This is a genomic window from Ralstonia pickettii, assembly GCF_000607165.1.
Taxonomy (GTDB): Bacteria; Pseudomonadota; Gammaproteobacteria; order Burkholderiales; family Burkholderiaceae; genus Ralstonia; species Ralstonia holmesii.
On the sequence record NZ_JFZG01000025.1, the window covers coordinates 229,294 to 286,374 of the forward strand.

Genomic DNA, 57,081 nt, shown 5'->3' on the forward strand with positions numbered 1-57,081 from the left:
TCGGCCATGCGCGTCAGCACCGACTCGGCAATCTGCGGAAGCAGCGTACCGTTGAGGATGTGATCGACCGCGCGGGCGCCGGCATCCACTTCAGTGCAGCGTGCGAGCACGGATTCAACCAACGCGTTGTCCCACTGGAACGTCGCCTTGTGGTTGATGGCCACGCGATCGCGAATACGGCCCAGCTTGAGCGTGATGATCTCGGCCAGCACGTCGTCGGAAATCGGGTAATACGGCACCACCTTCATGCGCCCCAGGAATGCGGGCTTGAACGCCTTGTAGAGCGTCGGACGCAGCTGCTCTGCCAGCGCATCGGTGTCGGGCAGTTCCTCGGCAGGTTTGTTCAAGCACGCCTGCATGATGGCCTGCGACCCGACGTTCGACGTGAGGATGATGATGGTGTTGCGGAAGTCGATCGGGCGACCTTCAGCGTCGTCCATCTCGCCCTTGTCGAACACTTGGAAGAACATCTCCAGCACGTCAGGGTGGGCCTTCTCCACTTCGTCCAACAGCACGACGCTGTACGGATTGCGACGCACGGCTTCGGTCAGCACGCCGCCCTCGCCGTAACCCACATAACCCGGCGGCGAGCCCTTAAGCCCCGACACGCTGTGCGCCTCCTGGTACTCGCTCATGTTGATGGTGATGAGCTTGCGCTCGCCGCCGTAGAGAATGTCGGCCAACGCCAGCGCGGTTTCCGTTTTACCGACGCCCGACGGGCCGGCAAACAGGAACACGCCGCGCGGTTTGTTCGGGTCTTCCAGGTTGGCGGTGGCGGTGCGCACGCGCTGGGCAATGGCATCCAGCGCGTGGTCTTGCCCGATCACGCGGGCGGCCAGCAGCGGCTTGAGGTTCAGCACCGTGCGCAACTCGTCCTTGACCATGCGGCCCAGCGGAATGCCCGTCCAGGCCGAGACGATTTCCGACACAACATGGCCATCCACCTGCAGCGGCACCATGGGCGATTCACCTTGCAGCGCGCGCAGCTCGGCAAGCAGCTTGGCCAGTTCGTCCTGCTCGTCCGCTTTGTCGGCAGCGCGCTTGCGCTTGGGGATCGAGACAACGTCGCTGTTGGCGGCCACGGGCAGTGCGTCTTCCTCGCCGGCTTGCGCAGCATCGCTTTCGCGCGCTTCGCGCAACGCCTGAATGCGTGCAACCAGCGCACGCTCCTGCGCCAGACGTTCGGTGTTCTGCGCGACGCGTTGCTCCAGTTCCGTGCGCTGCTCGTTCAGCGCCTTCAGGCGCGCGTCGTGCTCGGCACCGGCGCTTTGTTCTCGCTCCAGCGCATTGATCTCACCCTGCAGGCGTTCCAGCGTCTTCTGGTCGTCTTCGATGGCACCGGGCGTGGCGCTCTGGCCCAATGCCACCTTGGCGCAAGCCGTGTCCAGCACGCTGACGGCCTTGTCCGGCAGTTGGCGGCCGCTGATATAGCGATGCGACAGCCGCACTGCCTCGGTAATCGCTTCATCCAACACGCGCACTCCAAAGTGGCGCTCCATCAGCCCAGCCATGCCACGCAGCATGGCGGCTGCCAGCGGCTCGCTAGGCTCTTCCACCTTCACGACCTGGAAGCGGCGCGCCAGCGCGGCATCTTTTTCGAAGTACTTCTTGTATTCGCTCCAGGTGGTGGCCGCGATCGTGCGCAGCTCGCCGCGTGCCAGCGCAGGCTTGAGCAGGTTGGCCGCATCGTTCTGCCCGGCCTGCCCGCCCGCACCGATGATGGTGTGCGCTTCGTCAATGAACAGGATGATCGGCTTCGGGCTCTTCTTCACCTCGTCGATCACGTTCTTCAGTCGGTTCTCGAATTCGCCCTTGACGCTGGCGCCGGCCTGCAAGAGACCCATGTCGAGCGTGCGCAGCGTCACGCCTTGCAGCGGCGGCGGCACGTCGTTGGCAGCCACGCGCAGGGCCAGGCCCTCCACCACTGCGGTCTTACCCACGCCCGCCTCCCCGGTGAGGATCGGGTTGTTCTGGCGGCGACGCATCAGGATGTCGATCACCTGGCGGATCTCGGCATCGCGGCCGATCACAGGGTCGATGCGGCCATCGCGCGCGGATTGGGTCAGGTCGACGGTGAACTGATCCAGCGCGGGTGTGGCCGTCAGCGCAGCGGCCGGCTTGCCGCCTTCGCCTTGCACTGCGTCTTCGCCGTCGTCAGCAATATCCACGGCCTGCACTTGTTCGTCTGAACCGGCGGTCAGTCGATCGAAGTCGTGCTTGAGGCGGTCCGCCTGAATCTGCCCGAACAGGCGCGAGCCACGTTGCGCGAGCGCAGACAGGCTCGGCTCGGTCAGCAGCGCCAGCAGCAGATGGCCGGAGCGGATGCGCGTGATTTGCGAATCGAGCGAGGCGATCAGCCAGCCGTGCTCGAACAGCTTCGGCAGATATGGCGAGAACGCCGGCGTGCGCGTGTTGCCTGTCTGGAAGCGGCCGATCTCGGCCTCCAGGTCACGTTGCAGCGCGGCCAAGTCGATGCCGCTTGCGCGGGCGGCCACGGCAAAGTCACTGCGGCGGTTTTCCAGCAACGCCAGGAACAGGTGCTCGAGATCGACCTCGTAGTTGCCGCGCGCCATGCACAGCGACGCCGCGCGCTCGGCGGCTTGCCGGCTCGTCGCGTTCAGCTTGGCGATCAGGGTTTTGAGTGGGATGGCCATGGCGGCAGCGCTCCGGAAGAATCGATGAATGTGTCGGTATCAATGCAGCGGCGCGAGCGTGTATTGCGCATCGCTGCGGTCCTGCTGCGCGGGGCGGGAGCACAGGAAGGTGTCCCAGCCCAGGCGGCCGTCGTTGCTGTTGTCCAGCGTGCTGCCGATCACGTCTTGGTGGCGCAGGATCAGCTTGACCTCAAACTCCAGCGTGGTGCCGCACAGGATGGTCAGCATCTTGCGCAGTGCCAGCGCGCCAGACGCACCGGGCAGGAAATTGCGGTACTGCGCGCGCTTGAGCGGCCCCACCCACAGGCGCACCCGCAAGTCGCGCTGCCACACCCGCGCGCCGGCCAACGCCGTGGCGCCCAGCAGGTTGTTGGTGCTGCCCAGCCGCGTGTACTGCGACGCCGGCACGCGATACCACCCGCCGACAAACTGCTCCACCCGTATCGGCGCCTGGAAGTAATCCGACAGCACGCGCTGCAGATACGCCGCAGACACCGGCCGATGCCGGATCGCCGTGGCATAACCAGCCAGCGCCTCGTCGAGGATCGGCCCCGGCGTAGTGGAAAGATCGTGACGCAGCGTCTTGTCAGCCGCACCCGCCAGCGACAGCAGCAGCGGCAGGTAATGCTTGTTGCTGTCGACTTCGTACTGGAACGGCAGGCGGTATTTCTTCCACGCCAGATAGAACAGCGCGGTCGCCCGGTTCGAAAAGATGTCGAAGAACGCACGGGCTGCGCGGTCGCGCCACAGGCTTTCGCGCTCCGCCACGATTTCGGTGTAGCGCAGCGGCAAGGCGCCCTGGCCGCCCAGCATGCCGAAGAACGTGGGCGTGATCGCCAGCGAATCGAGCGCGCCCTCTTCCAGCGCAGCGATGAACGCGGCATCGGTTTCGAGCATCTCGGCGGTAATGCCTTCGGCCTCGATGTGCTGCAGTTCGCTGGGCGGAAACGAGAGCGACAGCGTGTTGCGAAAGCTCAGACGCGTGGCCAGCGCCTGCTCGGGCGCCATGCCGCCTTCGCGCGCAAACAGCTGCTCCAGCAGCCGCACGGCCTGGAAGAACTGGTACCGGTGCGGCTGCTTGAGCAGCCGCCGGATCACACCAGGATCGATTCGCCGCTGCGGGGTGCGCATTTGACCAATTCCTTGCCACTGCGGCGCGAGACCGCAATCAACTGCACAAAGCTGTTCATGTGGACGTACAGGCCGAAGAAGTGATCCAGCACGCGGATGAAGCGGTGCATGCCGGTGCCCACAAAGGCGTCTTCGTCCAGCGTGAGGCGCACTTCCAGGCCCCGCACGAAGGTGGCGAACGGCTTGCCCGCCAGCCACTGCGTCGCCGGTTGGTAGTCCAGGGCAACGATGCCCTCGATCTGCCGTGCCGAGATCGCGTTGCGCGGCAGATCGTGCAGGCGCAGCATCTCTTTCAGCGTCGGCAAACCGTTCTGCACGAGCGACAGATGGTTCAGCGCCAGCAACGAGATCAAACGCCACTGCGCCGCCCGCCCACCGCCAAACCGCATGGAAGGCGTCGGCTTGCGCAGGAAGGTGATGTTGCGGGCAATGGAGCTGCCTTCCATCGACAGATCTCCATCGGGCTGACCAAATGCCAGCGTCGAAGGCAGGTCGCGGTTCGTGCAGGTAACGGTCAGGCTCAGCGTGTCGGTCTGCGGGCTGGTCGGATCGAAGTGCGTATCGACGATGGAGATCTCGGTTTCGAACCCCGGGCTGCGCTGCGCGATCAGCTCGTCGCGGCGTGCCAGCCAGTAATGGCCCGCGCGGCCGGGCTCTTCACCGTGATGCAGGGAGTAGAACGGCCGGAACTCCGTGACCTTCTCGTGCGCCGTGGTTTCGCGCACCAACTGCACGTTGTCGATGGAGTAGATGTCAAAGCCGTGCGCGCGTCGGCTGTCGGCCACGACCGGATACGCGCTGGCCGTATGTTCGATACGGATCGGGTCGGCCTTCTGCTGGAACAGATTGACCACGGGCGTGCAATGCAGGCGCAGGTGCTCCGGCTGCAGGTTTTCAAGCAGGCGCGCAGCGTGCGAATCGCTGCGCAAGTCTTTCAGCACCAGATGCAGCGTCAGACGGCGCACCGGCACGCCCGGCGTCATGCCGCGTCGCAATGCAGCCAGGTCGATATCGAAGAAGTTGAATTTCTCGGCAAAGCTGAAGTGCTCGGTCAGCAGCCGATAGGCCGGGTGTGAGCGTGCCGGGCAATCGATCAGGGATTCATCTTCGGTAAAGCCGACTTCGTGCAAGGGCACGGAAATCAGGCGCTTCCAGACGCCTGCGCGTTCGGCTTCGACGTAGCCGGCCGCGGTATGTAAGAACAGCGCGTCACCGAGCGCGGCCACGAAAGACGGTTCGCCGTCCATATAGACGCGCAGTTTTTCCAGTGGCAGCGATTCAAAACCGCCGCGCTCCCCCACGTATTCCAGCGTGATGGCAATGGAGCCCGTCGCGCCCTTTGGCAGTTGCACGGCGGCCGGCGCAGACACCGCACGCTCGAACGTGGCACCGGCAACGCGCACCGGCGCGAACGTGACGTCGTATGCAGTGCGGAAACGGCATTCGACCTTGCGCACCACGCGTGTGGTGAGAAATGTGCCACGCGCAATCGTGACCGGCGCGCTCAGTTGCGCAGCCACGCCGCGCACATCGAAATGCGCCACCGAACACGATGGAAAGGGCCGCAGGTAGTGCGGATACAGCACCTCCAGCAGCGCCTCGGTAAATTCGGGGTAGTCGTCGTCGAGCTTCTTGCTGACGCGTGCGGTCAGGAAGGCAAACGACTCGATCATCCGCTCGACATGCGGATCGTCGCAGCCGTCGCCCGACATGGCGAGGCGGCCGGCGATCTTCGGATACCGCTCGGCGAAGTCGCGCGAGTACCGGCGCAGGAAGGCCAGTTCTCGTTCGTAATAAGGCAGCAGCTCTTCCATTCTTCGTGGCGGTCCGGTGGCGGTCCTGCAGGTGCTTCAGCGTGTTGCGGGTGGTGCGTTGTGCAGGTCCGTGCAATCTCAGCCGCGTCCGCGCGAAACGGAATACCGCAGCGTCGACGGTTGCAGCATGGCGTCAAAACTCACGGGCTCGCGAGCGGGCCCCACCAGCAGCACCGCGCTGATCCCAAAGCACAAGGCATTGGTCGCGCGCTCATTGATCTCCAGCGACACATTCACATGCTGCAAGCGCGGCTCATGCCGCTCGATCGCCTTGGTAAGCGACTGGCAGATGTAGTTGCGGTCGTAGAAACTGGCCAGGCTCAGGCCGGAAAAATCGTTCAGGCCATACGTGAGCAACGACCGCTTGCATTCCGGCAAGCCGTGCAAGTCGTCCTCTTCCAACACGATGCGCGTGTTGAGCAAGGATTCAATATCGCGTGCCACGGTGCTCTTGAGTTCTTCAAGCGAGAGCTGGCGCAATGCCGTGGGCATGGGCGCGTGCGGCTCGTCGTCGAAGAGCTTGTCGAGCAGGCTGGGTTCGAAGCCTTTCATATGCTGCTAGAAAACAAGATGCCGCAGCACGGCGGCTGCGGCTCTTGTCATCAGGAGAACACCAAACGTTAAACCGAGTAGGTCTTGTCGTTCTTGGTGAGGCTCCAGGCGCCTTGCGAGTTGCCGCCTTGGCCGCCGGCGCTCTTCTGCTGCGTGTACTTCCACTGCACAGCGGCGTAGCGCAGGCTGAAGGTGTCGGTCGGAATGCCCTGGGCGACCACTTGCGAATCGACTTCGCTCAGGATGGCGTTCTTCAGCTTGACTTCGAGGTACTTCACGCGGTTGCCTTCGCCGTCTGCGCGGAAGAACTCGATGGTCACTTCACCAAAGGTCGTGCCGCCCGAAGCGTGCTGGTACAGCAGCGGGCTGACGACGTCCAGATCCTTCGTGAAGACCATGTCGCGGTGCTCGCAACGCTCAGCCGTGTGGCCGCCGGCGGTCGAAGCCGTGGCCGAACGCGGTTGGCTGATTGCCTGCGACCAGCTGTTGATTTCGATCCAGTCCTTGTGATCCTTGTCTTGCGACTCCCCCTTGATTGCCGGGCTGTCGAACTTGACGTAGATATCCTTCATACAGAGACCCTCTTCAATAGATTGGTTGTTGGTACTGCAACGGGTAACGAGCGTAACGGGTGGTTATGCCCGAACATTCCCCCCCGGGGAGAGTCCGGTCAGGAATTACGAGTTGGCCGACTTCGGCAGATCCGCCACCAAACGCAGCGAGATCGACAGTTCATCGAGCTGGAAATGCGGCCGCAGGAACGCCACCGAGCGGTATGTGCCCGGCTTGCCCGGCACTTCCGCCACCTGGATCGACGCCTCGCGCAGCGGGAATTGCGCCTTCTGTTCTTGCGTGGCGTTGTCGTCCAGCAGCACGTACTGCGAAATCCAGCGGTTCAGGAACGTCTCAACGTTCTTGGCCGAGGCAAAGCTGCCGATCTTGTCGCGCATCATCGCCTTCAGGTAGTGCGCCACGCGCGATACCGAAAAGATGTACTGCAGCTGCGCAGACAGGACCGCATTGGCGTTTGCGCTGTCGGAGTCATACTTCTTGGCCTTCTGCGCCGACTGTGCAGCGAAGAACGCGGCGTAGTCCGTGTTCTTGCAATGCACGAGCGGAATGAAGCCGAGGTCGCTCAGTTCCTTCTCGCGGCGGTCGGTGATGGCGATCTCGGTCGGGCACTTGAGTGCGATTTCGCCGTCATCGGTCTTGAAGGTGTGCGTCGGCAGGTCTTCGACCAGGCCGCCACCTTCCACACCGCGGATGGCAGCACACCAACCGAAGTCGTCAAACGCTGCCGTCAGGCGCGCGCCGAACGCCCAGGCAGCGTTGCACCACAGGTACTTGCTGTGATCGGTGCCGTCCACGTCCTCAACAAAGTTGAAGCTCTCGACCACGGTGCCGTCCTTCGGGTTGTACGGCAGACGGCCGAGGAAGCGCGGCAAGGTCAGACCCACGTAGCGCGAATCTTCCGAATCGCGGAACGACTTCCACTTGGCGTATTCAACCGTGTCGAACACCTTGGCCAGGTCACGCGGCTTGCCCAGGTCGGCAAACGATTCCAGGCCCAGCAGCTCAGGCGACGACGACGCAATGAACGGCGCATGCGAAGCCGCTGCCACGTGCGCCATCTGCTCGATGAAGTACATGTCTTCCGGCTGACGCGTGACCTCATAGTCGCCAATCAGCGCGCCAAACGGTGCACCGCCAAAGGTGCCGAACTCTTCTTCGTAGACCTTCTTGAACAGCGCGCTCTGGTCAAACTCGATGGCAGTCTTGAAGTCCTTCGTCAGATCGCGCTTGGTCGCGTTGAGCGCCTTGATCTTGATTGTCTGGCCGGTACTCGTTTCCTTGACCAGATAGTTCAGGCCGCGCCAGGTGGATTCCAGCTTCTGGAATTCCGGCGCGTGCATGATCGCGCTCAGCTGCTGCGAGATCAGGCGATCCAGCTCTGCCACGCGTGCATCGAGCGTGGCAGACAAGTTGTCGGACACCACCACGGTGCCGCTCAGCACCTGGCTGGCGAGCTCGCCGATGATGTCTTTCGCGCGTTCACGCTCGGAATCGGACTTGGCGACGCGGCTTTGCTCGACGATGCTGTCCAGCAGGCTCACCTCTTCCGCAACCGAGGCGCCCTGCGCAGCGGATTGGTTCTCAAGCATCCTCGCCCCCGTTTTGCTTGGCGCCCAGCTTCTTCGCGTTTTCGGTGTTCTTCAGCACCTCCGACAGCAGGTCTTCCAGCTTGTCGTTACCGGCCATCTTGTTGCGCAGGTCAGCCAGCTTTGAGCGGGCTTCGAGCAGCTTGCGCAGCGGCTCGACCTGCTCAACAACAGCTTCGGGGCTGAAGTCTTCGAGCGAGCGGAACTTCAGGTCGACGCCAAAGCGGCCGCCGTCTTCCGTCAGCGTGTTTGGCACCTGGAACGCCGCGCGCGGCTCCACGCCCTTCATCACTTCGTCGAAGTTGTCGCGGTCGATATTGACGAACTTGCGATCGCGCAACTTGGGTTGCTGCACTTCGGATTGGCCCGACAGGTCAGCCACCACGCCCACCACGAATGGCAGCTCTTTCGTCTCGATTGCGTCGCCGATTTCGACGTCATACGTCAGTTGTACACGCGGCGGACGCACCTTTTGCAGACGCTTCTGTACGCTTTCTTTCTTGGCCATCACGTTCCTCCAGGAATGCGAACCAGCGCTGTGCTTAACGCAGGGCGCCGAACGGGTCTGCGCTGCCGCTGGCAGCACCGGTGGCAGCTGCCGGCGCAGCAGTCGTGCCATGCGCGGCAGCTGTGCCGTGCTCGGCAGCGGGCGCTGCGCGGCGGACGACGCGGCCGGCCGGGCGGCGCACCGGCTGCTTGGCGACCGGTTGCTCGCCCGGGAACAGGACCTGTTCACCCAGCGTGTCACGCAGCATCTTGGCAAGCACTTGCGCGTCGGTCTTGACGTCGCCAGCCAGCGCGCTGTCAGCACGCAGCTCTTGGAGCGAACGGCGCGCCACGCGCAGGCCGCTCACAGCCAGGATGCTCTTGGCCTGACGATCGGCGTTGTCACGCTGCAGGGCTTCTTCTGCGGCCAGGATGGCTTGCGGATACTTCTCTGCGCCGAACTGGATCTGCGCGATGCGCACCCACGGCTCATCACGGGTCGGGTTCTGCTTGGCGATCTGCTGGTACAGATCAATGGCCTTGTCCTGCTGGCCGCCCTTGGCCGCAGCTTCCGCCTCCGACATGCTCTGGCCGAAGGCCTCGTCGGTTTGGGGTCCGGGGTTGGTACTCGCGCAGCCCGCAAAGAGAGCGGAGGCAGCAGCCAGCACGATGAAGGAACGGAGAACGGAAGTAGACGAGGATTTGGCCACGGCGAGACTCTTCAAAGTTTCAAAGCGGTGTGTCGATACCCAATCAAATTCGCCGGAATTGACGAGTTAAATGTTGGTCTCGACTGGCGCGAAATAGTACACTCCGCTCGTTGCCGTTGACAACCAAAAAAGGATTATTAAGGAACCGAAACATCCTTTGTATTCAACGCCTTAGAACCGCGCCGGGCAACGATCTCCGATTATTAAGAAACGGAAACATTCTTCCGATTTCCTTTATTAAGAAATCGAAACAATGCACCGATTTCCTTTAGCGGAACGGGCGCAGCAGCAGTCAAACAAAGAGAATTAAGTAATTCAGAAATCAGGCATGAATATGATGAAATTCGATGCTGCTTGGGGGCAAGCGGCAAGGCAGCCGGGCTGCGGCCGCCTTCTGAAGCACTCTCTGAAGCACCGTCTCGCAGGGGCGCTCAAGCTGATGCTGGTGAGCGCCAGCGTGGTCGCTCTGGCCGCCTGCTCCACCGGAGCGAGCGTGCTGGCTGGTGCGGCCAACGGCGCGCTGGAAGCCATGGGGCTGAAATCGTCGAACCTGCCCGATGCACAGAAGCCGCCACGTGAAGTGCCGCTCAAGATGACGGCGGGCAATAACCTGAACGCCGCCAACGACCGCCGTCCGGTAGCGATAGTGGTGCGCCTGTATTCGTTGAAGGACCCGACCAGCTTCCTGCAAGCGCCGTATGACACCTTCATCGACCCGGCGCGCGAGAAGCAAACGCTGGGCGCAGATCTCGTCAACGTGCGCGAGATGACGCTGATCCCCGGCCAGCGCTACGACTTCACCGAGAAGGTCTCGCGCGAAGCAACCACGCTGGGCATCGTGGCGCTGTTCCGCAGCCCCGCGTCACAGCGCTGGAAGTTCGCCTTCAACACTGAGAAGAACGAGAAGTCGGGCATTGTGATCGGCCTGCACGCCTGCGCCATGACCGTGACGTCAGGCACGCTGACCACCCCCGCCGGCGCCACGCCGCTGACTGATCTGAACCTGCTCTCCCCCGCGGTGTGCGGTAGCTGAACAACAAGGGCCAACGTGAGTTACTCCGCAAAGATTCTCTGGGGCGAAGGGCTGTTCCTGCGTCCGCAGCACTTTCAGCGTCAGGACGCGTATCACGAGTCGCGCCTGCACGCGACCGCGCAAGTCATCCAGCCATACGGATGGGGCATCCGCCATGCGCGCTTCGATACCGATGCGCTGGCCAGCGGCGTGCTGCGCGTGATCGAGCTGTCACTGTTCTTTCCGGACGGCGAGCTGTATTTCGCTCCGCAGGCCGATGCGCTTCCACCGCCGCTGGTGCTGGACGCCATTCCCGCCGGCGTGTCAGAGCTGACCTTCCATATCGCGCTGTATCCGCTGCAAGACAACGGCGGCAACTACCGCGAGCAGATCGAAGGCGCATCGGTATCGCGCTTTGTCGGCACGGAAGAGGAAACGGCCGACCTGTATACAGAGGCGGAGCCCGCTGCCATCACGTATCTGAAGAAGTCGGTCAAGCTGATTGCCGAGACGGAGCCGCGCGAGCAGTTCATCTCGCTGCCCGTGGTGCGTGTGCGGCGTACCGGCACCGGCGGCTTTGAGCTGGACGAGAGCTTTGTCGCGCCCAGCATGGCGATCAACGCCTCGGCCGTGCTGTATCAACGCCTGCGCCGTCTGCTCGACGCGCTGCAGGCCAAGGTCAACGCGCTGTACGGCTTCCACCGCGAGCCGACCAAGAACATCATCGAATTCCGCTCCGGCGACATCGCATCCTTCTGGCTGCTGCATACGGCCAATGCGGCCTTTGCGGCGCTGTCGCATCTGTATCACCACCCCGACCTGCACCCTGAGCGGCTCTTCCAGGAAATGCTGCGCCTGGCCGGCGCGCTCATGACGTTCACCAAGAGCTACACGCTGGCCGACCTGCCCGCCTACGATCACGACAATCCGGGCCCGGTATTTGCCAAGCTCGACACGATCGTGCGCGAGCTGCTCGATACCGTCATCTCCACGCGCTACTTTGCAATTGCGCTGGAAGAGACGCGCCCGTCGTTCCACCTCGGCCGCATCGACTCCGGCAAGATCGACGACCAGACCAGCTTCTATCTGTCGGTATCGGCAGACATGCCTGCCGCCGAACTGGTGGAAGCCATTCCGGCGCGCTTCAAGGTCGGCGCCCCCGACGACGTAGAAAAGCTCGTGCTGTCGTCCATGCCTGGCGTGCCGCTCACCTACACGCCACAGGTGCCCCCCGCCATTCCGGTGCGCCCGGGCGCGTGCTACTTCGCCGTTGAAGCGCGGGGCATGCTGTACGAACGCATGCTGCAAGCGCAGACCCTCACCATCTATGCCCCGGCCGGTATCCGGGAACTCAAACTTGAACTGATCGCGGTGACTTCATGAGCGCTACCTCCACCCCTTCGCTGTTTGGCGGTTCGGCACCGGCAACCGCTGCGGCGGATGCACGTGAATCCAACACACACGCGCGCACGCTGCTTGATTTGCTGTATGACGGCTTCTTCATGCTGTTCCAGTTGCGCAACGCCCAGCAGCCGGCCAGTGCAGAAGAGTTCCTGAACCGCGTACGCACCTTCCTTGACGATTTCGACCGTGGTGCCAAGCGCCTGAACGTGTCGGCTGAAGACGTCTTCGATTCGAAATATGCCTTCTGTGCGGCGGTGGACGAAACGATCCTGTCGTCCAACTTTGCGATCCGCCCGGCCTGGGAGCGCCGCCCGCTGCAGCTCGTGCTGTTTGGCGAACAGCTCGCCGGCGAGACCTTCTTCGTCAAGCTTGAAGAGCTGCGTGCACACGGTGCGCCGCGCCTGCAGGCGCTGGAGGTGTTCCACATGTGCCTGCTGCTGGGCTTCCGCGGCAAGTACATCCTCGAAGGACCGGAGAAACTGGCTTACCTGACCGCACGCCTGGGCGACGAAATTTCCGCCATCAAGGGCAAGCGCGCCGCGTTTGCCCCGCACTGGCCGCTGCCCGACAAGGTCGCGCACATGCTCAAGCGCGAAACGCCGCTGTGGATTTTCGGCGCCGTGTTTGCGCTGATCGGGCTGCTGGGCTTCCTCGGGCTGTCGCACACGCTAAGCACCAAGACCAACGAAACGCTGGAAGGCTATTCGCAGGTCATCAAGCTCGGGCCGCGCTTCTCGCACCTGACGATTTCGCTGCCGTGATGGCCACGATGGGCTGCGTGCCCATCCTTCTGCTGAACTGCAAAACGAACCCCAGCGCGACGCTGTTCCGATGAAGCCTTTGTCCAACCTGCCGGCCGCCGTGCCACAAGCCGTCCTGGGCGCGTTGCTCGGGCAGCAGACCCGCCAGATCACGCTTGAGACGGCGCTCGCCTCCGACAACCTGGTCGTGGAGCGCTTTACCGCCACCGAAGCGGTGTCGGCCTCGTTCGTCCTGCATATCGACTGCCTGAGCCCATCGGCGCATCTGGATACGGCCAAGCTGGCCTCGCAAGAGGTCACGCTGCGCCTGGTGCAAGCCGACGGCAAGCGGCGCGCGTGGCACGGTTACGTGGCGGATTGCGCATCGCTTGGCGGCGACGGCGGCCTCGCGCGCTACCGCCTTCGCGTCGTGCCGTGGCTGGATCGGCTGCGCACGCGCAGCGACTGCTTCGTCTACCAGGACAAGACCGCGCTGGAGATCATCGAAGACGTCTTCGGCGAATATCCCACCGCGCATTACAAAATCGCGGCCACGCAGCCGTGCGCCAAGCGCTCGATCTGCTGCCAATACCGCGAAACCGACTATGCCTTCGTGATGCGTCTGCTGGCCGAGGAAGGCCTGTCGTTCCGTATCGAGCACGAGCAAATCGACGACAAGCAGCAGCAAGGCAGCGCCCAGTCACGCCACACCGTCGTCATCTTCGACAACGATGCGCAACGGCCTACCTGCCCGCAGCCGGAGATCCGCTTCCACCGCGTTGATGCCACCGAAAGCGACGACGCGATCGAGCGCTTCTCAAACGCGCACAGCGTCGGCACCAACGCAGTGACACTCGCCTCGTGGGACTACAAGGCCTTGGCCGCCACCAGCGCCCAAGCCAGCGCCAGTGACCCCGGTGGCGAACTGCCGACGCTGGAGCGTTTTGAAGCCTCGGGCTCGTATCAATATACGAATACGCAAGAGGCCAGCCGTGCCGCGCAACTGCGCATGCAGGCGCACGAAGGCGCATACCTGCGCTACGAGGGGCAAGGCAGCGTGCGCCAATTAGGCGCTGGCCAACGCTTTACGCTCACACAGCATTTCGACAGCAAGCACAGCGAGTTCGTCACGCTGCAGGTCGAGCACGAAGCCGCCAACAACCTCGGCGCCGACATCGCGCGTTTGCTCTCCACCACCGAGATCGAATCGGGCAGCTACCGCAATCGTTTCGTGGCTGTGCCGGCAGAGGCGCCCATCGTGCCGCCCTATCGCCGTCGCCCGACCGCGCCGGAGGGCCAGGCCGCCGTGGTCATCGCCGACGATGGCGCACCGCTCACCACCGACCGCGACCACCGCGTGCGCGTGCGCTTTCCGTGGCTGCGCGCACCGGAGGTCAATGCCTTTGCCGACCCGTCCAGCAGCGACCGCACACAGGTCACCGCCTGGGTGCGCGTGGCCAGCGCCAGCGCGGGCCCGAACTGGGGCGGCAATCACCTGCCGCGCGCCGGCACGCAAGTGCTGCTGACGTTCATCGACGGCGACATCGACCGTCCGATGATCGCCATGCAGCTGCACAACGCGCAAGACGCCCTGCCCTGGGCCCCGGCCGATGCGCCGCTTGGGCAGGCATTGTCCGGCTGGCACTCGCAGGGCCTTGGCGGCGACGGCTACAACCAGTGGGTCGTCGACGATCACCCCGGCCAGTTGCGCACGCGCCTGGCAAGCTCCACCGCCAACAGCCAGCTCAACCTCGGCTATGTCACCTCGCACGGCGCCACGGGCGGAGACCGCGGCACCTGGCGCGGCACCGGCGCCGAACTGCGCACCGATGCCTGGGCCGTGGTGCGCGCGGGTGCGGGCCTGCTGCTCTCCACTACCGCGCGGGCGCAAGCCGGCGGCACGCTGCTCGACGCCCATGAAGCGCGCGGGCAACTCACCGCCGCGCAGAAGACTGCACAGCGCTTGTCCGACGCGGCCTCCAGCCAGCAAGCGCTGCCGCTGGCGGCCAACGAAGCCTTCGAGCCGATCGACAAAGCGCTCGACCCTGCGCAGGACGGCAAGTATCCCAGCAACGTCAACGGCCAGGATTCACAGCAGCCGGTCGACAAATTCGGTCAGCCGCTACTGGTGGCCGAGTCGCCATCCAGCATTGCGCTCGCCTCGCAGGCCACGACCACCGTCTATGCGGGGCGCCATCTGCACGGCACCGCGCAGGCTGACTGGCACCTCGCAGCGGGCAATGTCATCGCTGCGGCGGCGGCAAAGGGCGTGAGTCTGTTCGCCCAGCGCAACGGCATCCGGGTAATTGCCGAAGGCGGGCCAGTGTCGATCCAGGCGCATACCGATGCGCTCGCCGTGCTGGCGGACAAGGCGGTTACCGTGACCTCGTCCGCCGATTCGGTCGAGATCCTCGCGCAGCAGAACATCGTGCTGCATGGCGGGGATTCGTTGATCCGGCTGGAAGGGAATGCGGTGACGTTTGAGACGTCGGGGTTGCTGTCGGTGAAGGGGGCTGGGCATCCGTTTGAGGGGCCTGGCGGGCAGGCGGCGGCGTTGCCGGCGTTGCCTGTGGGGTTGCTCGGACCTATTGCGGTTTATGACGAACAGATCCAGTTTGTTAATCAGCGAGGCGATGTACTCTCGAATGTCAGCTACAAACTCCTGCTGCAGGATGGGACTACAGTTTCTGGCGTCACTGATGAGGATGGTAAAACGCAACGCATTGCCACTGACCGACCAGTTCCCATTCAAACAGCTACTTTGACTCCCACACAACACGTCGATTGTTGCGGAATAACCAACACGAATCCACCCGAAGAATTGAAGGTTGATGTGTCCGGCGTAAAAACCAACGACACAAAGGTAGGCTCCTCTGTTAAGAAGGTTACGGTGAAGGGTGACGAGCGCCCCCTGACAGAAGGCGAAATCGAGATGGCCAAAACCGTCTTCAAGGACAGCGTCGATTACAGTCGAGTACGAGTTCATCGGGGTAGTTACTTCTGGTTTGACTTGCAAAGTAAAGATACCGCGGTCACCCCGAATGGAAACATGTACTTCCTGGACGAAGATTTCGTCGAGGATTTCTCACAAAACCCAAATGAGAAAAAGAAACGTACCGTAAACATGAACCGCGCGTGGTTCATGCACGAAATGACGCACGTTTGGCAGTACCAAAAAGGATACTCTGTCCGCTTGCATGGCTTGACAGTGACCATTCGAGGGAACAGCGCCTACCGTTATCAGATAGAGTCGAACCAGGTTTTTAGTGACTACAACATGGAGCAGCAGGGCAATCTGGTTTCAGACTATTTTGCCCTCTGTATATTGAAAGACTATGGAGCCGTCATTCACGCCGGAAATGTTGGTACACCAAACCAACTAAGGCAGGTGCTTGACCCTCTTTTGAAAGATCCAGACAATGCATCGAATCTTCCGAAATAAAGCTGCCGGATTTCTCTATTTTTTCTTCATTTCGTCGTGTAGCTTCGCGACTTCAAAGGGTTCGATCGGGCTCGCAGTTAAACAAACAGGTGAATTGCCTGTCGTATGTCTTGCGGCGGCTGATGAGAATGGAAATCAACCTGTTCGGGTCCATTTCGTCGGCGTTTCTCATGCAACGGGGTCTTTTGGAAGTGAGTCATACTGGCAGGTCGAGGTTCCGGAATCTTCGAAACCGCTCTATCTGAAGCGCGGCGAGTGCCTCACCTATGGCCAGGCTATCGGGGGCGCCAATATTCTGACGGAACCCAAAAAGCTCCAGCCCGGCGTGCTGTATGGAATCGGCCTTGTCCCGTACGACGCAGACTTCGTCTACGGCGCAAACTTTTGCTTGATCCCTCAACCCAACGGAAAGTTGAAAGTGGTTGATCCCGCAATTGAACGTGGCGTTTGCCCTGCCAAGTAGCTTCCGAGTTTTTATCTCGGGTATGTTGCGCACTAGCCCCCCGTCCTTATGCGGCAGGGCTCAATCCGTTGCTCCACCCCGGGGAACGCTTGCGGGCAAGCACTATTCCCCTCCACCCGGCGCCAGCCCCACACGCTGATGGGCAGCTAGCTGTTTTGTGCCAAGAGTGCAGGAGAAGGAACGACAGAAATACGGTTCGATCTTGGGAAGAACATCGTCGACACGGCACGTGCATCAGGCATTCCGACAGCCGCACCGTGCATACCGCCAAGGTGGCTGAACACGAAGAAGCCGCCAAAGACAACCACGAAGTCGTTGTTATTCCATGACCACGAATCTAGCTATACAAGGTGGCGTCATGCTGCCGACCGAGCACGAACGCAAGCAGATTTTTTATTGGCTCAAGCAGATCAGTTCTTACACCGCATGGAACCGTATCTTCGGGTTCTATCAGGCTTGGGCTCAGGCGGCCGAAGACTGTGCCCGCCGAGCCACAGAACCGGGCGGCCCTGCTGCGGATTACAAACTTATCCTCAACGGGCTAGCGCATTGCGAAGAGGCCGTGCTTCGCCTCAAGAAAGGCGACAAACGCATCTTCAAGTTTGATGCGAATGGCGAACTGGCTATGGCCGACCGCCTACCGACGTATTGGGAGAAGATGCTATTCCGCATGGAGGACGGGGAAACACTGCAACGCGATGAAGGCAACACCCCCGGCTGGACACAGTTTCACCAAGCGTTGGTGAAGCTGTGTGCGGCTTGGGGCGAGTGCGCTCCCGACATTCTTGAGCCTCGCTACCTCGATACGGAAACCTACACGTTCTGCAACGATTACCTCAGGGCGAAACTCAATCAGATGGTATTTCCGAGTCCCCTGCCTGATGTGCCGGACCCCAAAGAGGACGTGCTGGTCTCCAGCGGAAAGATGACGCCCTATTCGGGTATTTGGGAACCCGTCGATGCCCCCAAGCCAAAACTGTTCAGCCTGTTCCGAAACAACGAACAGCCCAAGGGGTCGTTTCCCATCGTCGGCACAATGAGCTATCTGCACGGCGGCTCAAACGCCCCCAACATGGCCGCCTACGCCGAAGAACGCGGTTTACCGACCACGTGGCGCCTTCTTTGGCGCGATACCCGCTACGAGGATGGCACCATCCCCGACGAGGAGCGGGATTACGTCTTCCTGAAGCCAGAGTCAGCACAAGAAGAGGCTTCGGCAACTGTGTCTGCTACTCCCGATCTGCTCATCTGGGCTGAAAGTGGGCAGCCGGCTCCCCAAACGGGCCGCTGGCTGGCCGAACATGACCTACAAGCCAGCATCACACTCCAAGCAGGAGACATCCTACCGATGCATCAGGGAAGAAAATCTCGTTGGACGCTCGCGCGGGCGTAGCCGGGGGGCAAACGCCTTATCGCCTTAAAGCGGCAACGGGCTCGTTCGCTCGTCGCTCACCCCTGGCAATCACCTGCCGTGCGCCGGCACGCAGGTGCTGCCGACTTTCATCGACGGCGACATCGACCGCCCAATCACCGGATGCGAAGTTCCAAATGAGCACGCCGCTTTATCCGCAGGAAATCTATCTGCTCGAACGCCACACCTCTGTCGAGTACTTCGGCGCGATGCGCAACGCGTGGCACGCGGCGGTCAACCATGTGGAAGACTGCCTTGCTCGATTCATGACAAAACTCCCAGCGGACTATCGCAGTCGCCCGCAACCTTTACAACCCGACATTGTCTGGGGACAGCGTGCGCTTCCGAATTTCCGCCAAACGGCGCTGATGCTCGACGACAGCTTCATCCGATTAACGCATCACGACTATGGCAGCACCATTTGGCAGTGGGATACGGATCAGGGCGAGCCCAAACTCTAGTGCTACAGCACAGTTTCTGGAACAAACTATGAGTCTTCTGCAAAAACTATTCGGTCGAAACACCACCAAAGTGGCCACCAACCCGCCGTCACCGCCAAAGGACGAAGACACCTCCGCCGACATCGCCCCCGAACTCGCCTCTGCCCTGAAGGCCTACCAGCAAGGCCAGCACGAAGCTGCCATCGCAGCTGCTGCGCCCTACGCGAGTCACCACGCCGACGCCAACCGCCTCTGCGCGCTCGCCTATTCGGACATGCGCCGTTATCCCGAGGCGTTTCCTTACTGGCTTGCGCTGTTCGAACAGGAGCCCAGCGCGCACAACGCACTACAGTTGGCGACCACCTCGGTCATGTGCGGCGAATTGAAGCGCGGCGAAGCGTGGCTGGTGAAGTTCGACGAGGTCAATGAGCAGACGCACGAAATGTCCAGCGTCACGGCCCGCACGCAGTTCATCTCGTCGCTCACGCAGAGCGGGCACATGGCCGAAGCGTTGCCGTACCTGGATTGGCTGCGCGATGTCTATGCGCATGTCCGCATTACGGATTCGCATTTTCTGTACATGCGCGGCATCCCGTTCTTCCTCAGCTTCCTGGAGAACAGCCTGCCCATTCTCAAGGCAAACATGCCGAACGACAGGATCGTCGATTGGTATGGAACTTTGGTGGGAAAATTGGACGAGGAAGGCGAGGCACAACTTGAGCAGTGGCGGCAATCATTGGTTGTCACGGCGGGCACTTGAACGTGCCCTGCTGCGACACCAGCGTGCAAAGTGATATGAGCAAGAGAGGCCTTTCGCGATTACTGGGGCTCTTCTGCATCGCAGTCGCCATTGCAGGCTGCACGCCAGACGATCCGCGCCCTAACACCAACGTTACAGCACTTTCGCAGCACATCCACCTCAGCATGCCTCCCGCGGCTGCCCGCTTCGAGATAGCCACCCTTCCAGAGCGCAACGACGAAGGCGTACCAGGGCCGACGGACTACGTTGCCCTGATCGCTGCGATCCGGCCACAGGGCCCCGACAACGCGATCATCGCGAATCAGCCCCGCATTGGTGAAGCGGCCGCAGTTCCGGAAGCGTTCCTGCGTGCCTGGCTTTCCGAGGCAGAGAAAGACGCATTGCAACGAGCAGCCGCGCCAGGCGGTACGGCGTACAACATCAGAGCGTTGACGAGCCAGGCCGCCAAACGCGCGATCGCAGTCCCCCTGAATGCCGGCGAGTGGGTCTTATACATCGAGTACGTCGCGCCATAGCCGTCAGCCCTTCAAGGGGCGATCAACTACTCCCCCGCAGCGGGCGCCAGCACCTCACGCTGCCCATTGCGCCCCATCGGCGACACCAGCCCAGCCGCTTCCATCTGCTCAATCAGCCGCGCGGCACGGTTGTAACCAATGCGCAGTTGACGCTGCACGGAGGAAATCGACGCGCGGCGCGTGTTGAGCACAAACGCCGCGGCTTCGTCGTAGAGCGGATCGGCTTCTGCGTCTGCGCTTTCGCCTCCGAACAAATCCCCGCTCGCGGCAGCTTCGGCTGGATCGCCGGCGAGGATGGCCTCGTCGTACTCGGGTTCACCAAATTGTTTCCAGTGTTCGACCACGCGGTGCACCTCTTCGTCGGCGACGAACGCGCCGTGCACGCGTTGCGGATAGCCGGTGCCCGGTGGCAAGAACAGCATGTCGCCCTGGCCAAGCAGCGATTCGGCGCCCATCTGATCGAGAATCGTGCGCGAGTCGATCTTGGATGACACCTGGAACGCCACACGCGTGGGAATGTTTGCCTTGATAAGGCCGGTGATGACGTCCACCGACGGCCGCTGCGTCGCCAGAATCAGGTGGATGCCGGCGGCGCGGGCCTTCTGTGCGAGGCGCGCGATCAGTTCTTCGATCTTCTTGCCGGCCACCATCATCAGGTCGGCCAGTTCGTCGATGACGACCACGATCAGCGGCAGCGTCGAGAGCGGCTCGGGCGCATCGGGCGTGAGCGAGAACGGGTTCGGCACCTTGCGGCCGGCCTGTTCCGCGGCCCGGATTTTCTGGTTGTAGCCGGCCAGGTTGCGCACACCCAGGGCCGACATCAGGCGGTAGCGCTTTTCCATTTCACCCACGCACCAGTTGAGCGCGTGCGCGGCCTGCTTCATGTCCGTCACGACCGGCGCGAGCAGATGCGGAATGCCCTCGTACACCGAGAGCTCCAGCATCTTCGGGTCGATCATGATCATGCGCACGTCGTCGGGCGTGGCCTTGTACAGCATCGACAGGATCATCGCGTTGACAGCCACCGATTTGCCCGAGCCGGTCGTGCCGGCCACGAGCAGGTGCGGTGCGCGCGCGAGATCGGTCACCACCGGGTTGCCGGTGATGTCCTTGCCCATGGCCAGCACGAGGTGCGACGCGTGCGACTGGAAATCCGCCGCGTTCACCACTTCCGACAAGCGGATCATTTCGCGCTTGACGTTGGGCAATTCCAGGCCCATACACGTCTTGCCCGGAATCGTCTCGACCACGCGGATGGACGTCACGCCCAGCGCGCGTGCCAGATCCTTCATCAGCCCGACGACTTGCGCGCCGCGCACGCCGATCGCGGGGTCGACCTCGAAACGCGTGATGACCGGGCCGGCCGAGGCGCCAACGACCGTCACCGGTACCTTGAACTCCGCCAAGCGCTGGGCGATCAGGTTGCTGGTCTCTTCCAGATGTTCGGCGGAGACCGCTTCCGCGCTGGTTGATGCGGCGGTCAGCAATGCGGCGCCCGGCAAGCGGTAGTCGACGATGCGCGGTGCAGCAGGAGCCGGAACAGGAGCCGGCGCCGGTGCCGGCACGGGTACTGCGGCGACTGCCGGTGCCGCACGTGACACCACCTCCCCCACCACGGCAGGCAAGACGATGCGCGGCTTGGGCGTGGGCAATGCAGGTGCTGCTTCGGGCTGCGCGACCGGCTCGATAACCGGCGTGGCGGGCAGCACTTCCGCCTTGGGCAGTGCTTCGACAATCAGAGCGGCTTCAGCTTCAACTACCGGCTCGGCAACCTCCGGCTCGGGCATCGTCGCTACGGCGGGCGCCATCAGCCCGCGCAGTTCGGCCAGGAGCGCTTCCGCCTCCTGACGTACAGCATCCAGGTCGACGGTCTGGGTTTCTGCAACGGCGGCTTGCGCTTCCACCAGCTCCGGCGCCGTCGGCTCGGGCAGGACAACCGACTCGGTTGGCGGCGTAGCCTGCGTCTCAGGTGCCGCTGGCGCTGGTGCCTTTGTCTGCAGACCCAGTTGTGGTTGATGGAACGGGCTGCTGACGATGGTGGCACGCGGCTTTGGGCGTGCTGGAGGCGCTTGCGGCGGAATGGCTGCTGCGGCAGGCGGCGCCGTCTTCGCGCTTGCGGGCGCGTCTGCCGGCGCGCCCTTCTTTGCGTCGAGCAGCGGCCAGATCTCGCCCGGCTGCGGCGGCGAGGGGCGCGTGCGCGGGGGTGGCTGCCATGCGGGCTGCCGTCGCGCAGAAACGGCTTCGATGCCACGGTGACGCACGGCCGGCTGCGCGGGGCCGGTGTTACCGCTCCAACGCGCCTCCCCTGCCCCGCCGAGGCCGAGCGCGGTCGGCTTCAAGCCGTCGTCAACGGGCTCATCGTGGCGTGTGTCCGGCTCGGAAGACGCCTCGGTATCAGCAGTGCGGTGGCGGTTGAACACTTGACCCCACGATCGCCCGAACACCATGGGCGCGACCCAGATCAGCACACCGAGCATCAGCAGGAACGCGCCCGTCCAGCCCAGCATGTGCGAGAACAGCGACGATACTGCGCGCCCGGCAGCACCTCCGGCCTTGTCCTGCGGATCGGCGCCAGAGGTCAGGGCTTCAAGCGCGGCGCTGGCGCTCAGGGCGACGAGCGTCACCAGCCAGAGCCGCACGGTGCCCCGGCCTTTCAGAAAATCCCGCTCCCCCGCCAGCGCGCGCGTTACGTACCGCCACACCAACGGCAGCAGCCACACGGTGGAAATGCCAAACCAGCCAAGCACCATTTCAAACGCCATCTGCAAATGCCAGGCCGCGATTGTAGCGGGGCGCGCCACCGTCATGAGAATCGCCCGACCGAAAAACACCCGGCCGGGCTTACTGACAACACGATTCAGCGCAGCGTGCCCGATGCAGTGGCCCGTGTGCTTGCGCTGCACGCGGCCGTGCTGTTCTCGGTGGTCGCGGCCGGGGTGGGCGCCTATATCGGCTCGCTGGCGGGTGCGATGCTCGCCACCCGCGACGAGCCCAATCCCGCGCAGCCGCACGACGCCACCCTGCGCACGCGCCATTCCGGCGTGCTGCTGGCGGCGCGCGTGACACCCGAGCGCGAGGCCGAAGCCGCGCGCATTCTGGCCAGCGCCGGCGGGATGGATGTCGAAGAAGCCGCAGGCCGCTGGCGCAACGGCGAGTGGGTCGACTTCGACCCGCTCAGCCCTGCCAAGCTCAATCCGAAGATTGCTCAGCGGGCTGCGTGATCGACGTTGGCGACAAGAGAAATCAAACCGCCGTACTGGGCGCCGTTCCGCCTCGCTGCACTGGCACCGGACGCGCCTGGTTATCGTTGAGCATGGTCCACACGAGGATGGCCGCCACGATGTCGAACACGGCCAGCGCCACGAACAGCGGGTTGTAGCCGATGGTCGTTGCCAGCGTGCCGACCGCCAGCGAGAAGAGCATGCCGCCCAGGTAGCCCGACATGCCTGCCAGCCCCACGGCCGTGCCGACTTCATGCTTGCCGAACATGTCAGACGTGAGCGTGTAGAGCGCGCCAGAGAGCGTCTGGTGCGCAAAGCCACCCACGCAAAACAGCGCAATCGCCGTGTAGGGGCTCGTCGCCAGACCAATGCAAGCCGGGCCGATCATGCACAGACAGCCCGTCACCATCACCAGCTTGCGAGACGTCACGAGCGATACCGAGAAGCGCTTCTGGAACCACGGCGCCAGATAGCCACCGAGCACGCAGCCCACGTCTGCCGCCAGGAACGGCAGCCAAGCAAACAGGGCGATCTCTTTCAGGTTCATATGGCGCTCGGTGGCCATATAAAGCGGAATCCAATAATTGAACGTCTGCCACGCCGGCTCCGACAGAAAGCGCGGGATGGCGATGCCCCAGAACCGGCGGCCACTGACGATCTTGCCCCACGAGGGCTTGGGCGCATTCGCGTGGTCGTCCGAGGTTTCCTGGCCGGCGCGGATGTAATCGCGCTCCTCTTCCGACAAGCGGTGATGTTTGGCCGGCACGCGATACAGCAGGAACCACAGCACGCTCCACACCAACCCGATCCCGCCGATCACGACAAAGGCAAAGCGCCAGTTGCCGTGCAAGATGCACCAGACCACCAGCGGAGGCGCCACCACCGCGCCCACGGAGGAGCCAATGTTGAACCAGCCGGTTGCAATCGACCGCTCCTTGGCTGGGAACCACTCCGCCGTTGCCCGCAGCGCCGAAGGAAAACCTGCTGCTTCCGTCATCCCGAGCATCGCGCGGAACGCGGCCAGCGACAGCCAGCTTCCCGCCGTACTGTGCAGCAGGCAGACCACCGACCACGCCGCCGCAAACAGCGCAAAACCCAGCTTGGTGCCCAGCACGTCAAGGACGTAACCCGCCACTGGCTGCATCACCATGTAGGCCGCCTGGAATGCCGCAACGATGTAGCCGTACTGCTGCGTGCTGATGTTCAGCACCTTGTTCACTTCGGGCGCCGCCACGGCCAGCGCATTGCGGGCCAGGTAGTTCATGATCAGGCCGCTGAGTACCAGGACGATGATCCACCAGCGCAAGCCTTTGATGGGTTTCATGTGTTGTCTCCTAAGAGCCCCGGTGTGTTCTTGTGTGCGGGGCGTATTGCAGGTTCAAAGGTGCAAGACGGGTTCCGGCAATCCGGTCACGCCCGGGCGCACGGCAAACGTGGCGCCCGAGAGCGGGTCGTCGCCGATCAGGATCGACGTAACGAACAGGGTATCCAGCCCAGGCCCGCCGAACGCGCACATGGCAGGTTTGGACGTGGGAATGGCGATGCTCCGATCGAGACGACCGTCCGGCGTGAAGCGATGCACAAACCCCGCATCGTTACCGCAGATCCAGTAGCAGCCGTCGGCATCCACCGCAGCGCCATCGGGGCGGCCCGGGTGCGCATTCATGTCGATGAAGACGCGGCGGTTGTGCGGCGTGCCGCTGTCAACGTCGTAGTCGAAGGCCCAGATGGTCTGGCGGCTTGCGTGCGAATCCGACAGATACATCGTCTTGCCGTCGGGGCTGAAGGCCAGGCCGTTCGGCACGATCAGATCGTCGATGACGGCATCGACACGCCCGGCGCGAGCGGCCTCCGCGTCAAAGCGATACAGCTTGCCGAGCGGCAGACCTAGCGAGGTGTCGAACACCATCGTGCCGGCCCACAAACGGCCCTGGCGGTCGCAGCGGCCGTCGTTGAAGCGCATGTCAGGGCGCGAGTGCGCCACCGTGGCGAGACGCTGCAGCGGGCCAAGCTCGGCGCCGGCGCGGGGCTGTGGTGCGAGGAAGATGCCCGTCTCCATGGCCATCGCCCAACCGTTGGACGTCATGGCAATACAGCCGGCCATCTCGGGCAGCGCCCAGCTGTTGGTCTGGCCGGAGAAGAAGTTCCAGCGCCACAGCCTGCGGCCCGGAATGTCCGTCCAGTACAGCGCCTGCTCGCCGGCGTGCCAGATGGGGCTTTCGCCCACACCGCATTGCATGCTGCCAACGCGCTCGACAGTCGGCTCTACATTCACTTGCATTGCGTCAGTCTCCGAACGGGCCGGCTTTGACAAACGCTCCGCCCTGGTACTGCGCAGCCGGGTCATCGGCGGGCAGCGGCGGTTGTGCTTCGACCTGTGTGCGGAAGATCTCGCTCGTCTCCGTAGGTGTGTAGCCAAGGTGCGCGGCGTGGCGGTTGTCCCACCAGCGGTCGCGATTGTTCGACATGCCGTACACCACGGTAAAACCCACGCTCGGCACGAACAAGGCGCGGCGGATAAGCTGCTCCAGGTCGTCGTAGCCGAGCCAGGTGACGAGCATGCGGCGGTCCTTCGCTTCTGCAAACGAAGAGCCGATGCGGATGGCCACCGTTTCGATGCCGTAGCGATCGAAATAGAAACTGGCCAGCTGCTCGCCAAACACCTTGCTCAGCCCGTAGTAGCCATCGGGCTTGGTGGGCGAGGTGCTGTCGATCACCTCACCCTGCTTGTAAAAGCCGATGGTGTGGTTCGAGCTGGCGAACACGATGCGGCGCACGCCATGACGACGGGCAGCTTCGTACAGGTTGTAGGTCCCTGCGATGTTGGCCGGCAAGATCTCTTCAAACGGCCGCTCGACCGACACGCCGCCAAGATGCACGATCGCATCCGTACCGGCGACAAGCGCATCGACGGCCTTCGCATCCGCCAGGTCACACGGTGCGAGCTCCTCGCCGGTGCGCGCTTCGCCAAGATTTGATATATCAGACAAGCGCAAAAAATCGGCGTATTTGGGCAGACGCTCGCGCAGCACCTTGCCGAGGTTGCCGCCTGCGCCAGTGAGCAGCAGGCGGTGGCAACGCGTGGTCACACCCGCGAGCGGGTCGGGTTGAACGTGTACTTCAGTGGTCATATCAGGTCACCGGGGCGGGATTGAACAGCGCCAGCGCATTATGCAGGCCCAGCTTGTCGGCGCAAACTTCCTTGCGGCCGCTCGCCACGTCAAGAATCAGGTGGAACAGCTCCCAGCCGATGTCGGCAATGCTCGCTTCGCCCGTGGCAATGCGGCCGGCGTCGAGGTCGATCAGGTCGTGCCAGCGCTCGGACAGCGCCTTGCGCGTCGATACCTTGATGACCGGGGCCATGGCCAGTCCATACGGCGTGCCGCGGCCGGTGGTGAATACCTGCAGGTTCATGCCAGAGGCCAACTGCAACGTGCCGCACACGAAATCGCTCGCGGGTGTCGCGGCAAAGATCAGGCCCTTGCGACGCACCTTCTCGCCCGGACCGAGCACGTCAACGATAGGCGTGCTGCCCGACTTGACGATCGAACCCAGCGCCTTTTCCACCACGTTGGACAGGCCGCCTTTCTTGTTCCCCGGCGACGGGTTGGCGCTGCGGTCAGTCTGGCCGCCGCTCAGGTAGTTGTCGTACCAGGCCATCTCGCGCAGCAGCGCACGGCCGACGTCTTCGTCAATGGCGCGCGGCGTAAGCAGATGGATGGCGTCACGCACTTCGGTCACTTCCGAGAACATCACGGTACCGCCTGCGCGCACGATCAGGTCCGCCGCAAAACCCACTGCGGGGTTGGCCGTTACACCCGAAAACGCGTCGCTGCCGCCGCACTGCACCCCGACCACGAGATCGGACGCCGGGCAGGTTTCGCGCTGGCGCTTGTTCAGGTGTTCCAGGCGGCGCTCGGCCATCTCCATGATGGCGTCGGTCATGCCGATGAAGCCGTCGAAGGCTTCGTCCTGCAGACGCAGCACCGGCGAATCCGCCGTGCCTGCCACTTCGATGGGAATACGGCCACCCGGCGCGAGCCTTTCCGGCACGAGGCGTTCGGGCACGAGCTTTTCGCAGCCCAGGCCGATCACCATGATCTCGCCGCCAAAATTCGGGTTCAGCGCCAGGTTCTGCAGCGTGCGAATCGGCACGATGGCGGCCGGCGCATTGATGGCGACGCCGCAGCCGTACACGTGGTTGAGCGCCACCACGTCGTCAACGTTCGGGAAGCGCGGGAGCAGCTCGCGCTTGATGCGGCCGACCACGTAGTCCGTCACACCCGCCACGCACTGCACGCTGGTCATGATGCCGAGCACGTTCTTCGTGCCGACCGTGCCGTCTGCGTTGCGATAGCCCTCGAAGGTGTAGCCCTCCAGTTTGGCCAGCTTGGGATCGGGGCGCGTGGCCAGCGGCAGCTCATCCAGCGCGGGTGCGGACGGTAGCTTCACGGCGTGCTCATTGACCCAGCTACCGCGCGGAAGCGGCTTCACGGCATAGCCGATCACCTCGTTGTAGCGGATGATGGCGTCGCCTTCGGCCAGGTCGACCAGCGCCACCTTGTGGCCTTGCGGCACGCCTTCGACGAGCACAGTGCCATCGGTCAGTGCCGTGCCGGCCGGCAAGCCGCGTGCATTGACGACGATGGCGACGTTGTCACCATCGTGCACGCGGATCGTCAGCGCCTTTTCAGTTGCGTTGCCGGCTTCAGGGGCCAGCGTCGGTTCAGACATCACAGACTCCGTGATTGATTCAAACGGGTTTTGCTTCAACGTCCCAGGCTCGGACGTTTCGGGTCATACATCCAGCCTGGCACGAGATATTGCATGGCCATGGCGTCGTCACGCGCGCCAGGGCCCAGGGTGTTGTAAAGCGCATGGGCCGCCATGACGCGCTCCATGTCGATTTCGATGCCAAGGCCCGGATGCTCCGGCACGGCCACGTGGCCGCCCTGGATGCGCAGCGGCTCATGCGTCAGGCGCTCCTCGGCTTCCTGCCAGATCCAGTGCGTATCGATGGCCGTGATGTTGCCCGGCGCGGCAGCGGCCACATGTGTGAACATCGCCAGCGACACATCGAAGTGGTTGTTGGAGTGTGAGCCCCACGTCAGGCCCCACTCGTCGCACAACTGCGCCACGCGCACGGAGCCTTGCATGGTCCAGAAATGCGGATCAGCCAACGGAATATCGACCGCATGCAGCTGGACGGCGTGGCCCATCTGGCGCCAATCGGTGGCGATCATGTTGGTGGCCGTCGGGATGCCGGTGGCACGCTTGAATTCGGCCATCACTTCACGGCCCGAGTAGCCGGCTTCGGGTCCGCACGGGTCTTCGGCATAGGCCAGCAGATGCCCCTGGCCCTTGCACAGCGCAATCGCCTCGTTGAGCGACCATGCGCCATTCGGGTCCAGCGTCACACGGGCGTGCGGGAAGCGCGCCTTGATGGCGGCAATCGCTTCCATCTCTTCGGCACCGCGCATCACGCCGCCCTTGAGCTTGAAATCGGCAAAGCCGTAGCGCGCGGTGGCAGCTTCGGCCAGGCGTGCGATGGCGTCGGGCGTCATCGCGGCTTCGTGGCGCAGGCGCAGCCAGTCGTCGGCGCCGTTGGCGCCATCCAGGTATGGCAGGTCGGTCTTGCGACGGTCGCCCACGTAGAACAGGTAGGCGAGCATGGGCGCGCTATCGCGCTGCTGGCCGGCACCGAGCAGCTCTGCCACCGGCACCTCCAGGAACTGGCCAAGCAGATCGAGCAGCGCTGCCTCCACCGCCGTGATGACGTTGTCCATGCGCAGGTTGATCTCGTGCGGCTGGCGCAGCACGGCGGCTTCCGAGGCCGAGGTCACCTGGTGCACCGTCGCCTGGTGCGCGGCATTGCCGCCACCCGCCAGCGCCCGGCGAATGCTGTTCAGCACACCGTTGGTACGACCGATCGATTGACCAACCACCAGCGGAATCACGCGTTCCAGCGCCTGACGGATGCCCTCTCCGCCCGGCACCTCGCCCACGCCGGTGCGCCCGGCGTTGTCCTTCAGGATGACGAGGTTGCGCGTAAAGAACGGAGCATGCGCGCCGCACAGGTTCAGCAGCATGCTGTCGCGGCCCGCGACAGGGATCACCTGCATCTCCGTCACACGCGGTGTATGGGTGCGCGCGCCAGATTCGATCGATTGCAACGTCACTTCCAAGGCTCCCGTAGCTTACAGCGGCTTGAGTTCCACACGCTTGATCTCGCCCACCATGAACAGGTAGCAGACGATGGCAACCGCGGCGTGGATACCCACGTACACCAGCGCACCGTTGAACGAGCCCGTGGTGTTGACGATGTAGCCGATGGCGATGGGGGTTGTGATGCTCGACAGGTTGCCGAACGTGTTCATCAGCGCGCCCGACAAGCCGGCGATCTGCTTGGGCGCCGTATCCGAGTTCACTGCCCAGCCCAGCGCACCGAGGCCCTTGCCGAAGAACGACAGCGCCATGACCGCCACCACGATGGCCTGCGCATCGACGTAGTTGCAGATCACCATGGTCATGGAGAGCAGCATGCCCAGCACGATCGGCACCTTGCGCGCCACCGACAGCGACGCACCACGGCGCAGCAGCGCGTCAGAGATGATCCCGCCCAGAATGCCGCCCAGGAAGCCGCACACCGCGGGAATCGACGCGACGACGCCCGCCTTCAGGATCGACATGCCGCGCGCCTGCACCAGATACACCGGGAACCACGTGATGAAGAAGTACGTGAGCGCATTGATGCAGTACTGCGCGATGTACACACCCATCAGCATGCGGTTCTGCAGGAGCTGCTTGACGTAGCCGAGTTTCGGCCCTTCCGTCTTTGCCACGCCCGCACGGTCCATGTTGACCAGGCCGCCGCCGGCTTCGATGTACTCGATTTCGGCACGGTTGACGCCCGGGTGGTCCTTCGGTTCGTGCACGAACGCCCTCCACACGACCGCCATGACGACACCGATCACGCCCATCACGATGAACACGTGATGCCAGCCGAACGCGTGCACCAGCCAGGCCATCAGCGGGGCAAACACCACCGTGGCGGCATACTGCGCGGAGTTGAAGATGGCCGCTGCAGTGCCGCGCTCATTGGCCGGAAACCACGCTGCCACGATACGGCTGTTCGCAGGGAAGGACGGCGCCTCTGCCGCGCCCACGAGGAAGCGCAGGAGAAACACCATGACGATGGCTGTCGCACCGGTAAAGAAGCCGATCGCACCCTGCGCCAGCGTGAACAGCGACCAAAGCAGAATGCTGAACGTGTACACGCGCTTGGAACCGAAGCGGTCAAGCAGCCAGCCGCCCGGAATCTGCGCAATCACATAGGCCCATCCAAACGCCGAGAAAATATAGCCAAGCGACACGGCATCGATGCCGAGTTCCTTCTGCATGGCCGAGCCGGCAATGGAGATGGTCGCCCGATCGGCGTAATTGATGGTCGTCACGATAAACAGCATCGCGAGGATCATGAAACGCACGCGGCTCATGCGCTCAGCGCGCGGCACGGCCTGTGCTCCCACTGCGGGGGCCTTGATGTCCATCGTCTCCTCCTTAAGCCGGCACCCGTCGTACCGGTCGGTTCAAGTTGCCGGGTCCTGTGCGGCCCGGCGTGTTGTTTTTGCTATTCGACTGTTACGGCTTCAGGCCCAGCTTCCATCCACCAGGCGGCGCAGCTTGAGCGGATTGGCGTCCTGCAGTGCCTCGGGCAGCAGTTCGGCCGGCAGATCCTGGTAGCACACCGGGCGCAGGAAGCGCTCGATGGCTGCCGTGCCGACCGAAGTCGTGCGTGCATCCGTCGTTGCCGGCCAGGGGCCGCCGTGCACCATGGCCTGGCACACTTCGACGCCCGTCGGCCAGCCGTTGGCCAGAATGCGCCCCGCCTTGCGTTCCAGAATCGGCAGCAACGAACGCGCGATGTCTGTGTCACCCGCATCCAGATGCAGCGTGGCGGTCAACTGGCCTTCGAGCGATTCGGCCAGCGCGCGCAGCTCTTGCGCATCGCGGCAGCGCACGACCAGGCCAGTGGCACCGAAGATCTCGTCGTGCAGCGTCGGCTGCGCCTGGAAGCTCTTCGCATCGGTGATGTAGAAGCCGGCTTGCCCGCGGTTGGGTTGGTCGCTCTCTTGCCCGCGTGCCACGCAGCGCACGTTGGCCTCGGCGGCCAGCTTGTCGACACCGCGCGTGTAGGCGGTGTGGATGCCCGCCGTGAGCATCGGCTGCGCAGCCACGTCGCCCATGGCAGCAGCGGCAGCGGCCTCAAAGGCATCCAGTTCCGGCCCGTCGATGGCGAGCAGCAGACCCGGGTTCGTACAGAACTGGCCCGCGCCCATCGTGAGCGACGCCACGTACTGCTGGCCCAGCGCAGCAGCGCGCTTGGCCAGTGCATCCGGCAGCAGGAAGACGGGGTTGATGGCACTCAGCTCGCCATACACCGGAATCGGCTGCGGACGGGCCTGCGCAATGCGCAACAGCGCCTGACCGCCTGCGCGCGAGCCGGTAAAGCCAACGGCCTGGATACGCGGATCGGCCACCAGTGCGCCAGCTGCTTCGTTGTCCGCCAGGATGAGCGAGAACACACCCTCCGGCAGCCCGCACTGCGCAACCGCAGCTTGAATGGCGCGACCCACCAGCTCAGACGTACCCGGGTGCGCCGGATGCGCCTTCACAACCACCGGGCAACCCGCAGCCAGCGCCGACGCGGTATCACCACCCGCCACCGAGAACGCCAACGGGAAGTTGCTCGCACCAAACACCGCCACCGGGCCCAGCGCAATGCGGCGCATGCGCAGGTCCGAGCGCGGTAGCGGCTTGCGCTCCGGCAGGGCCGAATCCAGGCGCGCGCCCACGGCGTCGCCGGCACGCACCACGCTTGCAAAGAGGCGCAATTGGTTGCACGTGCGGCCACGCTCGCCTTCCAAGCGCGGACGCGGCAGTGCCGATTCGGCCATCGCGCGTTCGATCAGCGCATCGCCCAGCGCTTCGATCTGGCTGGCGATGGCTTCCAGGAAGGCTGCTCGGGTTTCCGGCGCGGTCTCGCGGTAAACGTCAAAAGCCGCGGAGGCCAGTTCAGCGGCACGTGCGGCATCGGCCTTGGAGGCCAGGGTGAATTCGGGTTCGAGCCATTCCCCGGTGGCGGGGTTCATGGCGCGAACCTTGCCGGCACCACCCGCTACGCGGGCAGCACCCAACAACAGTTCGCCGCTCAATTGCATATCGATTCCTTGTGTTTTCGGTTGCGCTCAGGCCGCCAGCTTTTCCACTTCGGCAATGCGCGACACCAACGCAGACAGTTCTGCCGTCTCGGCGTCGGTCAGGTCGGTCAAAGGGGCACGGACCGGACCTGCGTCACGGCCGATGACCTTCATACCGGCCTTGACGATCGACACCGCATAGCCGCGCTTGCGATTGCGCAGCTGGATGTACGGCAGCACGAACTCGTTGAGCATCTTGTAGACCTTGGCATTGTCGAACGCTCGCACGGCGGCGTAGAACTCTAGCGCGAACTTCGGCACGAAGTTGAAGATGGCCGACGAATACGTCGACACACCCATCGTCAGGTACGGCAGCGCAAAGGTCTCGGCGGTCGGCAGGCCACCCACGTACGTGAAGCGATCGCCCAGGCGGGCGTAGATGCGCGTCATCAGTTCCAGGTCGCCCACGCCGTCCTTGAAACCGACCAGGTTCGGGCAGCGGTCTGCCAGGCGTTCGAGGTGGTTCTCGTCGAGGATCTGGTTGGCGCGGTTGTAGACGATCACGCCCAGCTTGGTCGATTTGCAGACCTGCTCCACGTGCGCGGCCACGCCGTCGGCGGAGGCTTCGGTCAGGTACGGCGGCAGCAGCAGGATGCCGTCGGCGCCGGCAGCTTCAGCGGCCTTGCAGTATTCGATCGATTCGGCCGTGCCGCGGCCAGCGGGGGCGATCACCGGAATCTTGCCGGCAGTTTCAGCCACTGCGGCGCGCACCACGCGGTCGGTTTCAGCCGCGGTGAGCGAGAAGAATTCGCCCGTGCCACCGGCGGCAAACAGGCCGGCTGCATCGTGGCTGAACAGCCAGCTCAGGTTGGCGCGATACGCTGCCTCGTCGAACGACAAGTCCGACGCCTTGAAGTGCGTGACCGGGAAGGACAGCAGACCAGAGCCGATCTGTTGGGCGAATTCTTTGGGGCTGTATCGGGACATGTCTCGCTCGCGATGAATGCGTGTTGTTGATGAGCGAATTCTTGCATCCGGATCGATTCAAGTCCAAGCCAACTGCTGACTCGATTAATACAGAACTTGTATTGATACAGGGTCTTCCCTAAGTCTCCGATTTCGATGCTGCAGCCGCACGTGACGGCGCGGCCGCGTCTGGTCAGTGGTGCGTCACACCGCGCCCTCGGCCTCCACGTAAAGGGCGTACAGCGAGTGCGAACTCGCCATGTAAAGGCGGTTGTTCTTCGGCCCGCCGAAGGTCAGGTTGGGGCAGCGTTCCGGCAGGTGGATGAAGCCGATCGGCTTGCCGTGCGCGTTGAAGATCTTCACGCCGTCGTAGTCGGCTGAATTGATGCCCAGGCGCCCGTCCGAGCCCCAGCCGCACCAGAGATTGCCGTCCTTGTCGACGCGAAAACCATCCAGCGCCCCCGCGCCGTTGGCGTCGATCAGCTTGGTCTTGTTGGACGCCGTGCCGTCGGGCGCGATGTCGTAGCTCCAGATGCTGCGCGACGGCGTGCCCTTCCACTCAACCACGTAGAGTTTCTTCTCGTCGGGCGAGAACGCCAGGCCGTTCGGGTTGACGAGGTCGGTGATGATCGCGCGGATGCTGCCGTTCGGGTCGATCCGATAGACGTTGGTGGTGGCCTGTTCAGGCTGCGCCTTGAAGCCCTCCCAGTTGCCGTTGATGCCGAACGTCGGGTCCGTGAACCAGATGCTGTCGTCGGACTTGACCACGATGTCGTTGGGCGCGTTCAACCGCTTGCCCTGGTATTGATCGGCCAGCACGGTGATGCTGCCGTTGAATTCGGTGCGCGTGATGCGACGCGTGACGGAGTGCTCGCACGTGACGAGGCGCCCCTGCCGGTCGCGCGTGTTGCCGTTGGCGTAGTTCGACGGCTCGCGGAACACACTGAACGCACCGTTCGTCTCGTCGTATTTCATGATGCGGTTGTTCGGAATGTCGCTCACGAGCAGGTAGCGCCCGGCGGGAAAGTAGACGGGCCCTTCGGCCCACCGCATGCCGGTGGCAAGTTGCTCCACCGAGCTGCTGTACAGGCGGTATTTCAGAAAGCTCGGGTCAAGCACTTCCACCGCCACGTCGGGGTAACGCGCGTTCGGCTTGAACCCTTCGATCTTCTGTGCGGCGGCCAAGCCGCTGGCCGCTGCAAGCCCTGCGCCTGCCACGCTCCTGAGAAATCTGCGGCGGCCGACTTCCGCGCTTTCCATGGACATGCTCGTCTCCTATTGGTTGTTATTGGCCCTTCAAACCGAAGGGGCGAGCCGATTCTTGCACCGGCGATCTTTCCCATTCAAGATAAGCACTGACTCAATCCATACAGGTTTTGAATCGATGTTTGAACTCAGCCAACTCCGCTGCTTCGTTGCCGTGGCCGAAGAACTGCACTTTGGGCGCGCGGCGGAGCGTCTTCACATGACGCAGCCGCCGCTGTCACGCCAGGTGCGCCTGCTCGAACACCAGGTCGGTACGGAGCTGCTGGAGCGCAACAGCCGCTCGGTCAAGCTGACGGCTGCCGGGCGCAGTTTTCTGCCCGATGCGTCGCGCATCCTGCGCCTGGCCGATGAGGCGGCCGCCACGGCCCGACGAGTGGCGACGGGCGCTGCGGGCCAGTTGGCGATCGGCTTTACCGCATCGGTCGGCTACGGGAAGTTGCCTTCGCTGGTGAGCGCCGTGCGGGCAGCTTCACCCGGCGTGCGATTGACGCTCAAAGAAATGGTGAGCGGTGCGCAACTCTCTGCGCTGGATGCGCGCGAGATCGACGTCGGCCTGCTGCGCCCGCCGGTGGAGCACGGTGAACTGATTGCCGTGCCGTGCTCGCAGGAAGCGCTCGTCATCGCCCTGCCGGAAGCCGTGGCCGACAACTGGCCGCAACGCCCCAGCCTGCGCGATTGCGAGGGCCAGCCCCTGCTGATGTATTCCCCATACGAGGCGCGCTATTTCCATCAGATGGTGAGCAGCCTGTTCGAGCGTGCGGAGGTGCTGCCCGACATCGTTGAATACGTCAGCCAGATCCACTCGATGCTAGCGCTGGTGCGTGCAGGCATTGGCGTGGCGCTTATCCCGGCGGCGGCGGCGATGCTGCAGTTCGAGGGCGTCGTCTATCGCCCGGTGCGCACCACGCCGGCCAAGCCGGTCGAACTCTGGATGGCCTATCGCAAAGACAACGACAATCCGGTGTTCAACCTGCTCAAGACGGTGCTGCACAACTCGCTTGCCGAGGGGCGCTGAACTCACGCGGCACCGCACTTGCTGAACCATGGCGATCCCGACCAGGAGACCGCCATGCCCCAAACACGCCAGAACATTCGACGCTCCGCCATAGGGTCTGCCGCAGTGGCCATCGGTTTGACCGTGGTTGCGCTGCCGCACCCCGCCCACGGCAAGCTGCCACCGCCCACGCCGGCCGAACAAGCTGCCGCTGCCAAACAGGCCGAGACCGAGCGTGCTCAGAAAGCGCAGGAGCAGGCGCAACTGACCGAAGTGCAGGACCGTTTGGCGGCGCGCTTTGGCAAGGGCGGCAACAACGCGCCAGACGCCGTCACGCCGGCAACCAACCTGCCCAAGAACGTCGCGGAAGCGCCCGGTACCGCTGGCCCGCATGGCGGATCACGGCCGAGTGCGGAATCGCATTCTGGCAACGCTCGCTAGGCAATCAGCGGAAACCCCTTGTCAAACGTGGTGGCCACCTCCAGCCGCTGTTTGAGCAGGCCCACCTTCACGTAGAAATCGGCCGTGCGCTGCTGCTCCGCAATGAGCTGCGGATCGATGGCGCGCCACACAGTCTGTCGACGTGCGAACTGCAGCCGCGCAGCCTCCGGCGCAATGCCGATGATGTGGGCCAGCGTGGCCGAAAAGTTGTCGACATGCTGGTACGACCACACCTGCGCGCGCACCACGCGCTGCAGGAAATCGCGCATTGCATCACGCTTGGCCGCCAGGGCGGCATCGGTCGCTGCCAGGTAGCTGAGGCCAGACCACAACCCTCGTCCGTTGACCAGTACGCGTGCATGTTTTGCCGTTTCGGCCATCGCCGTGTAGGGCTCCCACGTTGACCATGCTTCGATCGACCCGTTGACCAGCGCAAGCTTGGCATCCGCCGGCGGCAGGAAGCGGAAGTTGGCATCGTCCGGACCCAGCCCCGCCGACTCCAACGCCTTGAGCGCCACGAAATGCCCAATCGACCCCCGGTTGGTGCCGATGGATTTGCCCTTCAAGTCTGCCGCGGTCTTCAGCGGAGAATCGGGCCGCACCAGCACCACCGTGCCGTATGGGTCCGATCGGTTGGCGCCGATCAGCTTGATCCGCGTGCCCGCCGCCAAGGCAAAGATGGCTGGCGCATCGCCGATCGGGCCCAGGTCGACCGCGCCTGCGTTGAGCGCTTCGGCCAGTGGAGCAGCCGCCGGAAACTCGGTCCATTGAATGTCGTACTGCACGCCCTTGAGCGCGTCGGCGGCTTCCAGCAGCGCGCGCAGGCCACCTTTCTGATCGCCCGCCTTGAGCACGAGGCGGGGTTGCGCGATGGACAAGGCAGGCGCGGCAGCAAGTGCCAGGGTGGATTGCAGAAATCGTCGTCGATGTTGCGGCATGGTGATAGAGCGATGCGGTCGAGGGTCAGTGAATGAAGCCGCCTTTCACATAGCGCACGGGTTCAGCGTCCATGCGGGCGATCAAGGAATCGAGGCCGCTTGTGCTGCGGGCGGCTCCGCGTGCGGCAGAGGTACACAGGAAATCAGCGTCGGACCACGTCGCGCCCCCCACACCGCGCGCGCGCAGCCAGCCGTTGCGGTCGGCCAGCAACTGCGTGCCGGAAAACGCTTGTGGCTCGGCACCGGCAATGGCGGCGAACACGTTCCAGGCGTCTGCGCCTGCTGCCATGCAACGCGCCTGGAAAGCGCTCGCGTGCGATGGCAACGTGCCATCCGGCGTGATCAGCAACGTCTGGAAACGCGGATCTTCCAGCGGGATGTCGTCTCCCGATGCCGCATCCACCGCAACCACACGCACACGCTGGCCGTTGCGCCACGCCGCCAATGATTGAGTCGGCACATCGCCGCAGCGCACCGACAACGCCGGCAGCGCCACCGGCAAAGGCCAGCCGCCGGCGCGCACGCCGCCACTCGCGGCCAGCATCTTCATGGTGTCAAGTACCGCCCAGATATCAGCGTCGCTCAGTTGATCGGCAAATGCGGGCATGGTCGACGCCCCTTGCGTGTCGTGCATGCCGTGGGCGATGTGCCAGAACAGCTCGCCATCGGCATGACGGCCAAGCAATGGGCCGACCACCGTGGGCGGCCAGCGCGTGAGCGTGGTGGCCAAGGGGCCCTCGCCTCGGCCGTCTGCGCCGTGGCAGCTTGCGCAGGCGGCGTGGTAGATGCGCGTGCCCTGCGTGATGGACGCCACCGAAAACGCCGTTGGGCTGACATGGAAACTCGTCGGCATGGCGGGCGCCAACACAACCGCCGACGGCCACGGCGCCACCACCAGAAGGCCTACCGCGGCGCCAGATAACACCGCCCTCCAGCGTCGCACCAGCACGGCCATCACGACGGCCAGCAAAGCCAGCGTTACGGCGATGAGCGTCAGGCCAAGTTGCCGCGCTTGTCCAAGATCGATCAGCAGAGTCTCGCCGGCGATGCGCACATCCCACGGCCATGCCGGCTGCCCGTGCACCTCGCCAGCCAGCCCAAGCGTGTGCAACAGCACCAGCACGCCATGCTGCGCCCATTGCAGAAAACGGAGCAATGCGTTGAGCCAGACCGTCGGTTCCGGTCCGCTCATGATGGTGCCGCCATCTACCAGGTCTCGCCGAGGCCGAGATGACTGAGTGCCTCGTGTCGCAGCGCGCTCAAGCGCGGGTCCCCTCGATGGCGCGGGTAAGGCAAATCCACCGTCAGCTCTGCCGTAATGCGTGCGGGGCGCGGGCTGAAGATCACCACACGCTGCGCCAGGAACAGCGCTTCCTCCACATCGTGCGTCACGAGCACCGTCGAGAAGCGCGCGCGTTGCCACAGCGTCACCAGCTCGCTCTGCATGGCCAGCCGCGTGAGTGAATCCAGCTTGCCCAGCGGCTCGTCCAGCACCAGCAACTGCGGGTCGTTGACCAGCGCACGCGCCAGCGCCACGCGTTGCGCCATACCGCCCGAAAGTTCATGCGGAAACGCCCGATGAAAGCCGCCCAGGCCCACGCGTTCCAGTGCGTCGTCCACGCGATCACGCTCTGCGTTGAGTACGCCGCGCGCTTGCAGGCCCAGCGCAACGTTATCCCACACGCGCCGCCATGGGTAGAGCGTCGGATCCTGAAAGACGACCACACGCGACGGGTCCGGCTCGCCGATGGGCGCATCGTCCTGCAGGATACGGCCATGCGTGGGAGGTTCCAGCCCCGCAATCAAGCGCAGCAGCGTGGACTTGCCGCAACCGCTTGGCCCAAGCAGCGCGACGAATTCACCCCGCTGTATGGTCAGGCTCACACCGTCGAGCACTTGAAGCGGATTGGCCCGGCTGCCGAACCAGTGGCTGACTCCCTGCACGTCGATGCGTGCGCCGACACTGGCCGCTGGCAGCGCCTCACGTTCCATCACGGCTACCATTTCAGCGTCCCCTTCTGCCAGACCAGCGCGCGGTCACGCACCTTGAAGAGCAGCGTGATGATGCTGGAGAACAGCAGCGCCATGACGATCAGCGCGGCATACATGTTGACGTACGATGCCCAGCCTTGCGCCCAGGTCAGGTACCAGCCGAGGCCCGACTTCACACCCATCATCTCGGCCGTCACAAGCACGGTGAACGATGCACCCAGTCCCATAAACAGCCCCACGAACACCTGCGGCAGCGCCGCCGGAATCGCAACACGCAGCACCAGGAACGCGTTGGATGCGCCCAGCGTGCGCGCAACGTCGTAATAGCTCTTGCTGACGCCGGCCACGCCGGACCACGTGAGCACCGCCACCGGAAAGCCTGCAGCCAGGGCAATCAGGAAAGCCGCTGCCGAATAGCTCGACGGGAAGAAGTAGAAGGTGATCGGCAGCAGCGCCGTCGCCGGCAGCGGGCCCAGGATGCGCAGCACTGGATGCACCCAGTAGCCCACCGCGCGCGACCAGCCGATCGATACGCCCACCAGAAAGCCTGTCAACGCGCCCAGAAAATAGCCGATGCCGAGCAGCTTGAGCGTATTGAGCACGCTGTCGCCCAGACGCGGCCAGTCTTCCGAATAGACCTCGATCAATGCCTGCGGCGGCGCAAAGAATGGCGTGGGCAATGCGCCGGACTTGGCGGTCAGCGCCTCCCACAACGCCAGCACCACAGGCACGGCGATCAGCCACGGCCCCGCCGGTTGCAGTGCCTCCTGCACGGCGCGCAACGGGGTCACATGACCGGCCGTTAACGCCACCACGAACAGCGCAATGCCCGCAAGCAAAGCGGCAACGCCGAGCTCTACCGTGAATGCCCAATCGCTAAAGCCGACCACGCGATTGGGCCAGCGCCACGTCAGCAGTCCGAAGGCGATCCATGCCAATGCCGCAACCGCGCCGGTGCGCCATACGCGTCCATTGGCGACGGCATCGGCAAATGGGTTGGACAGCGCGGCCGGCGCCTCCAGTGTTTGCGGGATTGTGCTCATGTTGATGTATTCCTCATGTCCTTACCCGCCTACATCAGGCCAGCACATTCACGTACACGTGCTGCGCGAGACGCTGCGGATCGGTGGTCTTCTTGATGACGCCGATGCGGCGAAAGTCCTCTGCGTAGAAGGCGATCTCGTCGCGCAAGTCAAGGCCGGTCGGGTGATGCGTGTAGGTGAGCGTGGCGTAGAGCTTGCGCAAGTCGTCGAGCGCCACCTTGGGCGAATACTTGGCAAACACCTTGGCGGCCTCATTCGGGTTTTCGTTGACGAAATCCGTGGCCTGCACAATCGAACGCGCCAATGCGGACGCCGTCGGGCGGTCATTGCGGACCAGTTCGCCGCGTGCGCCGATCACGCAGCAGACCTTGCGTGCGTATTCACCGGAGAGGTTCGTGGCCAGTTCCACATACGCGCCGTTCGTGCGCTTCTCCAGCAGGTAGAGGTTCGGGTCGCCATCGGCAATCGCCTGGATCTCACCCTTGTCCACCGCCACGCCCAGCAGGTCGGCCGGGTACTGGCGCCAGGTGATGTCTTTGTCCGGGTCAATGCCGTTCTTGGCCAGCAAGATGGTGAAGAAGTGCTTGCCCGGCGCGGCGAGATCGCTCACCCCCACGGTCTTTCCCTTGAGCGCGGCCAGGTTGGTGACACCTGCCGCCTTGGATCCCACAAGCCGCACGCAACCGCCATGCGAGCTGCCGATGATCTTCACGTCAAAGCCGGCTTCCAGCGGCTTGAGCCAGCGGTGGATCATGCCGACTGCCGCGTCTGCCTTGCCGGTAGCGATCGATTCAAGCAGTTGGTCGGTCGAACCGCTGTAGTTGATCAGGTCGACGTGCAGCCCGTTCTTTTCGAAGAAGCCGCGTTCCTGCGCCACCACGATGGGCGTCAGGCAGAACGAATTCTGGTTCCATGCAAACGTCAGCTTGCGCGGTTGCGAGTAGGCCCTACGGCCAAGGATCAATGCCGGTGCTGCCAGCGCCGTGGCTGCCGCCGCGTGCAATACCTTGCGGCGCGAGATTCCCGCTGTCTCTTCGCTCATTGAATGCTCCCCGTGATGATGTATTCGATCTGTTTGTCAGGCGACGGCTTAATCGAGCACGTCGGGCTCGGCAGCGACCAGGCCTGCGTAAAGGCCCTCGAACGCGTGCAGCGCGCCTTCCTGGCCGCCCACCTGGCTGTGCGTGTGGCGCGCCGTGGCGGCATCGATGGGCTGCGGCGTGCCCGCAGCTTCTGCTAGCAATTGCGTGTGTGCCGCGTTGTCCAGCGCGATGTACCACCACGCTGCGGCTTCCACGGTCGGGCCGGCCGCAAGAATGCCGTGGTTCTTCAGGATCACGCCCTTGTGCGTGCCGCCGTCGGGCTTGGTGAGCGCATGCGCAATGCGCTCGCCCTCGCTCGAATCGACCACCATGCCGGTGAAGTCGTCGAACAGCGCATGGTCTTCATAGAACGAGCATGCGTCCTGCGTGAGCGGATCCAGCGGCCGGCCCAGCGTCGACCACGCCTTGCCGTACGTCGAATGGGTATGCGCTGCAGCCACGATGTGCGGATGCGCTTCGTGAATCGCCGCATGAATCGCAAACGCCGCCTTATTCAGCGGCCGGTTGCCGATGACCGTCTCGCCACGCGCATTCGCGAGCAGCAGGTCCGACACCTTGATGCGCGAGAAATGCACGCCCAGAGGGTTGACCCAGAAATGGTCCGTCAACTCCGGATCGCGTGCGGTGATATGGCCCGCCAGCCCAAGGTCAAAGCCATGCCGCGCAAACAGGCGGAACGCCCCCGCAAGACGCTCTTGCCGATGGCGCCGCTCGGCCTCGAGCGTCGGCCGCACGGCGGGCGGATCAAACCAGAATTTCTGCTCGGGCGTGCTGTTCAGCTTGAGCGTGGACGATGCCGCGCGCTCGATGGAAAGGACTGCGCTCATGCCTGTTCCTCACGCGGCCTTGCGCTGCGCACCACGCTGCGCCACCAGCTCGCGCACGCGCGGGATGAGCGTGCGACCGTAATCCACCACGTCTTCCAGCGGATCAAAGCCGCGGATCAGGAAGGTGGTGACGCCCAGGTCGTAGTAGTCGAGCAGCGCATCGGCCACCTGCTCCGGCGTGCCAACCAGCGCGGTGGAATTGGAGCGCCCACCGGTTTCCTTGGCGATGGCCGTCCACAAGCGTTTGTCGACGCGCTCGCCCTGCTCCGCGGCCGCTAGCAGGCGCCGTGCGCCCTCGCTCTGTTGCGGGCCGCCTCGGCTGTAGCCCTGCTGCACGCGCAGCGCACGCGTCCGCTCGAGAATGCTCTCTGCCCGCGCCCAGGCCGCGTCCTCCGTGTCCGCCAGGATCGGACGGAACGACACCGAGAAGCGGATGCTGCGCCCATGCCTGGCGGCTTCCGCCCGCACGCGCGTCGTCAGATCACGCACTTGGTCGAGCGATTCGCCCCACAGCGCATACACGTCCGCATGTTTGCCGGCCACCTCAACGGCCACGTCGGATGCGCCCCCGAAGTAGATCGGCACATGCGGTTTCTGCGCGGGCTTCACTTCAGAGAAACCTTGCTCGAAGCGATAGAAGGCGCCCTCGTGGTCAAACGGTTTCGTTTCTGTCCAGATGCGCCGCAGGATGCCGAGGTATTCGTCGGTGCGCGCGTAGCGCTGGTCGTGGCCCAGATAGTCGCCGTCGCGACGTTGCTCGCTGTCGGAGCCGCCCGAGATGAAGTGCACGCCCAGACGGCCACCGGTGAACTGGTCCAGCGTGGCGATCTGCCGCGCGGCCAGCGTCGGATTCGTAAACCCCGGCCGGTGCGCGAGCATGAAGTGAATGCGCTCCGTCAGTGCCGCTGCGTACGAGATCGTGAGTGTGGCCGAAGGCCCCGTTGAATGATGCGGGACCAGAATGCGGTCAAAGCCGGCCTGCTCGTGCGCCTGTGCAAAGGCACGCACGTAATCACGGTCAATCACAGGCCCGTTGGGATCGGCGGGGTGGATTTCCGACTGTTTCTGGCTCTGGATCATGCCGATGAAATCGACGCTCATGGTGGCTCCGTTCCGCATATCGTTAGAAGGCTGGCAAGGCGCGATGCCCCGCCGTGAATGCGAATGAAGTTACGTCACCACCGGCGCTGCACTAACGAATAATTTCAACGCTGCATATTCGGCATAGATCGTTCGCGGCGCTCGGCAACCTCGATACGCTGTGCGCCAACATCACCTGCTTCGCACATTGCACCGTCATGTCGTCTGCGCCCTTGCATCGTCTACCCACGCCGCCCGACCGGCTTGCCGAAGTGCTGGCCGCCGTCTGCCCGCAGTTGGCCTCTTCCGCCGCAGAGCACGATCTGCATGGCGGCTTCCCGCACGACAACTTTGCGTTGCTGCACGCATCCGGCTTGATCGCCCAAGTCATTCCAAAAACGCATGGCGGCGGCGGCGCGGCCCTGAAGACCGCGCGCCAGATCATTGCGTCCATCGCGCATGCCGATGCAGCCACTGCGCTTGTGCTGACAATGACGTACCTGCAGCACCGCGCCATCGCACGTGCCGATACACGCTGGCCTGCGCATGTTCGGCAACAGGTGTTTGCGACGGCGTTGAATGAAGGTGCGCTCATCAACGCGCTGCGTGTGGAGCCCGATCTGGGCTCCCCGGCTCGGGGCGGGTTGCCGGCCACGGTGGCAACGCGTGTCGGCAACGCCTGGCGCATCCGGGGTCGCAAGCTCTACAGCACCGGCAGCCCCGCCCTGCGCTGGCTGGCCGTGTGGGGCCGAACCGATGAAGCCGAGCCCCGCGTGGGCGTCTTCCTTGTGCCACGTCCGTTGCCCGAAACACCGGGTATCCGCATCGAAGAAACCTGGAACCATCTCGGCTTGCGTGCCTCTGGCAGCCACGACGTCGTTCTGGAAGACGTGGAAATTCCGCTCGACTACGCCGTCGACATCCGCCCCGCTGCTGCATGGGCAGCGCACGATGCTGCACAAGCCGACACCGGTGCGCAACTCGACCAGCAAGCGTGGATGACCGTGCTGCTCGGCAGCCTGTACGACGCGGTGGCGCAGGCTGCCCGCGACTGGCTCATCCAGTTCCTGAACACACGTGCGCCGGCCAACCTGGGCGGGCCGCTGGCCACGCTGCCGCGCATGCAGGAAGCGATGGGCGAGATTGCAGCTGCGCTGCACACCAACCGCGTGCTCCTGGATCATGCAGCCGAGGCAGCTGATGCGGGCTCGCCGCTTTCCGTCACCGACAGCGGGCTCCTCAAGTACACGGTCACCACCAACGCCATCCGCGCGGTGGAGCTCGCGTTGAAGTTGTCCGGCAATCACGGCTTGTCGCGCCACAACCCGCTGGAGCGCCACTATCGCGATGTACTGTGCAGCCGCATCCACACGCCGCAAAACGATTCCATCCTGTTGGCCGCCGGCCGCACTGCACTCGGGGTTTAGCTAGACGCCTCCGCCCAAGTCCAGCAAGATGCACCAAAACCCCACATCAGGAACCTGTCGATGAGCACGCCCGCCCGCGCTGCCGTTTCCGCTGCTTTTTCCTCTGCGGCAGCCGCACAAACCCAGTCCACCGTGCCGCTGCGCGATTTCGTGACCGCACTGTCGCGCCTGCTGGATCAGCAGCCGACCGAAGCCGAGATCCTCTCGCGCGCCGGTGCCCTGCTCGGCGTGCTCGTCGCCCGCGACGACTGGCTGCCTGCTGAATACGCACAGCCCCACCCCGAGCACTTCCAGCAGTTCCTGCTGCATGCGGATTCCGGCGAGCGCTTTTCCATCGTCAGCTTTGTCTGGGGCCCCGGCCAACGCACGCCCATTCACGACCACACCACCTGGGGCCTGATCGGCATGTTGCGCGGCGCCGAATACTCGCAACCGTTCAAGCTCGACGCACAAGGCAAACCCCAACCCGACGGCCCGGCCATCCGCCTGGAGCCCGGCGCTGTGGAGCACGTCTCGCCGCGCATTGGCGACATCCACCGCGTGCACAACGCCTTTGACGATCGCACGTCGATCAGCATCCACGTGTACGGCGGCAACATCGGCGGCATCCACCGCTCTGTCTACACGGAAGACGGCGAGCGCAAGCCCTTCGTCTCTGGTTACTCGAATACCCATCTGCCCAATCTCTGGGACCGTTCCAAGGACACGCCCGCATCATGAGCAGCCCTATCGACGCCATCGAATCGCCAGTCGCTGCGCCGCTGGCCGAAACCCACGTCCCGACGCTCACGTATGCCGACGTGCGCGCCGCCCTGCTGGCCCGCAAGGAGATCGCGCTGGTCGACGTACGCGAGGAAGACCCGTACGCGCAGGCGCATCCGCTGTGGGCAGCCAACCTGTCGCTCTCCCGGCTGGAGCTGGAAGCGTGGTCGCGCATTCCGCGCCGCGATACGTTGATCGTGCTGTATGGCGTGCACGATGGCGTGGACCTTGCCCCGCAAGCGGCCGCCAAGCTGGCCGAACTCGGCTATACGCGCGTGTACCTGCTCGAAGGCGGCCTGGATGGCTGGCGCGCTGCCGGTGGCGAAGTCTTCCAGGACGTGAACGTGCCCAGCAAGGCCTTTGGCGAATACGTGGAGGCGCACCGCCACACGCCGTCGTTCAGCGCGCAGGAGGTCAAGGCGCTGCTCGATGCCAAGCGCGACGTGGTCATCGTCGACGCACGCCGTTATGAAGAGTTTCAAACCATGAGCATCCCCACGGCGACGAGCGTGCCGGGAGCCGAGCTGGTGCTACGCATCCGCGAGCTGGCGCCGGACCCGAGCACGCAGGTCATCGTCAATTGCGCCGGGCGCACGCGCAGCATCATCGGCACGCAATCGCTGGTGAATGCGGGCATTCCCAACCCGGTGGCGGCACTGCGCAACGGCACCATCGGTTGGCTGCTGGCCGATCAGGTGTTGGACCATGGCGCCAGCCGCCGTCATCCGCAAGACGTTGCTGCCGACACGCGTGCGCAGGCGCAAGCCGATGCACGCGCTGTGGCCGAACGCGCCAACGTCCCGCGCGTAGCACTCGCAGACGTTGCCAAGCTGGAGGCGCCCGACCGCACGCTCTACAAGCTCGACGTGCGCACGCTAGAGGAATACGCCGCCGGCCACCTGCCCGGCTTTGCCAGCGCGCCAGGCGGGCAGCTTGTGCAGGAAACCGATCACACTGCCGCCGTCCGCGGTGCCCGCATCGTCCTGGCCGATGATGATGGCGTGCGCGCCGACATGTCCGCCTCGTGGCTCGCACAAATGGGTTGGGAGGTCTATGTCGTCGATCCTGTCGACACCAGCGAGCGCAGCGCCACGGGCGCGTGGCAGACACCTGCCCCGCAACCACCCGCCGTGCGCACAGTCGACGCCCGCGCTCTGGCCGGCTGGCTGGAAGCCGGCGACACAGCCGTCATTGATGTCACGCGTAGCGCCAATTATGTCGCACGGCATATTCCGGGCGCTTGGTTTGCCGTGCGCTCCGACTTGCCCGCCGCGCTCGCGCGCATCCCGGCTGCACGCCGCTATGTGCTGACCTGTGGCTCCAGCCTGCTCGCCCGCTTTGCCGCCGCCGACCTTGCCGCGCTGACGCAAGCCGAAGTGTGGGTGCTCGACGGCGGCACCGCAGCATGGGTGGCTGCCGGCCTGCCCGTTGAAACCGGGGAGACTCGACTCGCCTCGAATCGCATCGACCGCTACCGCCGTCCGTATGAAGGCACGAGCGCCCCGCGCAAAGCCATGCAGGCCTATCTCGATTGGGAGTTCGGGCTGGTGGAGCAGTTGCGACGGGACGGAACGCACGGTTTTCGGGTGATCTGATCGCTGCCCGCCGTTCGGAACGTGGGGCCTGGCGTTTAGAACACGCCCCACGCCTTGGCTCACTTGCTTGCTAACGGCGCTCACAACGAGCGATAGCAAAACTCGTTTTGCGCGTCAGCTTCCCTTGAGTAGCATCGGGACTTCCTCGCAGAGGTTCCCTCATGTCCCCCTTCATCGCCCTGTGCCTGCTCATCACCTACGTGGTGTGGGGCACAACGTATCTCGCCATCCGCTTTGCGCTGACCGATCTGCCGCCCTTCCTGATGATGGGCTCGCGCTTTCTGGCTGCGGCATTGCTGCTCGCTCCGCTGGTCATCCTGCGCCAGCGCGGGAAGCCGGAAGATCGGCCGACCGCACGCCAGGTGCGCAACTGCGCGCTCATCGGAGCGTTCATGCTGGTGGGCGGCATGGGCATGACGGCGGTGGCGGAGCAGACCATCTCATCGGGTGCCACCACGGTGATGATCGCGTCGATGCCGCTGTTCTCAACCCTGTGGACGCTGCTGGCCGGCGGCCGCCTGCGTGCGTATGAGATTGGCGCCATTGCGCTGGGCAGCATCGGGATTGCGGTGCTGTTTCGCGGGGCGGAGTTCCAGGCCAGCACGGCGGGCGTGCTGGCCCTGACCATCGCCATTGCTTCGTGGTCATTCGGCTCGCAGCTCTCCAAGCGCATCGACATGCCCAAGGGCACGACGGCCTTCGTACTGGAGATGGCTTTTGGCGGCGTAGCGCTCGTGCTGCTCAGCCTGATCACCGGCGAAGCGTGGCCGAAGCACATCGGCATGCATTCCGCGCTTGCATGGGGCTACCTCGTGGTGTTCGGCTCGGCCATTGCCTTCACGGCTTACATGGCGCTGGTAGAGCGCGTGTCCACCGTGATGGCGACAAGCTATGTGTACGTGAACCCGCCCATCGCCCTGTTGATGGGCGCGTGGCTGGCCGATGAAGTGGTCGCGCCACAGACGCTGGGTGCGACGGGCATCATCCTGGCGGCGGTGGTGGTGCTGACGGCCGGGGCTACGCGGGCGGCGCGGCGGGCGGCAGCCTGAGGGCCTGCATGACCTTCAACCCGCCAACGACGACGGCAACGACGCGCTCGGCACCGCGTCCTCTTCGGCACACGCAGCGGCGCCGCTGTCCGCAGCGTTGTCCAGCCGGTTGAGCCACGCCATCAACGCGTCGGCATGCTGCGGGCGCGAGAACAGATAGCCCTGCCCCAGGTCGCATCCGGCGTTGCGCAGCAACGCGAGCTGCTCGGGGTCTTCCACGCCTTCGGCCACCACTTGCATGCGCAGGCTATGCGCCATGGCGATCACCGCGCCGGCAATGGCCTCGCCGTCGCCGGGCATGCGTTGCACGAAGCTGCGGTCGATCTTGAGCTTCTGGATCGGGAAACGCTGCAGATACGCCAGCGACGAATACCCGGTGCCGAAATCGTCAATCGACAGGCTGATGCCGGCCGCGTGCAAGGATTCGAGCAGCGCGATGTTGTCTTCGATGTCTTCCATCAGCACGCTCTCGGTAATTTCGAGTTCGAGCTGATGCGGCGGCATGCCGGTTTCGCGCAGCACGTCCATGACGTTTTCCACGAGCGCCGGGTCGCGCGTTTGCCGCGCCGACAGGTTGACGGCCACCCGCAGCGTGACGCCGTCCTCACGCATCCAGCGCACGGCTTGTTCGCACGCGGTGCGCAGCACCCACAGGCCGAGCGGCACGATCAGGCCGGTTTCTTCCGCCACGGCGATGAACTCGCCGGGGCCGATCAGGCCGATCTCCGGATGGCGCCAGCGCACCAGCGCCTCCACGCCGTAGACGTTTGCTTTGCAGATCACCGCATCGTGTGCGCCTTCTGTGCACAGGCGCACCTGCGGCTGGTAGGCCAGCAACAGCTCTTCGCGGTCGAGCGCGCGGCGCAGATCGGCTTCCACACGCAGGCGGCGGCGCGCCTGCTGGTCCATCTCCGACGTGAAGCTAGCGGCCGCGTTCTTGCCGTGGTTCTTGGCGTGGTACATCGCCGTGTCGGCGTTGCGCGTGAGCACCTGCACGTCGCGTGCGTCATGCGGATACAGGCTCACGCCCACGCTCGCCGTTACGTAGATCTGATGCAGGTCGAGCGCAAACGGCGCCGCCAGCGCGGCAAGAATGCGCTTGGCCAATCCGTCGGCCAGCGTTGCCGCTTCCGTGTCGGCGATCTGCGCCCGGCCGGACAGCTCAGCGATCACCGCAAACTCATCCCCGCCGATGCGGCACAGCACGGCACGCAAGTTGGCTTGGTCGATCACGTCGTTCAGCCGCCGCGCAACTTGGCGCAGCAGTCGGTCGCCGTTGTTGTGGCCCAGCGTGTCGTTGACGACCTTGAAGTTGTCCAGATCCAGCAGGAGCAGCCCCACTGCACCCGCCTGGCCCGCGCGCTTGAGCGACACCTGCAGGCGTTCGTTGAAGGCGTGCCGGTTCGGCAGCTCCGTGACCGAATCGATGTGGGCGAGGTAGTCCAGGTGCGCTTCTGCCTGCAGCACCGCGCGGCGCATGCGGGCGATCACCAGATACGCGAGGCCCATCGCGCCGATGCCCACCGACACCGTGAGCACGGCGTAGCCAAGTAGTTGCATGTACAGCTCGGTCAGGCTGGAGCGCACCACCACATAGCCGATCACGCGGCGTTCCGATTCCACGGGCTCCACCACCTCCAGCGTGGTCAGCGTGGACACATCCGACTCGCGCAGCATGGCGGCATCGGGGGCGCGCACCGGTGCGGCATCGCCGTGCTGATACAGCGCCAGCGGCTTGCGCAGCGCGCTGAAAATGCCGGCCGCACGCAGCGACGGTGACGCTCCCAGCGCGCCCAGGGTTTCTTCCGCCGCGCGACGGTCATTGAAGAGCAGCGCGGCCACGCTGTTCGCGCCCACAATGCGGGCCTGCACATGCACGTCGCGCACCAGCGCCGCATGCAGCGCGATGAACTGGAACACGATGAGCAGGAAGCCCGCGATTGTCAGCGCCGCACCGGCACCGGCCATGTTGGCCCGCACCATGGAGTGCCCCAGGCGGGGTTGAGGGGTCGTAATGGACAAGCTCATTGCACGGTCCTAGCCAGGCGCAGCAGTTGTGAGCTGAGCTGAAGATGGGCTTGCCGCGCAGCCACTGCATCGATGTCGAAGACCACGCGATCGTCATGCAGGGCCAACGCGATCATCGGCTCCGGGTTGCCGGCTGCGCGCTGGCTCTTTGGGCTGTCGGACACTGTCAGCACGGGCGCGGCCGGATCGACGCGCACACCGTTCGGGGTACGTGCATCAAACACGAGGACATGGCAGCCGGCAACGGTGCTGTCGTTGAGCTTTCGGATTTCCAGGCGATGTCCGCGCACGGGTTTTCCTATCAGTTTTTCCAAGGCCGCCTGCAACGGATGCTGTGCGGTCACGCACACCACCATCGGGGCGTCGGCCTGCATGACATCGGCCGGCCAGTTGGTGAACAGCGCAAAGTTGTAGATGAACGCCGCCTTGACCTGCACCTCGCTGGCCTGCATCTGTGCGTTCGTGGCACCCATGCATGCCACGCACGCCAGCACGGCGCCCAGCACCGCGCATAACCTGCGCGGGCCGGATCTTCGAGCGCGTCGGACGGTGCCGTGCGGGGTGTTCATCGGAAGGTGTAGGTGAATTTCACGCGAAAGGCACGGCCATCCTGCTCGATGGACGGCTGCGGTAGCTCCGGACCAGCCGGATCCGCATAGCGCCGATCGAACAGGTTGTAGACGCTGGCCGACATCTCCAGGTTGGGCGCCAACCGTGCCGCCAGCAACGTCAGGTTGGCGATCCAGTAACCGCCCACCTGGCCTGCTGTCGTCAGCCGGTTGCTGATGTACTGCGCTTCCACCCCAGCACGCCAGTCGCTGCGCCACACAGGCGCGGTGGCGTTGACCTTGAGCATGTGACGCGGCGAGTTGCTCAGTGTCTGGCCGGTATCGACATCTTCGGAACGCTGGAAGCTGTAGCTCGTGCGCAGGCGCGTGCCGCCCGGCCAGTTCTGCTCGTAGCCGAGTTCTGCGCCGCGCGTGCGCACACGCGCTACGTTGCTGAAAAAGAGCAGCCCGGTGTTCGGGTCTTCGCTCTGGCTGATCAGGTTGGAAACGTTGTTCTGAAACACCGACAAGGTCGCCTTGCCGCCCGCGGCAACTTGTTGCTCGACCACCGTTTCATACGTACGTATGCGCTCGGCCGACAACCCATTGGTGACCTGCTGGCCGCCGGGCGCGCTGGTCTGATAGTTCAGCTCGTAATCGTTCGGCGCGCGATAGGCCATGCCGTAGATCGCCTTGACGGTGGTCGTTGGGGCGGCATGCCAGATCAGGCCCACACGCGGGCTGAAGATGCCCGATGCGAAGCTCGTGTGGTCGTAGCGCAGGCCCGTATCCAGCACCCAGTCCCGATGGAGCAGGAATTGATCCTGCACGTATACGCCCACACGGTTGTTGCTCCGATGGTCGTCGAGGTAACTGGCATACGGCACCGTATCGAAATTGCGCATTGCATCACGGTAGTCGCGTTGCAGTTCCGTGCCGATGACCAGCGTGTGGCGTTCGATGCGGCGCGTCACGAGCTTGAGTTCGGTGCCGTACCACGCGGTGTCGAATACATCGCGGTTGATACCGGCCGGAGGCGGGTTGTATGCGTAATCGCCCTGCGAGACATAGCGCCCCCAGAACAGCCGTGCCGACACGTCGGTCGTGTCGTCCAGCGCGTGCTGCCAGGTGCCGTTGAACATCTGCCGCGTATCGACAGTGCGGGAGCGCGGGTCGTTGAAGCTCTGGTCGTACGGCGCCGTCGGCACGCCCTTCGTGCGATCGACGTAGCCGAAGGTCAGCTCGAACTCGCCAAAACTGCCCTTGGCAAACAGGCGCTTGGCGCGGTCGTAATCCATGCCGCGGGCCACGCCGTCGCTCACGCCGGGCTGGTTGAACTCGGGAAAGTAGAGGTCGCGGCCGGGGGCATCGTTCACGCTGGCCGACAGCAGCCATTCGGCGCCGTTCTCCGCCCGCTTGCCCCACGTCACACGGGCATCGCGCGCATTGGCGCTGCCCGTCGATCCGCTGGCCTGCACGCCGTCAATGTCACGGCCGCGCTTGGTGATGATGTTGATCACACCGAACAGCGCGTTCGATCCGTACACCGCCGAGCCAGCTCCGGGCACGTACTCCACCCGCTCGATGAGGTCGACGTTGAGGATCGCTTCGGTGCCGACGGCCGCCTGGTCGAAGATGGGGTCGTTGGTGCGATGGCCATCAATCAGCAACAGGAAGCGGGTGTCGTAGTCGCCCGCGCGCAAGAAACCGCGTGCGCCCAGCGTGGTGTAGTTGCGGTCGTAGTTGGTGTAGAGCCCCGGCAGACTGCCCAGAATGTCGCCCAGCGTGCGCCAGCCATAGGCTTTGATGTCAGCTGCGGTGATGACCGATACGGTGGCGGGCGCCTCGTTGGCAGCTTGGGCGTACTTGGATGCACCCGTCACGACCTGCACCTGCATGAGTTGCTCGATGGGCAATGCAGTCAGGTCAGTCACGTCTGCCTGTGCCAGCGCTGCGGTGGAAAGCAACGTACCGGCCACCGCAAACATTTGCGCGCATCGCTTAGGGCCGAACGGCGTGCGTGGCAAGCGCACAGACACTGCGTTCGAGAGCGCGAAACTCGGGTGTTTCCGGTAGCCCTGCGCGAGCGCACGGGCAATCACAACAAGGGGCGGCATCAGCGGAACCGGCAGAACCGATCACGTCTCTGAGGGACGTTCAGCGGGAATTCGATAGTTCTGCTTTAAAACGGAGAACCGGCGCGGTTCTTTACCCCTCCACTGCTGGGGCGACACGTCAGCGCCGTTGTGGTGTGGCGGCAGCACGTGCCATTTTGTGACGGCCAAGGCTCAGCGGCGGCGCTTGCGCAAACGTTCGATGGCGACCAGTTGCGCGACAGCTTCGGCCAGCTCCGCCTGTGCACGTGCGTAGTCGAATTTGCTTTTGCTGTTCTGCATGTGTTCCTCCGCCGCCTTGCGGGCCTGCTCGGCCTTGGCCTCATCCAGGTCGTGCGCGCGCACAGCGGTGTCTGCCAGCACGATTACCTGCTCGGGCTGCACGTCAACAAAGCCGCCCGCCACAAAGAGGATCACCTCTTCGCCCTTCTCCTGCGTGACCCGGACGGTGCCTGGACGCAGCCGCGTAAGCAGACGTTCATGGCCGGGCAGGATGCCCAGTTCACCCTCGGTGCCGGGGATGACCACAAACTTGGCGTTGCCTTCGTACAGCCGTTCTTCTGCCGTGACGACATCGACCTTCAGCACCGGCATGGTGTCTCCTCTATTACGCGCATAGGTTCACAAGGTAGCACGATGTGCGCCCGGCGCCCTCCTCGGAACTCGCTCCGATTCGGGCCAGCGCCGACGCGTGCAGCCACGGCTGACCGTAAGGTTTCACAGTATGTAACGTCACAAACGCTGCCTAGACTGTCCGCCAGACCTTCAAAAAGACATATCAGGGAAACACAAGCATGCTGGGCGATCTATTGATGTCGTTCTTCGAGGTGGCGCGCCAAGGCAGCGTCACCTCTGCTGCCAAGCACCTGCGCCTGTCGCAGCCCACTGTGACCGGACGCATCCGCCAGTTGGAAGAGATGTACGGCGTGGAGTTGTTCCACCGCCGCGGCAGCCGGCTGGACCTATCGGACCTGGGCGTGAGCCTCATGCCCATCGTCGAGCGCCTTGCGCAGCAGGAGGGCGACGTCGATTTTCTCCTGCGCAATGCGGGCGATCTGCGCACTGGCAACCTGCGCGTGGGCGCCACGGGCCCTTACTACATCCTGCCCAGCGTGGCGGCGTTTCGCGCGCGGCATCCGACCATCGAGATCACCATCGAATTCGGCAATTCGCAGCAGATGCTCGAAGCGCTGTCAGAGGTGCGCATCGACCTGGCTGTGTCGTCTCATGCCGTGGATGACGAGCGCCTGCATCGCATCACGCTGGCAGAAGACACCATGGTGCTGGTCGTGCCGCTGGACCATGCGCTTGCGCGGCGTCCGAGCATCACGTTGGATGACGTTGCCGGCTGCCAGCTGTTGATGCGCGAACCGGGCTCCGTCACCCGCCGCGTCACCGAAGACGCGTTCGCTGCGGCCGGCATCGAGCCTGCCAGCACGAGCATCATCGGCAGCCGTGAAGCCATTTACGAGGCGATCAGCCTGGGGCTGGGCTGCAGCATCGTTCCCGCGCGTGAAGCACCGCGCCGGCCCGACGTGCGCGTGCTGCCGTTCGCAGACAACGCGCCGGTCATCCACGAATATCTGTACTTCCTGAAGGAGCGCAAGGACGCACGCCTGGTACGCGCCTTCCTTGACTGCCTGAACCCGGTGCTTGCACAGGCGCCAAAGAAAAACGCCGATGCGTTCATCGCCAAAGTTATGGCGATGGACACAGCCGCGACGCGCTAGGGCCGTAACCTCGCGGTTTTTCAACCGCCCCTGTCCGCCCGCTGTATGCAATCGCTTGCCCTGTTCGACCTGGACCACACCCTGCTGCCCGTTGACAGCGAATACGAATGGGGCCGCTTCCTGGTCGCCCAGGGCGCCGTCGATCGAAGCGTCTTCGAGCAAGCCAACGAACGCTGGATGCGGGAATACCGCGACGGCACGCTCGACTTTGCGCGGCACGTGCGCTTCTCGCTCGGCCTGCTGGCCCAGCACCCGCGCACACGGCTCGACGCCTGGCGTGCCACGTTCCTGCGCGAAGTCATCACACCCGCCATGCTGCCGCGCGCGCGGCAACTGGTCGACACACACCTGCGCGCCGGCGACCTTTGCTGCATCGTCACCGCCACGCACCGCTACCTGACCGAGCCGATTGCCGCCGCCTTCAACGTGCCGCATCTGCTGGCGGTCGAGGGCGAGACCATCAACGGTCAGAGCGATGGCGCATTCACGGGCAACCCGCTCGGCACCGCCACATTTGGCGCAGGCAAGATCGTACGCGTGACGGAATGGCTCGCGCAGCGCGGCCAGCGCATGACGGACTTCTCGCGCACCGTGTTCTACAGCGATTCACGCAACGACCTGCCGCTGCTCGAAGCCGTTTCGCACCCGGTGGCAGTGAGCCCCGACACCACCTTGCGGGCCGTGGCCGAGTCGCGCGGCTGGCCCATCATCGAACTCTTCGCTGCCTGAAAACAAGAGCGCCCGCGCGGCATGAACCGTGCAGGCGTCTTGTCGGTGAACGACACTCCGTCAGGCAGTCATCGCTGCGGGCGTGCTCGCCGGCGGCGTCCACTGCGGCAGTTCGGTGCCGTCGACCAGCGCATCCATATGCCGATGCGCCAGCGCCGGACCCACGCTCATACCAATGCCGCTGTGCATCAGCGCGACGGTGGTGCGGTCATCGATGCGGGTGATCGAGAACGCGCCACTGCCGGGTACACGACACTTGGCGCCGTACACGCCCTGCCAACGCTCCACCACGCGCAACTTGCTGCCGAAGGTGTCACGCGCGAGGTCGAGCATGATGTTGTCGACCGACTCGGCGTTGAACGGGCGAGCGTCCTGACCGTAGTCGTGCGAATCGCCGACGATCCAGTCGCCATAGGGTGTCGGGCTGACTAACAGGTGAATGCCATGACGCGCCAGCTCGGGGCGCTGATGCTCGATCTGCATGGCCAGCGCCTGGGCGGTCGGCAAGTCCGCAAATGCCCCGTAGTGCGTGCATGACAGCCCGGTCAGCACGGCGTGCTCCAGACGGAAGCCGTCTTCGGGTGTGACACGCAGCATCTGCAGGCGGCAAACCTGCGGTTGCAGCGCGCGAAGCTGGTCCGCACACAGCGTGTGGTAATCGTGACCGCTGCAGACGATCACACGCTGGGCGTTGCACACACCGGCGGTTGTTTCCAGCCGGCCGCCTTCAACATGGCGCACGAGCGTACCGAAATGGAAACGCACACCTTGCGTGGCAAGCCATGACGCCAGCGCCGGAATGGCTTCGCGCGAATAGAGCTGCAGATCATCAAAGCCCTGGAGCGCTGCTCGGTGGCGCATGAAGCGTCCATCGTAGAGGTTCGCCAGGTCTGCGCTGCGCAACAGCTTTACGTTGTAGCCGAAAGCCGGTGCGCGCGTCGCCATGAACTCGTCCAGCACGGCTTCTTCCGCGGCATTGCGGGCAAATAGCAGAGCACCGTTGGCGCGCGCAAAGATGCCGGCCCTATCGGCCCAGTCGAGATACAGCGCGCGGCTTTCGCGCGCGAGGTCCAGCATGATGCCGGGCGGCTGGCCGGTCACCAGCATCTGACCGAAATTGCGAATGGACGCGCCGACGGCAATATCACTGCGCTCGAATACCGTCACGCGCAGGCCGCGTTTGACTGCAGCGGCTGCGTGCGCCAAGCCCAAAATGCCAGCCCCGACGATGGCGACGTCGGTGCTGGCATCCAGGCCCCCTTGAGTTACGGGAGCTTGCATCGCTTACTTCTTCTCCGACTTGCCGTCGTAGCGCTTCGTCCACTCAGCGAGGATGCGATCGCGATTGGCGCTGGCCCACGTAAAGTCGTTCTTGATCAGACGCTTTTCGTAGTCGGCCGGCAGCAGCGGATCCGGCTTGGAGAAGCCGGGCGTGGCGACCACGGCAAAGTTCTTCTCATACAGCGCCATTGCAGCCGGGCTTGCCGAGAAGTCAGCCAGCTTCTTGGCGGCGTCCAGGTTCTTCGTGCCCTTCATGATGCCGGTGGCTTCCACGTCCCAGCCCAGGCCTTCGGACGGTAGCACGATGTCGATGGGTGCGCCTTCCTTCTTCGATTTCACGGCACGGTATTCAAACGCGATGCCGATCGGGAATTCACCCGAGGCAGCCATCTTGCAAGGCTTGGAGCCCGAGTGCGTGTATTGGCCGATGTTCTGGTGCAGTGCGTCCATGTAGGCCCAGCCCTTCTGCTCACCCAGCATCTGCAGCCATGCGCTGACGTCCAGGTAACCCGTGCCCGACGACGCCGGGTTCGGCATGACGATCTTGCCAGCGTAGACCGGCTTGGTCAGGTCGGCCCACGAAGTCGGCTTCGGCAGGTTCTGCTTCTGTGCTTCGACGGTGTTGAAGCAAATGGCCGCGCCCCATGCATCCATGCCGACCCATGCCGGCGGGTTGGCCTTGTCGCGGTACGTGGCGCCGATCTTCGACAGATCCGCCGGTGCGTACGGCGTCAGCATGCCTTCCTTGTCCAGGATGGCCAGGCTCGATGCGGCCAGGCCCCACACCACGTCAGCGCGCGGATTGTTCTTCTCGGCCAGCAGCTTGGCGGTGACAACGCCAGTGGAGTCGCGCACCCACTTGATCTCGATGTCCGGATTGGCCTTCTCGAAGGCCTCCTGGTACGCCTTCACTTGGTCAGCTTCCAGCGCCGTGTATACGGTCAGCGTGGTCTTGGCAAAAGCCGACGTGGCGAAAGCCATCGCGGCCGAAGTGACTGCGGCGGCCAGCAGGGAAAGACGTGCGGTCATGGTTTCCTCGGTATGGTGTGATGCA

Annotated in this window: 48 protein-coding genes and 1 pseudogene (1 of these 49 only partly in view); 18 read left to right on the forward strand and 31 right to left on the reverse strand. The window is 64.1% G+C overall.

Annotation, left to right across the window (positions count from 1 at the left end; translation table 11 throughout):
• The 8 genes from tssH to BG83_RS0123170 all read right to left on the reverse strand — a co-directional run.
• Positions 1-2,654: the 5' portion of a type VI secretion system ATPase TssH gene (gene tssH / locus BG83_RS0123135; protein ID WP_024978976.1), read on the reverse strand. Its footprint begins 70 nt before the window's first position; the window shows 2,654 of its 2,724 coding nt (coding positions 1-2,654); it begins with the start codon at positions 2,652-2,654; its stop codon lies beyond the left edge, outside the window.
• Positions 2,655-2,693: 39 nt separating this feature from the next.
• On the reverse strand, positions 2,694-3,785 hold the full coding sequence (gene tssG, locus BG83_RS0123140; protein ID WP_024978977.1) for a type VI secretion system baseplate subunit TssG: 1,092 nt from the start codon (positions 3,783-3,785) through the stop codon (positions 2,694-2,696).
• The gene (gene tssF / locus BG83_RS0123145) at positions 3,749-5,599 is read right to left on the reverse strand and encodes a type VI secretion system baseplate subunit TssF (RefSeq protein WP_024978978.1); all 1,851 of its coding nucleotides are present in this window, start codon (positions 5,597-5,599) and stop codon (positions 3,749-3,751) included. The genes tssG and tssF overlap by 37 nt, the downstream gene beginning before the upstream one ends.
• Before the next feature lie 78 nt (positions 5,600-5,677).
• Positions 5,678-6,151: a type VI secretion system baseplate subunit TssE gene (gene tssE, locus BG83_RS0123150; protein ID WP_024978979.1), complete on the reverse strand. Its 474-nt coding sequence runs from the start codon at positions 6,149-6,151 to the stop codon at positions 5,678-5,680.
• Between the two features lie 68 nt (positions 6,152-6,219).
• On the reverse strand, positions 6,220-6,723 hold the full coding sequence (locus BG83_RS0123155; RefSeq protein ID WP_009241815.1) for an Hcp family type VI secretion system effector: 504 nt from the start codon (positions 6,721-6,723) through the stop codon (positions 6,220-6,222).
• 105 nt (positions 6,724-6,828) lie between these two features.
• The gene (gene tssC / locus BG83_RS0123160) at positions 6,829-8,313 is read right to left on the reverse strand and encodes a type VI secretion system contractile sheath large subunit (RefSeq protein ID WP_024978980.1); all 1,485 of its coding nucleotides are present in this window, start codon (positions 8,311-8,313) and stop codon (positions 6,829-6,831) included.
• The gene (tssB, locus tag BG83_RS0123165; protein ID WP_009241817.1) at positions 8,306-8,818 is read right to left on the reverse strand and encodes a type VI secretion system contractile sheath small subunit; all 513 of its coding nucleotides are present in this window, start codon (positions 8,816-8,818) and stop codon (positions 8,306-8,308) included. The genes tssC and tssB overlap by 8 nt, the downstream gene beginning before the upstream one ends.
• Positions 8,819-8,852: 34 nt before the next feature.
• Entirely contained in the window at positions 8,853-9,506 is a 654-nt protein-coding gene (locus BG83_RS0123170) for a hypothetical protein (RefSeq protein ID WP_024978981.1), read from the reverse strand.
• Between the two features lie 439 nt (positions 9,507-9,945).
• Between BG83_RS0123170 and tssJ the strand changes: the two genes are divergently transcribed.
• From tssJ to BG83_RS0123215, 9 genes and pseudogenes are all read left to right on the forward strand, one after another.
• Entirely contained in the window at positions 9,946-10,539 is a 594-nt protein-coding gene (tssJ, locus tag BG83_RS0123175) for a type VI secretion system lipoprotein TssJ (RefSeq protein WP_235193269.1), read from the forward strand.
• Between the two features lie 15 nt (positions 10,540-10,554).
• Positions 10,555-11,901, forward strand: a complete 1,347-nt coding sequence (tssK, locus tag BG83_RS0123180) for a type VI secretion system baseplate subunit TssK (protein ID WP_024978983.1) — start codon at positions 10,555-10,557, stop codon at positions 11,899-11,901.
• Positions 11,898-12,683, forward strand: a complete 786-nt coding sequence (locus BG83_RS0123185; RefSeq protein ID WP_024978984.1) for a DotU family type IV/VI secretion system protein — start codon at positions 11,898-11,900, stop codon at positions 12,681-12,683. The genes tssK and BG83_RS0123185 overlap by 4 nt, the downstream gene beginning before the upstream one ends.
• Before the next feature lie 70 nt (positions 12,684-12,753).
• Positions 12,754-15,241, forward strand: a pseudogene (locus tag BG83_RS28030) (type VI secretion system Vgr family protein); the annotation flags it as partial.
• 840 nt (positions 15,242-16,081) lie between these two features.
• Positions 16,082-16,567, forward strand: coding sequence for a hypothetical protein (locus tag BG83_RS29445; RefSeq protein WP_152543747.1), 486 nt, complete (start codon positions 16,082-16,084; stop codon positions 16,565-16,567).
• A 358-nt stretch (positions 16,568-16,925) separates the two neighbouring features.
• Positions 16,926-17,960 carry an Imm71 family immunity protein gene (locus BG83_RS0123200; protein WP_235193262.1) on the forward strand — a complete coding sequence of 345 codons (1,035 nt, stop codon included), beginning with the start codon at positions 16,926-16,928 and terminating at the stop codon, positions 17,958-17,960.
• A 155-nt stretch (positions 17,961-18,115) separates the two neighbouring features.
• Positions 18,116-18,439, forward strand: coding sequence for a hypothetical protein (locus BG83_RS0123205; protein WP_024978988.1), 324 nt, complete (start codon positions 18,116-18,118; stop codon positions 18,437-18,439).
• A gap of 28 nt (positions 18,440-18,467) precedes the next feature.
• On the forward strand, positions 18,468-19,178 hold the full coding sequence (locus BG83_RS0123210; protein WP_024978989.1) for a hypothetical protein: 711 nt from the start codon (positions 18,468-18,470) through the stop codon (positions 19,176-19,178).
• Positions 19,179-19,213: 35 nt separating this feature from the next.
• Positions 19,214-19,693: a hypothetical protein gene (locus BG83_RS0123215; RefSeq protein WP_024978990.1), complete on the forward strand. Its 480-nt coding sequence runs from the start codon at positions 19,214-19,216 to the stop codon at positions 19,691-19,693.
• A 26-nt stretch (positions 19,694-19,719) separates the two neighbouring features.
• Here the strand turns inward: BG83_RS0123215 and BG83_RS0123220 are convergent, their stop codons facing one another.
• Positions 19,720-22,455 (reverse strand): FtsK/SpoIIIE family DNA translocase, encoded by a 2,736-nt coding sequence (locus BG83_RS0123220; RefSeq protein ID WP_024978991.1) that lies wholly within the window; start codon positions 22,453-22,455, stop codon positions 19,720-19,722.
• A 105-nt stretch (positions 22,456-22,560) separates the two neighbouring features.
• On the opposite strand from BG83_RS0123220, the gene BG83_RS0123225 reads away from it, so the two are divergent.
• Positions 22,561-22,914, forward strand: coding sequence for a hypothetical protein (locus tag BG83_RS0123225; protein WP_024978992.1), 354 nt, complete (start codon positions 22,561-22,563; stop codon positions 22,912-22,914).
• Between the two features lie 22 nt (positions 22,915-22,936).
• On the opposite strand, the gene BG83_RS0123230 is transcribed toward BG83_RS0123225, so the two are convergent.
• The 9 genes from BG83_RS0123230 to BG83_RS0123270 form a co-directional block, all read right to left on the reverse strand.
• A complete protein-coding gene (locus tag BG83_RS0123230; RefSeq protein ID WP_024978993.1) occupies positions 22,937-24,238 on the reverse strand; it encodes an MFS transporter in 1,302 nt (433 codons plus the stop codon).
• Between the two features lie 54 nt (positions 24,239-24,292).
• A complete protein-coding gene (locus BG83_RS0123235; protein ID WP_024978994.1) occupies positions 24,293-25,195 on the reverse strand; it encodes an SMP-30/gluconolactonase/LRE family protein in 903 nt (300 codons plus the stop codon).
• Positions 25,196-25,199: 4 nt separating this feature from the next.
• Positions 25,200-26,045, reverse strand: coding sequence for an NAD-dependent epimerase/dehydratase family protein (locus tag BG83_RS0123240; protein WP_024978995.1), 846 nt, complete (start codon positions 26,043-26,045; stop codon positions 25,200-25,202).
• A gap of 1 nt (position 26,046) precedes the next feature.
• Positions 26,047-27,648, reverse strand: a complete 1,602-nt coding sequence (garD, locus tag BG83_RS0123245) for a galactarate dehydratase (protein ID WP_024978996.1) — start codon at positions 27,646-27,648, stop codon at positions 26,047-26,049.
• A gap of 35 nt (positions 27,649-27,683) precedes the next feature.
• Positions 27,684-29,093, reverse strand: coding sequence for an enolase C-terminal domain-like protein (locus tag BG83_RS0123250; RefSeq protein WP_024978997.1), 1,410 nt, complete (start codon positions 29,091-29,093; stop codon positions 27,684-27,686).
• A gap of 18 nt (positions 29,094-29,111) precedes the next feature.
• A complete protein-coding gene (locus tag BG83_RS0123255; protein WP_024978998.1) occupies positions 29,112-30,464 on the reverse strand; it encodes an MFS transporter in 1,353 nt (450 codons plus the stop codon).
• Positions 30,465-30,563: 99 nt separating this feature from the next.
• The gene (locus BG83_RS0123260) at positions 30,564-32,135 is read right to left on the reverse strand and encodes an aldehyde dehydrogenase (NADP(+)) (RefSeq protein WP_024978999.1); all 1,572 of its coding nucleotides are present in this window, start codon (positions 32,133-32,135) and stop codon (positions 30,564-30,566) included.
• A 27-nt stretch (positions 32,136-32,162) separates the two neighbouring features.
• Positions 32,163-33,101 (reverse strand): 5-dehydro-4-deoxyglucarate dehydratase, encoded by a 939-nt coding sequence (kdgD, locus tag BG83_RS0123265; RefSeq protein WP_024979000.1) that lies wholly within the window; start codon positions 33,099-33,101, stop codon positions 32,163-32,165.
• A 183-nt stretch (positions 33,102-33,284) separates the two neighbouring features.
• The gene (locus BG83_RS0123270; protein ID WP_024979001.1) at positions 33,285-34,346 is read right to left on the reverse strand and encodes an SMP-30/gluconolactonase/LRE family protein; all 1,062 of its coding nucleotides are present in this window, start codon (positions 34,344-34,346) and stop codon (positions 33,285-33,287) included.
• A 118-nt stretch (positions 34,347-34,464) separates the two neighbouring features.
• On the opposite strand from BG83_RS0123270, the gene BG83_RS0123275 reads away from it, so the two are divergent.
• On the forward strand, positions 34,465-35,361 hold the full coding sequence (locus tag BG83_RS0123275; RefSeq protein ID WP_024979002.1) for a LysR substrate-binding domain-containing protein: 897 nt from the start codon (positions 34,465-34,467) through the stop codon (positions 35,359-35,361).
• A gap of 54 nt (positions 35,362-35,415) precedes the next feature.
• Entirely contained in the window at positions 35,416-35,781 is a 366-nt protein-coding gene (locus BG83_RS0123280) for a hypothetical protein (protein ID WP_024979003.1), read from the forward strand.
• Here BG83_RS0123280 and BG83_RS0123285 read toward each other — a convergent pair.
• From BG83_RS0123285 to BG83_RS0123315, 7 genes are read right to left on the reverse strand one after another with little or no spacing between them, the layout of a single operon-like run.
• Positions 35,778-36,719: an ABC transporter substrate-binding protein gene (locus tag BG83_RS0123285; protein ID WP_024979004.1), complete on the reverse strand. Its 942-nt coding sequence runs from the start codon at positions 36,717-36,719 to the stop codon at positions 35,778-35,780. The two genes, BG83_RS0123280 and BG83_RS0123285, sit on opposite strands and share 4 nt — an antisense overlap.
• Positions 36,720-36,744: 25 nt before the next feature.
• Positions 36,745-37,911, reverse strand: coding sequence for a c-type cytochrome (locus BG83_RS0123290; protein WP_024979005.1), 1,167 nt, complete (start codon positions 37,909-37,911; stop codon positions 36,745-36,747).
• 14 nt (positions 37,912-37,925) lie between these two features.
• On the reverse strand, positions 37,926-38,723 hold the full coding sequence (locus tag BG83_RS0123295) for an ABC transporter ATP-binding protein (protein ID WP_024979006.1): 798 nt from the start codon (positions 38,721-38,723) through the stop codon (positions 37,926-37,928).
• A complete protein-coding gene (locus BG83_RS0123300; RefSeq protein WP_024979007.1) occupies positions 38,717-39,754 on the reverse strand; it encodes an ABC transporter permease in 1,038 nt (345 codons plus the stop codon). The genes BG83_RS0123295 and BG83_RS0123300 overlap by 7 nt, the downstream gene beginning before the upstream one ends.
• Positions 39,755-39,788: 34 nt before the next feature.
• Positions 39,789-40,796 (reverse strand): ABC transporter substrate-binding protein, encoded by a 1,008-nt coding sequence (locus BG83_RS0123305; protein ID WP_024979008.1) that lies wholly within the window; start codon positions 40,794-40,796, stop codon positions 39,789-39,791.
• A gap of 48 nt (positions 40,797-40,844) precedes the next feature.
• A complete protein-coding gene (locus BG83_RS0123310) occupies positions 40,845-41,684 on the reverse strand; it encodes a class II aldolase/adducin family protein (RefSeq protein WP_024979009.1) in 840 nt (279 codons plus the stop codon).
• Positions 41,685-41,693: 9 nt separating this feature from the next.
• Positions 41,694-42,785 (reverse strand): LLM class flavin-dependent oxidoreductase, encoded by a 1,092-nt coding sequence (locus tag BG83_RS0123315; RefSeq protein ID WP_024979010.1) that lies wholly within the window; start codon positions 42,783-42,785, stop codon positions 41,694-41,696.
• Between the two features lie 197 nt (positions 42,786-42,982).
• Between BG83_RS0123315 and BG83_RS0123320 the strand changes: the two genes are divergently transcribed.
• The 4 genes from BG83_RS0123320 to BG83_RS0123335 all read left to right on the forward strand — a co-directional run bounded on the left by BG83_RS0123320 (position 42,983) and on the right by BG83_RS0123335 (position 47,597).
• On the forward strand, positions 42,983-44,191 hold the full coding sequence (locus tag BG83_RS0123320; protein WP_024979011.1) for an acyl-CoA dehydrogenase family protein: 1,209 nt from the start codon (positions 42,983-42,985) through the stop codon (positions 44,189-44,191).
• A 60-nt stretch (positions 44,192-44,251) separates the two neighbouring features.
• Positions 44,252-44,911, forward strand: a complete 660-nt coding sequence (locus BG83_RS0123325) for a cysteine dioxygenase (protein ID WP_024979012.1) — start codon at positions 44,252-44,254, stop codon at positions 44,909-44,911.
• Positions 44,908-46,548 carry a rhodanese-related sulfurtransferase gene (locus tag BG83_RS0123330; protein WP_024979013.1) on the forward strand — a complete coding sequence of 547 codons (1,641 nt, stop codon included), beginning with the start codon at positions 44,908-44,910 and terminating at the stop codon, positions 46,546-46,548. The genes BG83_RS0123325 and BG83_RS0123330 overlap by 4 nt, the downstream gene beginning before the upstream one ends.
• A gap of 161 nt (positions 46,549-46,709) precedes the next feature.
• The gene (locus BG83_RS0123335; protein ID WP_024979014.1) at positions 46,710-47,597 is read left to right on the forward strand and encodes an EamA family transporter; all 888 of its coding nucleotides are present in this window, start codon (positions 46,710-46,712) and stop codon (positions 47,595-47,597) included.
• Between the two features lie 15 nt (positions 47,598-47,612).
• On the opposite strand, the gene BG83_RS0123340 is transcribed toward BG83_RS0123335, so the two are convergent.
• From BG83_RS0123340 to BG83_RS0123355, 4 genes are all read right to left on the reverse strand, one after another.
• Entirely contained in the window at positions 47,613-49,625 is a 2,013-nt protein-coding gene (locus BG83_RS0123340; RefSeq protein ID WP_024979015.1) for a putative bifunctional diguanylate cyclase/phosphodiesterase, read from the reverse strand.
• Entirely contained in the window at positions 49,622-50,194 is a 573-nt protein-coding gene (locus BG83_RS0123345) for a YfiR family protein (protein WP_024979016.1), read from the reverse strand. Before BG83_RS0123345 ends, BG83_RS0123340 begins: the two co-directional genes overlap by 4 nt.
• Positions 50,191-52,161: a TonB-dependent receptor plug domain-containing protein gene (locus BG83_RS0123350; RefSeq protein ID WP_152543755.1), complete on the reverse strand. Its 1,971-nt coding sequence runs from the start codon at positions 52,159-52,161 to the stop codon at positions 50,191-50,193. The genes BG83_RS0123345 and BG83_RS0123350 overlap by 4 nt, the downstream gene beginning before the upstream one ends.
• A 300-nt stretch (positions 52,162-52,461) precedes the next feature.
• The gene (locus tag BG83_RS0123355) at positions 52,462-52,881 is read right to left on the reverse strand and encodes a F0F1 ATP synthase subunit epsilon (RefSeq protein ID WP_024979018.1); all 420 of its coding nucleotides are present in this window, start codon (positions 52,879-52,881) and stop codon (positions 52,462-52,464) included.
• A 200-nt stretch (positions 52,882-53,081) separates the two neighbouring features.
• Between BG83_RS0123355 and BG83_RS0123360 the strand changes: the two genes are divergently transcribed.
• Together BG83_RS0123360 and BG83_RS0123365 are read left to right on the forward strand one after the other, a co-directional pair.
• Positions 53,082-54,017, forward strand: coding sequence for a LysR substrate-binding domain-containing protein (locus BG83_RS0123360; RefSeq protein ID WP_024979019.1), 936 nt, complete (start codon positions 53,082-53,084; stop codon positions 54,015-54,017).
• Between the two features lie 45 nt (positions 54,018-54,062).
• Positions 54,063-54,746 carry an HAD family hydrolase gene (locus tag BG83_RS0123365; protein ID WP_024979020.1) on the forward strand — a complete coding sequence of 228 codons (684 nt, stop codon included), beginning with the start codon at positions 54,063-54,065 and terminating at the stop codon, positions 54,744-54,746.
• 60 nt (positions 54,747-54,806) lie between these two features.
• Here BG83_RS0123365 and BG83_RS0123370 read toward each other — a convergent pair whose 3' ends face one another.
• Entirely contained in the window at positions 54,807-56,027 is a 1,221-nt protein-coding gene (locus BG83_RS0123370; RefSeq protein ID WP_024979021.1) for a TIGR03364 family FAD-dependent oxidoreductase, read from the reverse strand.
• 3 nt (positions 56,028-56,030) lie between these two features.
• Positions 56,031-57,056: a putative 2-aminoethylphosphonate ABC transporter substrate-binding protein gene (locus BG83_RS0123375; protein ID WP_024979022.1), complete on the reverse strand. Its 1,026-nt coding sequence runs from the start codon at positions 57,054-57,056 to the stop codon at positions 56,031-56,033.
• Between the last annotated feature and the right edge of the window lie 25 nt (positions 57,057-57,081).

Excerpts from the sequence above, each read along its gene's own strand:
- tssG (WP_024978977.1), bottom strand. The coding sequence starts at position 3,785 with ATGCGCACCCCGCAGCGGCGAATCGATCCTGGTGTGATCCGGCGGCTG.
- tssF (WP_024978978.1), bottom strand. The coding sequence starts at position 5,599 with ATGGAAGAGCTGCTGCCTTATTACGAACGAGAACTGGCCTTCCTGCGC.
- tssE (WP_024978979.1), bottom strand. The coding sequence starts at position 6,151 with ATGAAAGGCTTCGAACCCAGCCTGCTCGACAAGCTCTTCGACGACGAG.
- BG83_RS0123155 (WP_009241815.1), bottom strand. The coding sequence starts at position 6,723 with ATGAAGGATATCTACGTCAAGTTCGACAGCCCGGCAATCAAGGGGGAG.
- tssC (WP_024978980.1), bottom strand. The coding sequence starts at position 8,313 with ATGCTTGAGAACCAATCCGCTGCGCAGGGCGCCTCGGTTGCGGAAGAG.
- tssB (WP_009241817.1), bottom strand. The coding sequence starts at position 8,818 with ATGGCCAAGAAAGAAAGCGTACAGAAGCGTCTGCAAAAGGTGCGTCCG.
- tssJ (WP_235193269.1), top strand. The coding sequence starts at position 9,946 with ATGCTGGTGAGCGCCAGCGTGGTCGCTCTGGCCGCCTGCTCCACCGGA.
- BG83_RS0123185 (WP_024978984.1), top strand. The coding sequence starts at position 11,898 with ATGAGCGCTACCTCCACCCCTTCGCTGTTTGGCGGTTCGGCACCGGCA.
- BG83_RS29445 (WP_152543747.1), top strand. The coding sequence starts at position 16,082 with ATGCATCGAATCTTCCGAAATAAAGCTGCCGGATTTCTCTATTTTTTC.
- BG83_RS0123200 (WP_235193262.1), top strand. The coding sequence starts at position 16,926 with ATGCTGCCGACCGAGCACGAACGCAAGCAGATTTTTTATTGGCTCAAG.
- BG83_RS0123205 (WP_024978988.1), top strand. The coding sequence starts at position 18,116 with ATGAGCACGCCGCTTTATCCGCAGGAAATCTATCTGCTCGAACGCCAC.
- BG83_RS0123210 (WP_024978989.1), top strand. The coding sequence starts at position 18,468 with ATGAGTCTTCTGCAAAAACTATTCGGTCGAAACACCACCAAAGTGGCC.
- BG83_RS0123215 (WP_024978990.1), top strand. The coding sequence starts at position 19,214 with ATGAGCAAGAGAGGCCTTTCGCGATTACTGGGGCTCTTCTGCATCGCA.
- BG83_RS0123220 (WP_024978991.1), bottom strand. The coding sequence starts at position 22,455 with ATGGCGTTTGAAATGGTGCTTGGCTGGTTTGGCATTTCCACCGTGTGG.
- BG83_RS0123230 (WP_024978993.1), bottom strand. The coding sequence starts at position 24,238 with ATGAAACCCATCAAAGGCTTGCGCTGGTGGATCATCGTCCTGGTACTC.
- BG83_RS0123235 (WP_024978994.1), bottom strand. The coding sequence starts at position 25,195 with ATGCAAGTGAATGTAGAGCCGACTGTCGAGCGCGTTGGCAGCATGCAA.
- BG83_RS0123240 (WP_024978995.1), bottom strand. The coding sequence starts at position 26,045 with ATGACCACTGAAGTACACGTTCAACCCGACCCGCTCGCGGGTGTGACC.
- garD (WP_024978996.1), bottom strand. The coding sequence starts at position 27,648 with ATGTCTGAACCGACGCTGGCCCCTGAAGCCGGCAACGCAACTGAAAAG.
- BG83_RS0123255 (WP_024978998.1), bottom strand. The coding sequence starts at position 30,464 with ATGGACATCAAGGCCCCCGCAGTGGGAGCACAGGCCGTGCCGCGCGCT.
- BG83_RS0123260 (WP_024978999.1), bottom strand. The coding sequence starts at position 32,135 with ATGCAATTGAGCGGCGAACTGTTGTTGGGTGCTGCCCGCGTAGCGGGT.
- kdgD (WP_024979000.1), bottom strand. The coding sequence starts at position 33,101 with ATGTCCCGATACAGCCCCAAAGAATTCGCCCAACAGATCGGCTCTGGT.
- BG83_RS0123270 (WP_024979001.1), bottom strand. The coding sequence starts at position 34,346 with ATGTCCATGGAAAGCGCGGAAGTCGGCCGCCGCAGATTTCTCAGGAGC.
- BG83_RS0123275 (WP_024979002.1), top strand. The coding sequence starts at position 34,465 with ATGTTTGAACTCAGCCAACTCCGCTGCTTCGTTGCCGTGGCCGAAGAA.
- BG83_RS0123280 (WP_024979003.1), top strand. The coding sequence starts at position 35,416 with ATGCCCCAAACACGCCAGAACATTCGACGCTCCGCCATAGGGTCTGCC.
- BG83_RS0123285 (WP_024979004.1), bottom strand. The coding sequence starts at position 36,719 with ATGCCGCAACATCGACGACGATTTCTGCAATCCACCCTGGCACTTGCT.
- BG83_RS0123290 (WP_024979005.1), bottom strand. The coding sequence starts at position 37,911 with ATGAGCGGACCGGAACCGACGGTCTGGCTCAACGCATTGCTCCGTTTT.
- BG83_RS0123295 (WP_024979006.1), bottom strand. The coding sequence starts at position 38,723 with ATGGTAGCCGTGATGGAACGTGAGGCGCTGCCAGCGGCCAGTGTCGGC.
- BG83_RS0123300 (WP_024979007.1), bottom strand. The coding sequence starts at position 39,754 with ATGAGCACAATCCCGCAAACACTGGAGGCGCCGGCCGCGCTGTCCAAC.
- BG83_RS0123305 (WP_024979008.1), bottom strand. The coding sequence starts at position 40,796 with ATGAGCGAAGAGACAGCGGGAATCTCGCGCCGCAAGGTATTGCACGCG.
- BG83_RS0123310 (WP_024979009.1), bottom strand. The coding sequence starts at position 41,684 with ATGAGCGCAGTCCTTTCCATCGAGCGCGCGGCATCGTCCACGCTCAAG.
- BG83_RS0123315 (WP_024979010.1), bottom strand. The coding sequence starts at position 42,785 with ATGAGCGTCGATTTCATCGGCATGATCCAGAGCCAGAAACAGTCGGAA.
- BG83_RS0123320 (WP_024979011.1), top strand. The coding sequence starts at position 42,983 with ATGTCGTCTGCGCCCTTGCATCGTCTACCCACGCCGCCCGACCGGCTT.
- BG83_RS0123325 (WP_024979012.1), top strand. The coding sequence starts at position 44,252 with ATGAGCACGCCCGCCCGCGCTGCCGTTTCCGCTGCTTTTTCCTCTGCG.
- BG83_RS0123330 (WP_024979013.1), top strand. The coding sequence starts at position 44,908 with ATGAGCAGCCCTATCGACGCCATCGAATCGCCAGTCGCTGCGCCGCTG.
- BG83_RS0123335 (WP_024979014.1), top strand. The coding sequence starts at position 46,710 with ATGTCCCCCTTCATCGCCCTGTGCCTGCTCATCACCTACGTGGTGTGG.
- BG83_RS0123340 (WP_024979015.1), bottom strand. The coding sequence starts at position 49,625 with ATGAGCTTGTCCATTACGACCCCTCAACCCCGCCTGGGGCACTCCATG.
- BG83_RS0123345 (WP_024979016.1), bottom strand. The coding sequence starts at position 50,194 with ATGAACACCCCGCACGGCACCGTCCGACGCGCTCGAAGATCCGGCCCG.
- BG83_RS0123350 (WP_152543755.1), bottom strand. The coding sequence starts at position 52,161 with ATGTTTGCGGTGGCCGGTACGTTGCTTTCCACCGCAGCGCTGGCACAG.
- BG83_RS0123355 (WP_024979018.1), bottom strand. The coding sequence starts at position 52,881 with ATGCCGGTGCTGAAGGTCGATGTCGTCACGGCAGAAGAACGGCTGTAC.
- BG83_RS0123360 (WP_024979019.1), top strand. The coding sequence starts at position 53,082 with ATGCTGGGCGATCTATTGATGTCGTTCTTCGAGGTGGCGCGCCAAGGC.
- BG83_RS0123365 (WP_024979020.1), top strand. The coding sequence starts at position 54,063 with ATGCAATCGCTTGCCCTGTTCGACCTGGACCACACCCTGCTGCCCGTT.
- BG83_RS0123370 (WP_024979021.1), bottom strand. The coding sequence starts at position 56,027 with ATGCAAGCTCCCGTAACTCAAGGGGGCCTGGATGCCAGCACCGACGTC.
- BG83_RS0123375 (WP_024979022.1), bottom strand. The coding sequence starts at position 57,056 with ATGACCGCACGTCTTTCCCTGCTGGCCGCCGCAGTCACTTCGGCCGCG.